At 62.2% G+C, this 54,988-nt stretch carries 62 protein-coding genes (1 of these 62 cut by a window edge); 50 read left to right on the forward strand and 12 right to left on the reverse strand.

The window, feature by feature from the left end:
• The 4 genes from PCO31010_RS26630 to PCO31010_RS12800 form a co-directional block, all read right to left on the reverse strand.
• Positions 1-521: hypothetical protein (locus tag PCO31010_RS26630; protein WP_174984681.1), on the reverse strand; the 521-nt coding region annotated here is incomplete at its 3' end.
• A gap of 117 nt (positions 522-638) precedes the next feature.
• A complete protein-coding gene (locus PCO31010_RS27200; RefSeq protein ID WP_425495018.1) occupies positions 639-1,022 on the reverse strand; it encodes a Rap1a/Tai family immunity protein in 384 nt (127 codons plus the stop codon).
• The gene (locus tag PCO31010_RS12795) at positions 1,007-1,327 is read right to left on the reverse strand and encodes a DUF4156 domain-containing protein (protein ID WP_150664619.1); all 321 of its coding nucleotides are present in this window, start codon (positions 1,325-1,327) and stop codon (positions 1,007-1,009) included. The genes PCO31010_RS27200 and PCO31010_RS12795 overlap by 16 nt, the downstream gene beginning before the upstream one ends.
• Positions 1,328-1,421: 94 nt before the next feature.
• Entirely contained in the window at positions 1,422-1,802 is a 381-nt protein-coding gene (locus tag PCO31010_RS12800; protein WP_150664620.1) for a hypothetical protein, read from the reverse strand.
• Positions 1,803-1,923: 121 nt separating this feature from the next.
• Between PCO31010_RS12800 and PCO31010_RS12805 the strand changes: the two genes are divergently transcribed.
• The 34 genes from PCO31010_RS12805 (at position 1,924) to PCO31010_RS12965 (ending at position 26,799) form a co-directional block, all read left to right on the forward strand.
• Positions 1,924-2,160, forward strand: coding sequence for a hypothetical protein (locus tag PCO31010_RS12805; protein ID WP_150664621.1), 237 nt, complete (start codon positions 1,924-1,926; stop codon positions 2,158-2,160).
• 63 nt (positions 2,161-2,223) lie between these two features.
• On the forward strand, positions 2,224-2,730 hold the full coding sequence (locus PCO31010_RS12810) for a YmfL family putative regulatory protein (RefSeq protein ID WP_150664622.1): 507 nt from the start codon (positions 2,224-2,226) through the stop codon (positions 2,728-2,730).
• A gap of 233 nt (positions 2,731-2,963) precedes the next feature.
• Positions 2,964-3,188, forward strand: a complete 225-nt coding sequence (locus PCO31010_RS12815) for a hypothetical protein (protein ID WP_150664623.1) — start codon at positions 2,964-2,966, stop codon at positions 3,186-3,188.
• Positions 3,189-3,241: 53 nt separating this feature from the next.
• The gene (locus PCO31010_RS12820; protein ID WP_150664624.1) at positions 3,242-4,189 is read left to right on the forward strand and encodes a hypothetical protein; all 948 of its coding nucleotides are present in this window, start codon (positions 3,242-3,244) and stop codon (positions 4,187-4,189) included.
• Positions 4,186-4,713, forward strand: coding sequence for a hypothetical protein (locus tag PCO31010_RS12825; protein WP_150664625.1), 528 nt, complete (start codon positions 4,186-4,188; stop codon positions 4,711-4,713). Before PCO31010_RS12820 ends, PCO31010_RS12825 begins: the two co-directional genes overlap by 4 nt.
• Positions 4,710-5,282, forward strand: coding sequence for a RusA family crossover junction endodeoxyribonuclease (locus PCO31010_RS12830; RefSeq protein ID WP_246184595.1), 573 nt, complete (start codon positions 4,710-4,712; stop codon positions 5,280-5,282). The genes PCO31010_RS12825 and PCO31010_RS12830 overlap by 4 nt, the downstream gene beginning before the upstream one ends.
• On the forward strand, positions 5,279-5,839 hold the full coding sequence (locus PCO31010_RS12835) for a hypothetical protein (protein WP_150664626.1): 561 nt from the start codon (positions 5,279-5,281) through the stop codon (positions 5,837-5,839). Before PCO31010_RS12830 ends, PCO31010_RS12835 begins: the two co-directional genes overlap by 4 nt.
• Before the next feature lie 446 nt (positions 5,840-6,285).
• Entirely contained in the window at positions 6,286-6,537 is a 252-nt protein-coding gene (locus PCO31010_RS12840; RefSeq protein ID WP_150664627.1) for a hypothetical protein, read from the forward strand.
• Between the two features lie 2 nt (positions 6,538-6,539).
• On the forward strand, positions 6,540-6,917 hold the full coding sequence (locus PCO31010_RS12845) for a Gp49 family protein (RefSeq protein ID WP_174984685.1): 378 nt from the start codon (positions 6,540-6,542) through the stop codon (positions 6,915-6,917).
• Positions 6,918-6,975: 58 nt separating this feature from the next.
• Complete coding sequence (locus PCO31010_RS12850) at positions 6,976-7,320, forward strand: hypothetical protein (protein ID WP_150664629.1); 345 nt, start codon at positions 6,976-6,978, stop codon at positions 7,318-7,320.
• On the forward strand, positions 7,310-7,483 hold the full coding sequence (locus PCO31010_RS26635) for a hypothetical protein (RefSeq protein ID WP_174984688.1): 174 nt from the start codon (positions 7,310-7,312) through the stop codon (positions 7,481-7,483). The genes PCO31010_RS12850 and PCO31010_RS26635 overlap by 11 nt, the downstream gene beginning before the upstream one ends.
• 4 nt (positions 7,484-7,487) lie before the next feature.
• Positions 7,488-7,745, forward strand: coding sequence for a hypothetical protein (locus tag PCO31010_RS12855; protein WP_150664630.1), 258 nt, complete (start codon positions 7,488-7,490; stop codon positions 7,743-7,745).
• 10 nt (positions 7,746-7,755) lie between these two features.
• Positions 7,756-8,010, forward strand: a complete 255-nt coding sequence (locus PCO31010_RS12860; RefSeq protein ID WP_150664631.1) for a hypothetical protein — start codon at positions 7,756-7,758, stop codon at positions 8,008-8,010.
• Positions 8,011-8,164: 154 nt separating this feature from the next.
• A complete protein-coding gene (locus PCO31010_RS12865) occupies positions 8,165-8,542 on the forward strand; it encodes a hypothetical protein (RefSeq protein WP_174984691.1) in 378 nt (125 codons plus the stop codon).
• A gap of 29 nt (positions 8,543-8,571) precedes the next feature.
• Entirely contained in the window at positions 8,572-10,134 is a 1,563-nt protein-coding gene (locus tag PCO31010_RS12870; protein ID WP_174984695.1) for a terminase large subunit domain-containing protein, read from the forward strand.
• Positions 10,134-12,125: a portal protein gene (locus tag PCO31010_RS12875; RefSeq protein WP_150664633.1), complete on the forward strand. Its 1,992-nt coding sequence runs from the start codon at positions 10,134-10,136 to the stop codon at positions 12,123-12,125. The genes PCO31010_RS12870 and PCO31010_RS12875 overlap by 1 nt, the downstream gene beginning before the upstream one ends.
• 64 nt (positions 12,126-12,189) lie before the next feature.
• Positions 12,190-12,999: a hypothetical protein gene (locus PCO31010_RS12880; protein ID WP_150664634.1), complete on the forward strand. Its 810-nt coding sequence runs from the start codon at positions 12,190-12,192 to the stop codon at positions 12,997-12,999.
• Positions 13,000-13,005: 6 nt separating this feature from the next.
• Positions 13,006-14,100, forward strand: coding sequence for a phage capsid family protein (locus PCO31010_RS12885; RefSeq protein WP_150664635.1), 1,095 nt, complete (start codon positions 13,006-13,008; stop codon positions 14,098-14,100).
• Positions 14,101-14,162: 62 nt separating this feature from the next.
• The gene (locus PCO31010_RS12890) at positions 14,163-14,597 is read left to right on the forward strand and encodes a hypothetical protein (protein WP_150664636.1); all 435 of its coding nucleotides are present in this window, start codon (positions 14,163-14,165) and stop codon (positions 14,595-14,597) included.
• A 56-nt stretch (positions 14,598-14,653) separates the two neighbouring features.
• On the forward strand, positions 14,654-14,938 hold the full coding sequence (locus tag PCO31010_RS12895; protein WP_150664637.1) for a hypothetical protein: 285 nt from the start codon (positions 14,654-14,656) through the stop codon (positions 14,936-14,938).
• A gap of 12 nt (positions 14,939-14,950) precedes the next feature.
• Positions 14,951-15,286 carry a hypothetical protein gene (locus PCO31010_RS12900; RefSeq protein ID WP_150664638.1) on the forward strand — a complete coding sequence of 112 codons (336 nt, stop codon included), beginning with the start codon at positions 14,951-14,953 and terminating at the stop codon, positions 15,284-15,286.
• Positions 15,287-15,697 (forward strand): hypothetical protein, encoded by a 411-nt coding sequence (locus PCO31010_RS12905; RefSeq protein WP_150664639.1) that lies wholly within the window; start codon positions 15,287-15,289, stop codon positions 15,695-15,697.
• Positions 15,694-17,112: a hypothetical protein gene (locus PCO31010_RS12910; protein WP_150664640.1), complete on the forward strand. Its 1,419-nt coding sequence runs from the start codon at positions 15,694-15,696 to the stop codon at positions 17,110-17,112. The genes PCO31010_RS12905 and PCO31010_RS12910 overlap by 4 nt, the downstream gene beginning before the upstream one ends.
• Positions 17,112-17,486 carry a hypothetical protein gene (locus PCO31010_RS12915; RefSeq protein ID WP_150664641.1) on the forward strand — a complete coding sequence of 125 codons (375 nt, stop codon included), beginning with the start codon at positions 17,112-17,114 and terminating at the stop codon, positions 17,484-17,486. The genes PCO31010_RS12910 and PCO31010_RS12915 overlap by 1 nt, the downstream gene beginning before the upstream one ends.
• 1 nt (position 17,487) lies before the next feature.
• Positions 17,488-17,811: a hypothetical protein gene (locus PCO31010_RS12920; protein WP_150664642.1), complete on the forward strand. Its 324-nt coding sequence runs from the start codon at positions 17,488-17,490 to the stop codon at positions 17,809-17,811.
• Entirely contained in the window at positions 17,808-18,311 is a 504-nt protein-coding gene (locus PCO31010_RS12925; RefSeq protein ID WP_150664643.1) for a hypothetical protein, read from the forward strand. The genes PCO31010_RS12920 and PCO31010_RS12925 overlap by 4 nt, the downstream gene beginning before the upstream one ends.
• Entirely contained in the window at positions 18,302-19,048 is a 747-nt protein-coding gene (locus tag PCO31010_RS12930; protein ID WP_150664644.1) for a DNA transfer protein p32, read from the forward strand. The genes PCO31010_RS12925 and PCO31010_RS12930 overlap by 10 nt, the downstream gene beginning before the upstream one ends.
• A 5-nt stretch (positions 19,049-19,053) precedes the next feature.
• Complete coding sequence (locus PCO31010_RS12935; RefSeq protein WP_150664645.1) at positions 19,054-20,361, forward strand: hypothetical protein; 1,308 nt, start codon at positions 19,054-19,056, stop codon at positions 20,359-20,361.
• A 1-nt stretch (position 20,362) separates the two neighbouring features.
• Positions 20,363-22,984 (forward strand): glycoside hydrolase family 73 protein, encoded by a 2,622-nt coding sequence (locus tag PCO31010_RS12940; protein WP_150664646.1) that lies wholly within the window; start codon positions 20,363-20,365, stop codon positions 22,982-22,984.
• A gap of 94 nt (positions 22,985-23,078) precedes the next feature.
• Positions 23,079-25,421, forward strand: coding sequence for an SGNH/GDSL hydrolase family protein (locus PCO31010_RS12945; RefSeq protein WP_150664647.1), 2,343 nt, complete (start codon positions 23,079-23,081; stop codon positions 25,419-25,421).
• A gap of 11 nt (positions 25,422-25,432) precedes the next feature.
• On the forward strand, positions 25,433-25,771 hold the full coding sequence (locus PCO31010_RS12950; RefSeq protein ID WP_150664648.1) for a hypothetical protein: 339 nt from the start codon (positions 25,433-25,435) through the stop codon (positions 25,769-25,771).
• A 2-nt stretch (positions 25,772-25,773) separates the two neighbouring features.
• Complete coding sequence (locus tag PCO31010_RS12955) at positions 25,774-26,061, forward strand: hypothetical protein (protein ID WP_150664649.1); 288 nt, start codon at positions 25,774-25,776, stop codon at positions 26,059-26,061.
• Positions 26,048-26,503, forward strand: coding sequence for a D-Ala-D-Ala carboxypeptidase family metallohydrolase (locus tag PCO31010_RS12960; RefSeq protein ID WP_150664650.1), 456 nt, complete (start codon positions 26,048-26,050; stop codon positions 26,501-26,503). Before PCO31010_RS12955 ends, PCO31010_RS12960 begins: the two co-directional genes overlap by 14 nt.
• Positions 26,500-26,799 (forward strand): hypothetical protein, encoded by a 300-nt coding sequence (locus PCO31010_RS12965; RefSeq protein ID WP_150664651.1) that lies wholly within the window; start codon positions 26,500-26,502, stop codon positions 26,797-26,799. Before PCO31010_RS12960 ends, PCO31010_RS12965 begins: the two co-directional genes overlap by 4 nt.
• Positions 26,800-26,967: 168 nt before the next feature.
• On the opposite strand, the gene PCO31010_RS12970 is transcribed toward PCO31010_RS12965, so the two are convergent.
• Positions 26,968-27,189 (reverse strand): hypothetical protein, encoded by a 222-nt coding sequence (locus tag PCO31010_RS12970; RefSeq protein WP_150664652.1) that lies wholly within the window; start codon positions 27,187-27,189, stop codon positions 26,968-26,970.
• 274 nt (positions 27,190-27,463) lie between these two features.
• Between PCO31010_RS12970 and PCO31010_RS12975 the strand changes: the two genes are divergently transcribed.
• The 5 genes from PCO31010_RS12975 to PCO31010_RS12995 all read left to right on the forward strand — a co-directional run bounded on the left by PCO31010_RS12975 (position 27,464) and on the right by PCO31010_RS12995 (position 32,654).
• The gene (locus PCO31010_RS12975) at positions 27,464-28,618 is read left to right on the forward strand and encodes an acyltransferase family protein (protein ID WP_174984699.1); all 1,155 of its coding nucleotides are present in this window, start codon (positions 27,464-27,466) and stop codon (positions 28,616-28,618) included.
• Positions 28,619-28,704: 86 nt separating this feature from the next.
• A complete protein-coding gene (locus PCO31010_RS12980; RefSeq protein WP_150664654.1) occupies positions 28,705-29,625 on the forward strand; it encodes a LysR family transcriptional regulator in 921 nt (306 codons plus the stop codon).
• 130 nt (positions 29,626-29,755) lie between these two features.
• A complete protein-coding gene (locus tag PCO31010_RS12985; RefSeq protein ID WP_150664655.1) occupies positions 29,756-30,529 on the forward strand; it encodes a class II aldolase/adducin family protein in 774 nt (257 codons plus the stop codon).
• 290 nt (positions 30,530-30,819) lie between these two features.
• Entirely contained in the window at positions 30,820-31,638 is an 819-nt protein-coding gene (locus PCO31010_RS12990; protein ID WP_150664656.1) for a chitosanase, read from the forward strand.
• Between the two features lie 143 nt (positions 31,639-31,781).
• The gene (locus tag PCO31010_RS12995; protein WP_150664657.1) at positions 31,782-32,654 is read left to right on the forward strand and encodes a MurR/RpiR family transcriptional regulator; all 873 of its coding nucleotides are present in this window, start codon (positions 31,782-31,784) and stop codon (positions 32,652-32,654) included.
• Here the strand turns inward: PCO31010_RS12995 and PCO31010_RS13000 are convergent.
• From PCO31010_RS13000 to PCO31010_RS13010, 3 genes are all read right to left on the reverse strand, one after another.
• Positions 32,636-34,039, reverse strand: coding sequence for an amino acid permease (locus PCO31010_RS13000; protein WP_150664658.1), 1,404 nt, complete (start codon positions 34,037-34,039; stop codon positions 32,636-32,638). The genes PCO31010_RS12995 and PCO31010_RS13000 overlap by 19 nt on opposite strands.
• A 120-nt stretch (positions 34,040-34,159) precedes the next feature.
• Positions 34,160-35,515: an aspartate aminotransferase family protein gene (locus PCO31010_RS13005; protein WP_150664659.1), complete on the reverse strand. Its 1,356-nt coding sequence runs from the start codon at positions 35,513-35,515 to the stop codon at positions 34,160-34,162.
• 242 nt (positions 35,516-35,757) lie between these two features.
• Positions 35,758-36,405, reverse strand: a complete 648-nt coding sequence (locus tag PCO31010_RS13010; protein WP_174984702.1) for a LysE family translocator — start codon at positions 36,403-36,405, stop codon at positions 35,758-35,760.
• A 212-nt stretch (positions 36,406-36,617) separates the two neighbouring features.
• On the opposite strand from PCO31010_RS13010, the gene PCO31010_RS13015 reads away from it, so the two are divergent.
• The 4 genes from PCO31010_RS13015 to PCO31010_RS13030 all read left to right on the forward strand — a co-directional run bounded on the left by PCO31010_RS13015 (position 36,618) and on the right by PCO31010_RS13030 (position 40,821).
• On the forward strand, positions 36,618-37,490 hold the full coding sequence (locus PCO31010_RS13015; RefSeq protein WP_217426161.1) for an alpha/beta fold hydrolase: 873 nt from the start codon (positions 36,618-36,620) through the stop codon (positions 37,488-37,490).
• 118 nt (positions 37,491-37,608) lie between these two features.
• Complete coding sequence (locus PCO31010_RS13020; protein WP_150664661.1) at positions 37,609-38,355, forward strand: GntR family transcriptional regulator; 747 nt, start codon at positions 37,609-37,611, stop codon at positions 38,353-38,355.
• A gap of 73 nt (positions 38,356-38,428) precedes the next feature.
• Entirely contained in the window at positions 38,429-39,733 is a 1,305-nt protein-coding gene (locus tag PCO31010_RS13025) for a dicarboxylate/amino acid:cation symporter (RefSeq protein ID WP_217426162.1), read from the forward strand.
• Entirely contained in the window at positions 39,730-40,821 is a 1,092-nt protein-coding gene (locus PCO31010_RS13030) for a threonine aldolase family protein (RefSeq protein WP_150664662.1), read from the forward strand. The genes PCO31010_RS13025 and PCO31010_RS13030 overlap by 4 nt, the downstream gene beginning before the upstream one ends.
• A 17-nt stretch (positions 40,822-40,838) precedes the next feature.
• Here the strand turns inward: PCO31010_RS13030 and PCO31010_RS13035 are convergent, their stop codons facing one another.
• Positions 40,839-41,630 carry an AraC family transcriptional regulator gene (locus tag PCO31010_RS13035; protein WP_150664663.1) on the reverse strand — a complete coding sequence of 264 codons (792 nt, stop codon included), beginning with the start codon at positions 41,628-41,630 and terminating at the stop codon, positions 40,839-40,841.
• 334 nt (positions 41,631-41,964) lie between these two features.
• On the opposite strand from PCO31010_RS13035, the gene PCO31010_RS13040 reads away from it, so the two are divergent.
• The 5 genes from PCO31010_RS13040 to PCO31010_RS13060 are packed head-to-tail and all read left to right on the forward strand — an operon-like array spanning position 41,965 to position 49,642.
• Positions 41,965-44,133 carry a TonB-dependent siderophore receptor gene (locus PCO31010_RS13040; protein WP_150664664.1) on the forward strand — a complete coding sequence of 723 codons (2,169 nt, stop codon included), beginning with the start codon at positions 41,965-41,967 and terminating at the stop codon, positions 44,131-44,133.
• Positions 44,133-45,074, forward strand: a complete 942-nt coding sequence (locus PCO31010_RS13045; protein ID WP_174984704.1) for an ABC transporter substrate-binding protein — start codon at positions 44,133-44,135, stop codon at positions 45,072-45,074. Before PCO31010_RS13040 ends, PCO31010_RS13045 begins: the two co-directional genes overlap by 1 nt.
• Positions 45,071-47,155 (forward strand): Fe(3+)-hydroxamate ABC transporter permease FhuB, encoded by a 2,085-nt coding sequence (gene fhuB / locus PCO31010_RS13050; protein ID WP_150664666.1) that lies wholly within the window; start codon positions 45,071-45,073, stop codon positions 47,153-47,155. The genes PCO31010_RS13045 and fhuB overlap by 4 nt, the downstream gene beginning before the upstream one ends.
• A 35-nt stretch (positions 47,156-47,190) precedes the next feature.
• Positions 47,191-48,867 carry a cyclic peptide export ABC transporter gene (locus PCO31010_RS13055; RefSeq protein ID WP_150664667.1) on the forward strand — a complete coding sequence of 559 codons (1,677 nt, stop codon included), beginning with the start codon at positions 47,191-47,193 and terminating at the stop codon, positions 48,865-48,867.
• Positions 48,860-49,642 carry an ATP-binding cassette domain-containing protein gene (locus PCO31010_RS13060; protein ID WP_217426163.1) on the forward strand — a complete coding sequence of 261 codons (783 nt, stop codon included), beginning with the start codon at positions 48,860-48,862 and terminating at the stop codon, positions 49,640-49,642. The genes PCO31010_RS13055 and PCO31010_RS13060 overlap by 8 nt, the downstream gene beginning before the upstream one ends.
• Before the next feature lie 43 nt (positions 49,643-49,685).
• On the opposite strand, the gene PCO31010_RS13065 is transcribed toward PCO31010_RS13060, so the two are convergent.
• Positions 49,686-50,471, reverse strand: coding sequence for an AraC family transcriptional regulator (locus tag PCO31010_RS13065; protein ID WP_039399585.1), 786 nt, complete (start codon positions 50,469-50,471; stop codon positions 49,686-49,688).
• Positions 50,472-50,789: 318 nt separating this feature from the next.
• Here PCO31010_RS13065 and PCO31010_RS13070 point away from each other — a divergent pair, with 318 nt between their 5' ends.
• Positions 50,790-52,964 (forward strand): TonB-dependent siderophore receptor, encoded by a 2,175-nt coding sequence (locus tag PCO31010_RS13070; RefSeq protein WP_150664668.1) that lies wholly within the window; start codon positions 50,790-50,792, stop codon positions 52,962-52,964.
• A 225-nt stretch (positions 52,965-53,189) separates the two neighbouring features.
• Complete coding sequence (gene ribA / locus PCO31010_RS13075) at positions 53,190-53,846, forward strand: GTP cyclohydrolase II (RefSeq protein WP_150664669.1); 657 nt, start codon at positions 53,190-53,192, stop codon at positions 53,844-53,846.
• 15 nt (positions 53,847-53,861) lie between these two features.
• Here ribA and PCO31010_RS13080 read toward each other — a convergent pair whose 3' ends face one another.
• On the reverse strand, positions 53,862-54,143 hold the full coding sequence (locus PCO31010_RS13080) for a DUF3325 domain-containing protein (protein WP_150664670.1): 282 nt from the start codon (positions 54,141-54,143) through the stop codon (positions 53,862-53,864).
• Positions 54,140-54,988, reverse strand: partial view of a PepSY-associated TM helix domain-containing protein gene (locus tag PCO31010_RS13085; RefSeq protein WP_150664671.1) — the 3' portion only. Its footprint extends 828 nt past the window's final position; 849 of the gene's 1,677 nt are visible here — the last part of the coding sequence; the start codon falls outside the window, past its right edge; the stop codon is at positions 54,140-54,142. The genes PCO31010_RS13080 and PCO31010_RS13085 overlap by 4 nt, the downstream gene beginning before the upstream one ends.

Consider the following 54,988-nt stretch of genomic DNA (forward strand, 5'->3'; position numbering starts at 1 on the left):
CACGCAGCGGCCCCCGCAGCGGCCCCCGCAGCGGCCCCCGCAGCGTCCCACGCAGCGGCCCCCGCAGCGTCCCACGCAGCGGCCCTCGCCTCATTGATCTTCGGCAACGCGATATCGAGTTCAGCGTGGCACGTGATTGCGGGAAGCGAGACGAGAATGTCGGCGTGAACCTTCAGTGCCGGAGTGAGAGCGAGCCACGCGGCGCAGTGCACGCGCACCAGCCAGTCGAAGGCCATCCACGAGCGCTTCTCGGAGAGTTCTTTCGAACCGGCGGTGCCGACGAGCAGCGGAATGTACTGCTTGAGTTGGGCGCGTTCTTCATCGGTGCGCATGCCGTCGTTCCAAGCTCGGCCGAACGCGGCCAGAACCGGATCGACGCATGCCGGAGAGTCACCGAAGGACTCGCCAGCGAACATGCTCACGACTTCGAGCAGGCAGTGTTGGCCGCTATCGGCAGAGTGACCGCCAGCGCTCAGGACGACGCTGTCGAGATCAAGGGTGCTGCTGGTGGGATGGTTCATCTGTGCCTCGCATTCCGTGTGGATGTGAGGCAAATATACCCATCAGGTATTTATGTGTCAATACCCATTGGGTATATTTTCTGGGCAAAAAAATACCCCGAATCATCGGGGCAGTTTTCATTTTCCCTTAGGGGTGTCGCATGGAAACGTCGTGGCAACGCCTACAAGAGTTAGAAAGCCCGCATCCATATGCCGCGACTCAGGATGCGTTCGCAGTGCGCGCACAACGATATCTGTTAATTGTCCCACTGTCACTCCACTGGGGACGCAGATCACTCGCTGCTCGCGAGTCTGCATTACGTTTGCCCCATTCACGACGCCGCTTATGAATCCGAGACAAAAGGAGCGATTCACACCTTGGTCGTCGCAATTCGACATGAGGTCATTGCCGGAATATGCCACAGACGAAGTGGCCGCAATTGTTGGGGCAGCGGCGATTACTCCCCATCCAAAGAGAACTCCCAACAGCAGACGTTTTGCCGAGTTTACATATGGGCGCATCGCAATGCCTCTCCCGTGACCGACGATCCTTCTGCCCAGTCCGTCGACGTGCTTATGACATAAAGCGAGTTGCCACCACGCGCAGCAGTTAGATTGAGAGCTGCATTCATTGCGCTCGCGGTCTTATCAAACCCAGTTTTCTGCGTGCCGACCACAATCCCCAAACTCTGGCATTTTTCCTTCTGTGCGGCGGTAGCGATTGCGATCTTGGTGCCTGCCGGTGTGAGTGTCGTCGTGCATCCCGCAATGCTGGCGACCATCATCCCGGCAGCGAAAAAGTGAATAAATCCCTTACCCCGTGTCATGTGCCTTCCTTTTGATCTTCTGAGTCCGAGCGGCCCCGACTTCGTTTTCCGCCCGCTGGGAATTGGTAAATGATGGCCGTCCTAAGCGGTCGGGCTAACTCGCCTCGCGTGTTTCCGGCGCATGCTCCTGCTCCCATGCTTCAACTGTGTCTCGCACGAATCGTGCGACTCGCGCTTTCTCGGAGTCAGGAAGTCTATCAAACCTCGCACGCTCAATCGTGAACGGCCAATTCACCCCCTTAGCGCTTACGATTTTTGCCTCATCGTGCCGCATGTCCATCCAGCCATGAGGTAGCCCAAAAACATCCTCAGCGCGCCTAGCCGTCTTGTCACCGATTCGCTTTATGGGCGTCTTGCCGATGTAGTTCTGGAGCAATTGATAGCTCATCTCCATCCGCGCGGCAAGGGCTGGACGTCCCCCCGCGCGGTCGGCAAGGCCGCGCAGATTGGTGAGTCTGATTTCGTTGATATCCATCCCGGCATTACAGCAATTCATACCCAACGGGTAAATCACCCCGACGGGTATATTCTCTCTTGCTGAAATATACCTAGTGGGTATATTATTCATTCGAACGTAAACCTCTCGGGTGATCTGAATGGATTTCAAAACCTATTACCAGGGTCTTTCGCAGGACGAACGAAAGAAGTTCGCGACGCACGCGAACACCTCGACCGCATACATCGAGGTCCATCTGTTGCCCCGCCGGAAGATTCCGAAGCCTCCCTTGCTCGACGGTCTCGCTTCGGCCTGCTTGGCTATGGGGGCGGACATCACGAAGGGCGATCTGCTCGCGTTTTTCTACCGCACCGAAGCACCTTCCGTCGTGGCGTGAGCGCCGCGTTGACTGAATTCTCAGCGGTCGCGCTGCGCCGCACAACATTCGCGAGAACGATCCGTGAACACATCCGACGCCGCATATCACCTCGTCCATGACTACAAGGGCGGTTCTGAATCGCTCGCGCCCCGCATGGGTATTTCCGCTGCGCTGCTGCGCAACAAGGTCAACCGCAATCGCACGCCTGAGAACCGCAACGTTCTCTCGCTGGCTGAGGCGGTGAACATGACCGACCTTACTGGCGATGAACGAATCCTTCACGCGTGGGCATCCGAGCGTAATAGTGTCTTGGTGCATCTGCCCGAGCCGACTGAACAGCCGGACAACGATGAACTACTCGGCCTCTTCATGCGACTCACGACTGAGTTCGGCGCGCTCGCACAACGCCATCAGGAAGCTACCGAAGACGGAGAGGTCGACGAGCAGGAGAAGGCCGACCTGAAGCGCCTGGGTAACCAGATTCACCAGACGGTGCAGCAGATCCAGACCCTCACTGAGGCGATCTACTGCCGACCGCCCGAGAGCGGCGCCACGCCGCAGCGCGCCACGAGCGTGCGGGCGGTCTGACATGGCCGACATCATTGCCGCCGTGCCCATCGTTTGCCTGATCGGCGTGACGTGGTTCGCGCTGCGCCGGAGGGGGTGAGGGATGCAACACCAGATCGAATTTCCCGTTCGCACACACGCGATGCCATATCATGCTCATTCAGTCCGGGCGGCCGGTGGCCACCGGTGTGCGTCGAATGCCTGCCACGTCGCATATGCCCGGGCCCCTTTCTTGGCAGGAGAGGCGATTTGGCATGGAAGAGAACAAGAACGTAGACCCACCGCTCGAACTGTTGATCGAGGCACGCCCGGAAGTGCTGGTGGGGCTCAATCGGCATGGAACCGTCGATATCATCGTCAACTCCATCGGGGAATCCGGCGAATCTGTAGAGCGCGGGGCCGTCTGCTTTCCTGTGGAATGCTGCGAGGATATCGGCAATGCGCTGATTGCTATCGCGAGCAAGCACCAGCACGGATAACGCTGCACAGCCGCACGTTTGCTGCGGCTATCTCAATTCGGATGGGGGTCTAAATGGCCCGCATCCGCTCTACCAAGCCCGAATTCTGGACCTCTGAGCAGGTCATGGAGCTGTCGCGCGATGCGCGGCTCTTGTTCATCGGTATGTGGAATTTCTGCGATGACGCAGGCATCCACCCAGCCAGCCCGAAGCGCCTCAAAGCCGAAGTCTTCCCCGCTGACGATTTGACCTCGTTGGACATTCGCCGACTGGTCGACGAATTGGTGTCGATCGGTCTCGTCGAAGAGTACGAAGTCGACGGCGAGGCGTTTTGGATTGTCACCGGCTGGCATCACCAGAAGATCGAAAAGCCGACCTTCACTCATCCTCGTCCCGACGGCACGCTCCCTGCAAACGCGCCTGCACGCCGCAAAACCCGCATCTCATCGTCAAATTCGACGAGTAGTCGCGGAGGTGTCGACGACCAATCGTCGAATGATCGTCGACCGTTCGACGACAACTCGCCGACGGAGTCGAGTCGAGTCGAGTCGAGTCGAAAGGACTTAGGTTCTAACAACGGCGTAGGTACACCTCCCGCGAACGATGAAAAATCGATCCTCGCCGCCGTTGGCGTGTCATCGAATCTGATCGCTTGGGAGCGAGAGCGCGGCAAATTCCCGAAGGGATTGAACGCCTCGGCGCAGCAGGTCATCGATCTGGCTGGCCTGAATGTCACGACTGTCGAGCTTCGAGCAGCCTACGACGACGCCGTCACCGAGCGCGACAAGGCGAGCGACCCGGGGCCGATCAATGCCGGATTCGTGCGTTCGTTCGTCGAGAAGGCACGCCGCCCAGCCCCGAAGCCCAAAGCACCGCCCCTGCACACCCTCAACGATGCCCAACTCACGCTGGCCGGTCGCGAATGCGGTGCTGGCGAGGCGCGCGTCGGTGAGTCCCGCGAGTCGTACATCGATCGCATCAAGCGCAAGCAGGCCGAAACCTCACGAGGAGCCGCAGCATGACCGATCTCGTCACCAACGCACAGGACGATGGCCCGAAGTGGGGCTGCGCCGCACACGGCTGCATGCTGGCCGGGACAACGAAGACTGGGGCCGACTGGCTGTGCGGCTGCCACGCGCACGTGCTGCCGATGCACTGGCAGGAAGTCACGGCCCGAATGCACGCCCGCTCGGCATTCGTGCGCGCCTACCTGAACGCCGCGACGATCCATCCCTACGAGTGGGGCAGCGGTCGACATCGTGCGGCGTCTGAGGCAATGGCCCGCATGGGACGGCCAGACCTTGCCCCAGCGAATCAGGTTCGCTCCGTGAAGGTGTTCGACCGCAAAGAGCATGCCTTCGTCGACCACACGCGCACCATCAACGAACAGCAATCGATAAAGCACTGGACCGAACGCCTCTACCTCACGCTCATCGCGGAATGCACCGCCGATCTCGAGAAGGCCAAGGTCCGCACCATGCCTACGGCAGAACTGCCGTTCACCCCGCCAGCCGTTCAATCCCTCATCCCGGAGATGAGCCAATGACCATCCTCTTCGACGAAATGCCCCGAGTTTGCGCACAAACGCAAAGTGGCGATGCACCCGACGAATTCCCGGACCTCGCGCGCGCGCGCACGTTTGACGGCGGCGTGATTCGCTTCACGATCCTCGGGGAGCCTGCGAGCAAGGCCAACAGCCGCAAGGTGGCGAAATTCGGCGACCGTCCGGCCATGCTCATCAAGTCCGACAAGGCCCGCGACTACGAACGCGACGCACTCGCGCAGATCCCGCCGCGTTTCCGCGTGCAACTCACGGGACCGGTGCGCGCGACGCTGCACATTTTCTATGCCAGCGAGCGCCCCGACCTCGACGAATCCATCGTGCTTGACGTGATGCAGGACCGCTACAAGCCCGAGAAGCTGACGAAGGATCAGAAGGCAGCGGGCGTGAAAGCGAAGCGCGTGCTGGTGCAGAAGGGGGTCTATGTGAACGACCGCCAGGTGCGCGAGAAGCACGTGTTCCACGGCATCGATCGGAAGAACCCGCGCACGGAAGTCGTCATCGAGCCATTGCAAGCGCAGCAGCAGGGGCTGTTCAGCGGAGGCCAGCAATGAAGCGCGCCTATCACCTTTGGACGTCCGCCGAAGACAAGATCCTGCGCGCGATTTTCGCGTCTCACGAGACGGTCGCAGACCAGCTTCACCTGCTGCCCGGGCACAACGTGCAATCGCTCAAGAATCGTGCGCGTAGCCTCGGGCTGAAGAAGGCCGTGCGCGTCTACGAAACGTCGAAGCCCACCATCGTCGCCGCAATGGCGTACTACGGCGTGCGCAGTGCGCCTGACATCGCGAAGCTGTCCAAGATCCACCTCGTCACGGTGCGCAAGATCATCAACGACATGGTGAAGGCCGGAGAGGCGCACATCGACGGCTACGCCCCCGCGACGCTCAACGGCATGCCGACGCGCTTGTTCAAGCTCGGCCCCGGTCGCAACGCGCCCCAGCCGCGCACGAAGACGCCGAGCGAGCGCGTCAAGGCGTGGGAGAAGCGCCAAGACCCCGAAGAACTGAAGGTGCGCCGCTCGCGCTATGCCACGCGTCGAAAGATCAAGCTGGGCAAGCTCATCCCTGCGCGCGACCCGCTCACTGCCGCACTGTTCGGGAGCACCTGATGCGCGACCCCATCGGCGCAATCCTCGTCTTCGTCGGCGTGGCCTGCATCCTCATCGCCGCCTGCTCTGCCGCCGGATTCTTTATCACTTTCCGCCCCTAAACGGGCAATTTCAGGAGAAATCAGCATGCTCCCTATCAGCCCCTCAAGCCTCCTTGGTGCGTGTGCCAATGCAAGCGCAGGCACGAAAGAAATCATCCCCATCAAACGCATCCCCGATCAGATCGCATCTGCGCATGAAGCGTTGACGGCGCTCTTCGAAGCGCTTCAGCGCGTCTCGATGCGTGTCTCGTCCATCGCGGACTGCGCTCCTCCCGAAACTGTGGGGGAAGTATCAGCAGCGAGTGCAGATCCCGAATGTGTCATCGCACTCGATTCCTTGATCGAGCGCATCCAACTCGCAACGGCGCGCGCCCACAGCATTTCCGACCGCGTGCGACTCTGACCATGACCAGCCTCGTGCGCCTCGCAGGCATCCTCCCGCGCCAGCCCGAGTTTCGCGCGTGGCTGGCCGAAGCCGCCCATCAGCCGATTACCGCAGACGACGCCGCCGAGTTCATCCGCATCGCCTGCGGCGTCGACAGCCGCCGCGAGCTCGACACGAACGGTCGAGCCGCCGACGCCTTTCACACCATGGTGCGCCGCCCATACCTGGCATGGCGTGATCAGCAGCACCAACCCAAAGGAGCTGGAGCATGAACATGTGCGTGAACACGCCGCCCACCGGCGACGACCAGAGCATCGAGCAGGAAATCCAAGCCAAGGGCAAGACGGCACCGCGCGTCACGCCGCAAGACATCGAGGCGAATATCGCCAGCGAACATTATTTCCGTGGATCGGACGGCGTGTACGCGGCGGAAGGGGTGCTCTTCAATTTCGGCCATCCGATTCCGCTGCTGACCTTCTGTGTGCTGGTGCTGCGCAACGGCTTCACCGTCACCGGCGAGTCGGCCTGCGCCAGCCCGGAGAACTTCGACGCCGAGATCGGCCGCAAGATCGCGCGCCAGAACGCCGTCGCCAAGATTTGGCCGCTCATGGGCTACGAGTTGAAATCCCGCCTTACCACACAAACCGCCTGAAGTTTAGGAACCCAAGCTGCACATTTCTGCAATTTGGGTTCCACAACCGGAGATCAGCATGGAAGAACTGAACCAGCAACAGCCCGGCGCCGAGGTGGCGCAGCCGGGGGAGCCTGTCGGTGCGACGGAACGGGCGTCGTCCGAGACGACCGCCACGGCATCGAGCGGTGCGGATGCGCAGCCGGACGCCGATGGGCAAGCGCCTGCATCGAACGCCTCCAGCGACGAATCGCCGACGGACAGCGGCGGGGACTCCAAGCCTGACGCCCTGGCAGTAGCGCGCGGCACCGTATCCGTTGGCGACATCTTCTCTGTCGTGGTGCGCGAAAGCCATGTGACGGTCATCGGCCGCGATGCCTACGTGATCATCAAGGACAACGAGACCATCCCCAATGTCTCCTGAAATCTACTTCGACCCAGCCCTAAACCTGATCACGGCCGACCCGAAGCCGGGCAGCAACGCGCGCGTGATCACGAAGGCAGAGGTGCCGGACCTCGTGCGTGCCGGAGCGGAGGTCGACAAGTCTGCCCGCGACGTCAGCAAACGCCTGCCGTCGGGGAAGTGAACGCATGCCCAACGCCATCCCGCTCGATGTCCGCGTCGACTGGTTCCGTGTGCTCACGGACCTCTGCCGGGATGGCGGCTCGCTTTACCAGTTGGCGCGCGATACGTCGATACCGCGTTCGTCGCTCCAATCGTACAAGGCAGGCAGCGAGCCGACGCATGCGGTGGGGATGTGCCTGCTCGCGCACTGGTCGGCGAAGGTCGGACGGCCGGGCGCTGATGCGCCGCTCGTCACGCGGTATCAACCCATCAACGTTAGATAGGAGAAGTTCCGTGGAAAGCGATTGGCAGGAAGGAAAGCCGCCTTTTATGCTGGAATGCGAAGTGTGGGCGCGCAGCAATGTGCGGCGTGGCGTACTAGAAGGGCCATATTTCAGATTGTTAGATTGCACGCATCCCCTGCAAAACTCGGTGCTTGATTCCGATCTGATCGAGCAATGGCGGTTCCGCGAGAAACCATATATCAATCCGCCGATCCATATCGATCATGTCTACGAAATACGATTTCAGTTCATCTTCCCGTTCTAACCCGCCTCGGCGGGTTTTTTGTTGCCCGCAATTTCCCCTCACCCAGTGATTTAGACGAAATCTCGTCTGGCTGTCCGCCAAATAATCACCGCAGGTTATAAACAGCGGGGCGGAAATGCCGAGAGGTGCGAAGTCAACATATCGACCGGAGTACGTGGAGCAAGCGCGCAAGCTGTGCCTGCTCGGCGCTACCGACGATGTGATCGCGCGATTCTTCGACGTGACCGACCGCACGCTGCGCAACTGGAAGCAGAGACAGCCCGAGTTCGCCGAAGCCCTGAAGCTCGGCAAGCTATCGGCCGACACGGAGGTCGTCAGCGCGCTCTACGAAAAGGCCAAGGGCGGCGACGTGACGGCCTGCATCTACTGGCTCAAGAACCGCCAGCCTGAGCAATGGCGCGACCGCGTGGCGCATGAGGTGACGGGCGCGGCCGGTGGCCCGATCAAACACGAGACCACTCTCGACGTCACGAAGCTCACTGATGACCAGCTCCGCGCGCTGGCGTCCATCGCTGTGAAGGGCGGTGAATGATGGGCGCGCGCGAATTCTCAATCCAAGACGTGCTGAACGCTCGCGCAGAACTCGCGCACCGCAGCCTGCCCGACTTCGCATGCATGGTCGACATCCCGACTGTGCCGCTTACCGATTCCGACGACGAAGACCAGTTCACGATGATGCGCCTCGGCAAGTTGGCCGCGCATCACGAACTCGTTTGCCGCGCGCTTCAGGACGTCGAAGCCGGGATCATCCCCAACTTGATGGTGCTGATGCCGCCGGGCAGCGCAAAGAGCACGTATGTCGATGTCGTGTTCGTGCCGTGGTTCATGGCCCGCGCGCCGCGTCGCAACGTCATCCTCGCGAGCTACGCCAGCGACATCGCGGCCAAGCAGGGGCGCCGTGCGCGCCAGCTCATCAAATCCCCGTCGTTCGGCCGTCTTACGCGCGGCATTGGCCTGTCGGCCGAGAGCCAAGCCGCCGACCAGTGGGCGCTGACGAACGGTAGCGAGTACATGGCCGGTGGGCTTCTGTCAGGCCTCACGGGCAACCGCGCACACCTCGGCATCATCGACGATCCGATCAAGGGCCGCGAGCAGGCCGAGTCAGAGACGATCCGCAAAAAGACATGGGACGCATATATCGATGACTTCTGCTCGCGTCTGATCCCGGGCGCGCCGCAGATCATGATGCTCACGCGCTGGCATCGCGACGACCCGGCGGGCCGTATCCTGCCCGAAGACTGGGACGGCGAGTCTGGCGTCTTCGAGGGCCGCGACGGCCGTACGTGGCACGTCATCTGTCTACCTGCCATCGCTGATCGCACCGATGACCCGCTCGGACGCGCGCTCGGCGAGACGCTGTGGCCCGAATGGTTCAGCCTCGACCACTGGAAGCCTTTCCAGAAGAACCGCCGCACCTGGTACAGCCTGTATCAGCAGAAGCCGTCGCCCGACGAGGGCACCTATTTTCAGCGCGTCTGGTTCCGCCGGTATCGCCCGGGCAGCGAGCCGTCGCACCTCAACAAGTACATGACCAGCGACCACGCGCCAGCCGGTGGCGATGGCAATGACTACGCATGCGTGCGCGTCTGGGGTGTGGCCGCAAACAACGACGTCTACCTGCTCGACGGCTTTCGTGAACATCTGACGATGGACAAGCTCGCCGAGCGCGTAGTCGGGAAGCGCGAGCGGGGTCTGGTGGGCTTGATTGCCAAACACCGCCCGCTCGCGTGGTTCCCTGAAGACGACAACAACTGGAAGGCGTCTGCCGGGTTCATCACGCAGCAGATGCGCGCCGAGCGCCAGTTCGTGCGCGTCGAGCCGATCACCCCTCACGGCAGCAACAAGCAGGTCAAGGCACAGGCGTTTCAGGGCATGGCCTCGTCGGGCTGCGTCTGGATCCCCGAAGGGCCGGAGGGCGACGAAATCATCGAGCAGTACGTCCAGTTCCCGACCGGCAAGCACGACGACGAGGTCGACGCGGGAAGCCTTATGGGGCGCGCTCTCGCCGAGGCGCACCCGGCAGTCGTGCCGGTCAAGGAGCAGCGCCCAATCGAAAAAGATCGCTGGGAACGTGCATTCAGCCGGAATGAAGGCGACGGGGAGGAATCGTGGAAAGTGGCGTGATGCAGGGCCAACCCGTGGCGGTAGTGCAGGTCGACGTGATCGAGCCGCCATCGCTATCGACGCTGTGCCGCTGGTTCGAGGATTCGGAACAGGCCACAGATACCGCTCGTCGTCTCGCCGAGCGCGACCGCGATTACTACGACGCGAAGCAGTGGACGAAGTCAGAACTCGACATCCTTGCCAAGCGTGGTCAGCCTGCGCTCACGATCAACTATATCAAACGCAAGGTCGAGTACTACCGTGGCTTCGAGCGCCGTCTGCGCAGCGATCCGAAGGCATTCCCGCGCACGCCGCATGAAGAGCAGATGGCGGAAGCCGCCACTGATTCGCTTCGCTATGTCGCCGACCGAAACAAATTCGATGTGACGCGCTCCGACGTCTTCGAAGACATGATGATCGAGGGTACCGGTGGTGTTGACGTGATCGTCAAGCCGAATCGTGACGGCTATGACGTCGATATTACGCGCGTGCCGTGGGATCGTATTTTCTACGATCCATATAGCCGCAATAAGGATTTCAGCGACGCGCGCTATAAGGGCATCGTCATCTGGGAAGACCGCGAGGCTGCGCTCGAAGCATATCCGGATCGAGCTGACGCCATCGAGAACACGTTTAGCAGCGTGTCGATGACGGACACCTACGACGACCGCCCGAAGTTCAATGTGTGGTCCGACAACCGCAGAACGCGCGTTCGCATTGTGCAGATGCATTGGTTGCAGGAAGGCATCTGGATGATGGCGACCTTCACTAAGGGCGGTTTCCTCGACGATCCGATGCCGTCGCCGTACATCGACCGTGACGGTAATCCCGCTTCATCGCTCATCCTGCGGTCTGCCTACGTCGATCGTGACAACAATCGATACGGCCATGTGCGCGATCAGATCTCCTTACAAGACGAGATCAACAAGCGTCGCAGCAAGGCGTTGCACCTGATCAGCATGCGCCAGACGTACGGAAATCGTCAGGCCATCGTCGATCAGGACAAGGCGAAGCGCGAACTGGCAAAGCCTGACGGTCACCTCGTGGTGGAGGCGGGCGGCAAGTTTGGTGAGGACTTCGGCATTTTGCCCACTGGCGATATGGCGCAGTCGCAAATGGAATTGCTCCACCACGCGACCAGCGAAATGCAGGCGAGCGGCCCGAATGCTGCTATGGCCGGGAAGGATCCGCGTATCCAGTCGGGCCGGGCCATCCAGGCACAGCAGGCAGGCGGCGCGATCGAGGTTGAACCACTGATCGACGACCTGCGCCAGTGGACCCAGCAGGTTATGGAGGCGTGCTGGCTGCGCGTGCGCCAGTTCTGGACTGGCCCAATGTGGGTACGCGTCACGGACGACGAGCGCAACCTGAAGTGGGTCGGCCTGAATCAGCCCGTGACGCTCGCCGACGAACTCTCGGCCATGCCTCCGGAGCAGGCACAGCAGATCGCGCAGCAATACCAGTTGCAGCCCGGCGATCCGCGTCTCGATCAGGTCGTGCGCCGCGACAACGAAATCTCCGGTCTCGACGTCGACATCATCATCGAGGAAGGCCCTGACGTCGCGAACATCCAGGCGGAGCAATTCCAGATCCTTGCACAAATCGCCCCGGCGCTCGCCCAAACCGGCGACCCGATCCCGACCGATGTCCTCATTCGTGCATCGAGCCTACGCAACAAGGACGCGTTGCTCGACCAGATGGGCAAGGCTCGCGAGCAGCGCGCGCAAGCCCAGCAGGGCGCACAGCAGATCGGACAGGCCAAGGCCGAGGCCGACATTAACAAGACGAATTCCGACGCCCTGAAGTCGCGTGCGCAGGCCGCCGAAGCAATGTCGAACGCACAGCGCGGGCCGGATGCTCCGCAGGCCCCGCAGCAACCGTCGACTCTCGACGAAATGAAAAAAGCCGCAGAGATCCGACGGATTGATGCGCAGACCGCAAATCTTCAGGTCGATTCGATCAAGAACATCGCCGAGGCACAGCGTCCGGCGCAGGTAACCGATTTTGCATAACCCGCCGCCGGGGAGTCGGGCGTAGGGCTGCCGCCGGGCCAATTCGGGCGCGTTGGAGAGAGCAATGACGACATCACTGGACGACGTTTTGAGTGGAGCAGCACCGCAGGAAGCGAATGACGCCGCGCAGCAGCAGCAAGGCGACACCGCGATGGCGGCGACTGAGCAATCCGCTACGGGCGACACGGCCACGCAAACGGAAGCGCAAGCGGCAGCAGCAACGCCGGGCGCGGACGAGAACGCGGACGCGAGTACGACGCCGGTACAACAAACGGGTTCGATGGTGCCGCTGAAAGCTCTTGAGGAAGAACGCAAGGGACGACAGGACTGGAAGGAGAAGGCGATTCGGGCAGAGGCTGCCCTTGAGGCTTTGCGCACGCAGCAGCCGCAAACGCAAGCCGCACAGGCACAGCCGCAGACTGTTGATATGGATCTCGGCACCACGCTCTTTAATGAGCGCCTGAACGTTTCGGAGATGTTGTTGCGCAGCAAGCACGACGACGTCGACGACATGGTCGAGGTGTTCAAAGGTGCGGTGGCAAAGAATCCCGCTCTCGGTGCCGAACTCACCCGGCAGGCCAACCCGTACGGCTGGATGTACGAGCAGGCCAAGCGCATCAAGGCGATGGAAGAGATCGGAAGCGACCCGGAGGCATACCGCCAAAAGGTGCGTGACGAACTCATGGCCCAGATGCAAGCCGACCAGCAGGCGCAAGCGGCGAGCACCACGGCTGCAGCCGCGCCCGCAACGCCCGTCACTCCGCCGCCCGTCATCCCGAAAACTCTCGCGACCGCTCGATCCGCTGCGCCGCGCACCGCGCCCGCATGGACTGGCCCGACGTCGCTGTCCGACATTCTCAATTCGAAGAGGTAACGGAAAATGGCTGAAACTACCGCCCGCGCGGGTTTGACCCCGCAACAATGGGACGATCAGTTCTTCATGGAGTACGTGCGCGATAACCGCTTCAAGCGGTACATGGGCACGGATGAGAACTCGATCATCCAGCTCAAAGACGACCTGACCCGCAAGCCTGGCGACCGCGTCACCTTCGCCAATGTCCGCAAGCTCAAGGGGCAAGGCGTCACCGGCAACCAAGTTCTGGAAGGCAACGAAGAAGAGCTGGATTCTCGCTCGATGGCCGTGACGGTCAACCCGCTTCGTAATGCCGTGATCGTCACCGATTGGGACGAACAGAAGTCTGCGATCGACCTGCGCAACGCCGGAAAGATGGCGTTGAAGCTTTGGGCCATGGAGAAGCTGCGCGACGCCACCATCGCCGCGCTGTATTCGATCAACGGCGTTCCCTATGGCTTGGCCTCCGAAGCGCAGAAAGATGCATGGCTGGCCGATAACGCTGATCGCGTGCTGTTTGGCTCGTCGGTGTCGAACAACACGGGCAACGACCATTCGGCGTCGCTCGCGAACATCGACAACACGGCCGACAAGCTCAGCACCGCCATGATCAGCCTCGCGAAGCGACGCGCTCAGCTTGCCTCCCCGGCGATCAAGCCGATTCGCTTGAACGAGGACGAGGAATGGTTCGTGTTTTTCGCCAACTCGCTCGCGTTCCGCGACCTGGGCCAAGACCCAGCAATGGTTCAGGCGAACCGTGATGCGCGTGCTCGCGAAGGCAACTCGATGAACAGCAATCCGCTGTTCACCGGCGGCTCGCTCGTTTGGGACGGCGTGATCATCCGAGAAATTCCGGAGATCGGTTATCTGCCGGGCGTGGGTGCTGGCGGCATTCAGGTCGGCGCCAACTTCCTCGTTGGTGCTCAGGCTGTCGGCGTGGCATGGGCTCAGCGCACGAAGTCGACGACCGATGTGCGCGATTACGGCTACCGCACTGGCGTCGGCGTTCAGGAGATTCGCGGCGTCGAGAAACTGTTGTTCGGCAAGGGCGCCGACGACACGGCAAACCTCGTGCAGCACGGCGTGCATACGGTGTACGCGGCCGCCGTGGCCGACGCGTAATCACCTGGGATGGCGGGCCTCGCGGCTCGCCTCCTGCATCCCATACCTGAGAGGAACCTGAAATGACGACTTTCACCGCAACCAACACCGGCACGGCAAACGCAGTGCCCGGCGTCGGCGACGGCCACGGCCTGAAGGCTGTAGTCGGCGTCTTCACGCTGGCCGCTGCACTGGCGCTCAATGACGTGATTCAAAGTCCGCTGGTGCCGAAGGGCGCCACGATTCTCGACGTCATCGTCGCTGTGACGGATCTCGACACCGGCGGTTCGCCAGCCATCACGCTCGACGTGGGGTATGGAGACGACCCGGACTACTTCGTCCAAGCATCGACTGTCGGTCAGGCCGGTGGCGTAGCACGCGCCTCGGCTCCCACCGCGAAGCCGCTCACGCTGGCGCAGAACGACACCGTCGATGTCACGGTGAAGGCTGCTCCGGCGACCGGCGCCACGTCGGGCACCGTGTCGATCGTGGTGCTGTTCCTGCCGCCGAACGCGTAAGCCGTAGACGACGAAACATGGGCGGCGCGGTCTGGCCGCCCACATAGGAGAAGAACATGGCAAAGGTCAAATATCTGGGCGATCCGAGCGGTGAAGAGCATCGCCATTCGATCGAGCATGCGGGCGTGACTCTGGCGCGAGGTGAATGGTCGGAAGTGCCCGACCACGCTGCCAAGAAACTCGCGAGCAATCCGCACTTTGAGGTCAAGGGCATCGCAGTGCCGAAGGACGACAAGCAATCTGACCGCGACGCTGTTTATCTCGCCGAGTTGGAAGCGACGGTCACCGCGTTGCAGACGCCGCCCGCTGACGAGGCGCCCGTGAAGGCGTCGAAGAAGTAAGCGAGGCAGAACATGGCAGCGACGATCAACGATCTGGCGACCCGAGTGCTTCAAAAGCTTCGCGTCCTGAGCGTGGGGCAGACGGCGTATCCGGAGGACATGGAAATCGCGAAACAGAAGATCCGCGCGGCGCATGCGTCGTTCCGCAAGGATGAGCGCGTGCGCTGGACGATTTCGTCGCTGCCTGAAGCCGCCGAGGAACCTTATGTGCTTCTTGCGGCGTATTTCTGCGCGCCTGAGTTTCGCAAGCAGGCCGACCCGTCGTGGGTCACGTTCGCCGAGCGCGAAATCAACGCGATCATCCAGACGCCGATGTCGGGCGCGCCCGTGTACACGGAGTATTTCTGAATGGACATCTCTTTCTCGGTCGCTATGGATCAGCCCGCAGAGCGGCGCGATTTCGAAGTCGCGGCCGGGGATGACTTCCGCGTGCTGCTCAGCGTCTACGCGCAAGACGTCGACGACGGATCGCTACCGGTTGACCTGACTGGCAAGACGCTGACACTCAAGGTCGCCGAGTGCGCCTATCCGCCGCTGACTGTCTCTGCCGCCGGTGCGGCTCAGACGTCGTTTGTCTTCGTGCCCGGCAACACGAAGGACGCATGCGGCCGTCTGCCGTACACCATCAAGATGACCGACAACGTGAACGGCAAGGTTACGACGCTCGCGTTCGGTGCGATGGTCGTGCGCAACCCCGACGCTCGCGGCTGCCCGTCTGGCAGCGATTACGGGTGGCGCGGCTATGGGAGGCTCGTATGATCGCGCTCCCGCTCGCTGGCGGCTCGTCGAAGGCGCGCAGTTACATCGCATCGAACGTCCGATGCCTCAATCTCTACGGGGAAAAGAACCCGCAGGGAAGTGAATTCCCGGAGACGTTCTACCCGACGCCCGGGCTGCGCAAGCTCGCGACGGCGCCCGAGGCAGGCTATTACGGTCTCTACGTGAGTTCGGCTGATGAATTGTTCGCGGCGATCGGCAAATCGATCTATCAGATCGGGACGGATTTCTCGTTCACCAAAATCGGCGAAATCGGCGTGCCTGCCGGGCCGGTGTCGATGCAGGACAACACGCTTCAAATCGTGATCGTCGATGGCTCGCCGAATGGCTGGACCGTCGAGATGAACACGAAGGTGCTCAACAAGATCACCGATCCCGCGTTCTACGGCTCCCCGCGAGCGTCCGTCGTGGACGACTTCTTCATCTTCAATCAGCCCGACACGCGCCAGTTCTACGTCTCCCCGGCGCTCTCGATGGACCTTGATCCGCTCGACATCGCGGCGAAGAATGGCGCGCCCGACAAACTGGTCGTCGCCGTGGTGGCGAATCGGTTGATCTGGTTGCTGGGCGAGCGAAGCACTGAAATCTGGAACAACACCGGTGCCGGTGACTTCACATTCTCGCGATATCCCGGCGTATTCATTCAGCATGGGTGCGCGGCGGCTGCGTCTCCCGCTGTCGCAGACAGTGCGATCTTCTGGCTCGGCCAAGACGAGCAGGGCGGTGGACTGGTATTCCGTGGCAGCCAGTTGAGCGCACAGCTGATCTCGACCCCGGCGCTCACCGAGGAATTGCGATCGTATCCGCGCCTCGATGACGCCATAGGGTATATCCACCAGGTCGACTCGCATCTCTTCTACGTGCTGACCTTCCCGACGGCTGACCGCACTTGGACCTATGACGTTCTGTCCAGCGAGTGGCACGAGCGCAGCTGGATGAGCGACGACGGCGTGCAGCACCGTCACCGGGGTTCCTGTTTCGCCAACTGGCGCGGCAAACAGATCGTCGGCGACTGGGAGACAGGCGACCTCTACGAACTCACGCCGGACGCATATGACGATGCGGGCGAGGAAGTATTGCGCCTGCGCTCGTGGGCGATTGCTGGTGGAACCGGCGAGCCAATGAGCTACGACAAGTTCCGCGCAGTCATGGAGGTGGGCGAGGCCGCTTCCTATGCGGACGATCCGAAAGCGCGCCTTCGTTGGTCTGATACGCGCGGCCGGACGTGGTCGAATCCGATTTCGATGAGCGTCGGGCATCGAGGACAGTTCACGCGGAACGTCGAGCGTCACCGCCTGGGCACCGACTTGGGTAATGGCCGTGTGTTTGAACTCGCATGGTCCGCCAACTGCAAGACGGCGCTCGCCGGTGCTTACGTCGACGTGGGGACTGACTGATGGCAGAACAGAAAACAATCCCGTTCCCGCCGCGCGAGGTGCCATTTCTCCTTCAGGACGGCTCTGGCCGCGTCAATGAAATCTGGCTCGAATTCATCATCGGCTTCTTCGGACGCACCGGTGGTGAAGGCGGAAGCGATCCGGGCAGCATCCCGGTCGACGTCACCGCGCTCCAATTGGACGCCGAGAGCATGCGCGCCGCATCGCTGGTCATTGCAGCTCTGGCCCGACTGGCAGAGATTGAAACGATGCTCGCGGCATTCGCGCCGCAGCCGCCGACGATGGTCGGCATTTCAGATATGGCCGTGATGGCCTCGGACGTCGTTCCCCAGCGGTCTCAGAACGACGATCTACGAATTCTCATGGGGGTCTGACATGGCCGTGAATTGGTACGTTTTTACTCAGTCGGTCATCGCAGCAGGTGCAGCGGTGGCGAAGTACTCGCCCACGGCCAAGCGTCAGGGCGTGATCCATTCCGCGCACGCTTTCAATCCGACTGCGGCGGCTATCACGCTGAACTTTTACCTCGGCGCATCGGCGGTCGCCGGGACGCAAATCTGGCAGGTGTCGGTTCCCGCCGGAAAGACGATCTCGATTCCCGAGCTCGTGAATCTGAAGATTCCGAATCCGAACATGCTTTTCGTGGATGGCGCGGGCGTCACGTTGACCATTACCGGCGCGGAGGCCGACGTCGCATGAAGATCGCCATCGAGACTTTCACGCGCGAACTTGCCGACGAGATTACGCCACTCGGGCAGCAAAGCTGGGACGAGTGCTCGGACGTCAAGAAGGACACTTGCGCCTATCACGGTCAGCGTGGCCTTCAGATCGACCCCGACATCGATCAGTACCTCTTTCTCGCGCAGCACCAGTCATTGATCGCAATGACGCTGCGCGATGACGACGAGGTTCTGCGAGGGTATGCGCTGGTGATCCTATACAAAAGCCTTCACCTCAAGACGGAGTTGTGCGCGAACGTCGATACGTTCTACGTGCAGCACGATTACCGGCTTTCGATGCCTCGCCTCATGTCTCACATCGAGAAGGTGACCGGCGAGCGCGGCGTAAGCATCATCGGATGGCCTGTGACGAGAACCGGGAATCTTTACAAGATCCTCAAGAGTCGCGGTTATATCGCTGATGACGTGGTGATGGAATTCAAGCTGAAAGACCTTCCGGGAGGTGAATCATGTGCGTAGCAGCAGCAATTGCCGGAGGGGCAGTAGCGAGCGCAGGTATTGGCGCAATGGCATCGAGCAGCGCGGCAGATACACAGGCTGATGCCGCAAATCGTGCTGCTGATGTATCCGCAGCGCAATACCAGCAGACCCGCGAGGACCTGGCACCGTACCGTGATTTCGGCGCGAAGGCGATCGCCGGTCTGGACACTGCGCTTGCAAATCCGCTGTTGTCCGCGTCCTTTACCGCCCCGACCGCTGCCGAAGCCGCCGCGACCCCGGGCTATCAGTTCACCCTCGATCAAGGTCTGAAGGCTGCGCAGAACAGCGCCTCGGCCCGTGGGCTGGGTGCTTCTGGCGCAGCGATTAAAGGCGCAGAGGCATACGCAACGGGCCTCGCCGACAGCACCTATAACGATACGTTTAACCGGAATCTCGCAGCATTCAAGACGAACTACAGTTCAGCCTCTGACAGCGTAAATCGCTTGCTGGCGTCTGCGGGTCTCGGGCAAAACGCGGCGGCGCAGACCGGCAATGCAGGTGCGCAGGCGGCGAACTCGGTCGCGAACTCAATCACCGGCGCAGGCAACGCGTCTGCCGCTGGCACGGTTGGGGTGGGCAACGCGATCAGTGGGGGTATCAGCAGCGCGACGAACGGCATCCTGCTGAACAACTTGCTCTCCAATAACAACACGAGCATGTACGGCTCGCGCGGTGCGTTCAACACGTCAGATTTCTCCAACCCGGCAGGATGGTGAGCGACATGGCAATCGATCCGAGCATCCCCCTTCAGGCCAACACTCAATCGTTCAATCCGTTGACCGCATACGTGCAGGCCGCACAGATCAATGACGCACGCCAACGCAATGCGCTGACCGGTCTCGCCATTCAGGACAAGCAGCGCGAGATGGCACAAGCACAGGGCGTGAGCGACGCCTATCGCGCGAACACGAACCCTGACGGTACCGTGAACCGTACAGGGCTGATCGGCGCGCTCGCGTCTGGCGGCCAAGGGGCAGTTATCCCCGGTATTCAAAAGCAACTACTCGATGCTGACACAGCCCAGCTAAACCAGCAGAAAGCGCAGATCGAGGTGGGACTTCAACGGTTTGGTGCGCTCGCTCAGGTACTCAGCGGCGTGAACGACCAGAATTCGTACACCGCTGCGATTCAGCATGCGGCGCAGACGTTCGGCCCTCAAGCTGTAGCGAACCTACCGGCGCAATACGACCCGGCGTTCGTGAAGGGAAAACTGAATGAAGCGCTGACGATCAAGGATCAGCTCGATCAGAAGAACAAGCAGCTCGACTACGACCTCCGCGTGCGCACCGCCGACGAAACGCAACGTCACAACGCGGCGACGGAGGGGCAGGCGCAATTACACTACGACGCGACGAATGGCGTGATCGTGAACACGCAGACCGGACAAGCGCGTCCTGCGACCGGCCCCGACGGTCAGCCGATCCAGCAGCCAGGGGGGAAGCTCAACGAGTCGCAGGCCAATGCGACCGCGTTCGGTGCGCGCGCTCTGGACGCTCAAAACACGCTCCGCCAACTTGAAGGCGCCGGTGTCACAAATGGCGGCCGTATCAAGCAAACGGCAGAAAGCGTCCCGGTCATTGGTGGCGCACTCGGCAACATCGTGAATAGCGTTCCGGAATGGGCCGGAGCACCGAGCGATCAGCAGCAATCGTATGAGCAAGCGCAGCGCAATTTCATTTCGGCGGTGCTCCGTAAGGAATCAGGAGCTGCTATCGCCGAGAGCGAGTATGCCAACGAGGCGAAGAAATACTTCCCGCAGCCTGGCGACAGTGCCGCGACCATTGCGCAAAAGGCGCGCGCACGCGATCTCGCTGTCGAGGCTTTGAAGACACAGGCCGGTCCCGGCGCAGGTCTCATCCCCGGGATCATCAGCAACACGAACAAAGATGCCGCCGGGGCGCCACAGAAGCAGTCTGCACCTCAGGCCCAGCAACCGGCCATAGGGCAGGATGCCGCACTTTCCGAGTTGCGCCGACGCGCAGCCGGGAATCCTGCACTCGCGGAACGCCTGAAGGCAATGGGGTACTGATATGGCTGACATCAGCTCTCTGAGCGACGATCAACTGCTATCGAGCCTCGCCCCGTCGCGGGCCTCGCAAGCATCCTTCACGCCCGCATCGTTCGCACAGCAATACGGATCTGTCGCGCAAGCTGCTGGACAGAAGCTCGGCGTCGATCCGTCGCTTCTGCTCGGCCAGTGGGGTCTAGAGACAGGGTGGGGTAAGTCGGTCATCCCGGGCACGAACAATCTCGGGAACATCAAGGATATGACCGGGGCAGGCGTAGCAGCGCGCGATAACATGACCGGATCGAACGATCGATACCGGACCTACGCCACGCCGCAGGCATTTGCTGATGACTATGCCGATCTCATCTCGCGCAAATATCCGGGCGTCGTCGGCAGTGGCAGCGATTCGGCCAGGTTCGCGACTGCACTCAAGGCCGGGGGCTACGCGGAAGACCCCAATTATGTCGCCAAACTTCAGCAGGTGATCTCGACCGCCCAGCGCGCGCAGCCGTCTACGCTCGCTCGCGTCGGTAACGCGGTAGCCAGTGCGGTATCTGGCACCGCCAACGCGGCCACGCCACAGGAATTGTCGGGTATCAGCGACGCTGATCTGCTGGCCGCATTGGCGTCGCGGGGCGTGCAAACGCCGAAACCTCAGCCTCAGCGAAGCACCATAGACGAGCTGGGCCGTCAGGCCGGTCTCACGGTGCGCGCCGCCGGACACGGCATTGCTGACGCGCTCGGCCTCGTTGCGAACCCGGTCAACGCACTAATCAACACGGTGACGGGATCGAAGCTTCAGGACGTGGATACGCTGATTCGGCGCGGCGTTGACGCGATCACGCCGACGCCCGCCAATACGACGGAGCGAGTTGTTGGTGATATCGCGGGCGCAGTGGCGAACCCTGTCAACCTCGTTGGCGGACAACTGGCGTCCGGCGCGACGTCGACGCTCGGCGCAATTGGCCGGGGTGCCGTGGCCGGTGCCGCCACGGCAGGTATGCAGCCTCTACACGCTGACGACACGCTCGGCGATTACGGCAAGCGCATCGGCGCAGGCGCAGTCGGCGGCGCGGCAGGTGCCGCAGCCGGACAGGCGATCGGTGCTGTTGCCGACAAGGTTGCGACAGGCATCGATCGCGTGATGTCGGCGGTTCGCGCGCGCATCCCTTCGAATCAGCTCGCGGCACAGGTCAGCGCCGACGACCTTCTCGCCGCTGCCGCGCGCGATCAGAACATTGATCTGCGAGCGCTCTCAGAAAATGTGCGCAACGGGCTGCGAAATCAGGCCGCAGAGGCGCTCGCGAGCAATCGGACCATCGACGCGCCGTCGTTGCTTCGCCAAGCCGAAGGAAACGCGATTCTCGGCCCGGGCAATGGTCTGACGCTCGGCCAAGCGACGCGCGATCCCATGCAATTCGCCACCGAGCGCAACATGCGCGGAATCGTGGGGGCTGGCGAGCCACTGGCGGAGCGCTTCGCCGGGCAGAATCGCGCGCTCATCGATTCGCTGAATCAGCGCGGCGCGGCCAACGCTCAGGGCGAGTTCGCGACCGGTCAGCGCTTGATGGGCGCACTCGGCGCCGTCGATGACGCCGCCAATACGCGGGTCGGGCAACTCTATGACACGGCGCGCGGGCTGAACGGTGGTGATATTCCGCTCAATGGACAAGCGTTCGCGCAGCAAGCAAACGACGTTCTGGACCGAAATCTCGCTCAGGCGCATTTGCCCGAATGGGCGCGCAAGACGATGAACCAGATTTCAAGCGGCGAGATCCCGCTAACCGTGGGCGTCGGCGAGCAGTTCAAGACGCAGCTCGCAACTGCTATCCGCAGCGCCAAGGACGGCAACGAACGATATGCCCTCGGTGCAGTGCGCAATGCGCTTGAGTCCGCATCGCCTCTCGACGGCGCTATCCCGGCGGTGGGCAGCAATCAGCTCGTGACAGCGGAGCAGGCCGCGTTACGCGCGTCTCCCGGGGACCAAGCGCTGTCGGCTTTCAACGCCGCGCGTGACGCAGCTCGGGCACGATTCGGCACCATCGAAAGCAATCCGGGTCTGCGCGCCGTGGTGAATGGGGATGCTGTCCCTGACAACTTCTTCAAGCGCTACGTGCTGAACGGGAACGTTCGGGATGTCAATTCGCTGATGGGGATTGTGCCGGATCAGGGGGCATCGCTGCGCAACCAGATTGTCGACTACCTGAAGCAGAAGGCGCTCAACGGAGCATCGGATGAAGTGGGGGTCTTCAGCCAGTCGGCCTACAACAAGGCGCTGAACTCGTTGGGGGATGCGAAGCTGAATGCTCTGTTCCCGCCTGAGCAGGTGGCGCAGCTTAAGCAGATCGGGCGTGTCGCCAGCTACATCCAAGCGCAACCGGCAGGCTCTGCGGTGAACAACTCGAATACGGCGTCGGCCGGGGCGAATCTCGCGCTCGGTGCGCTCGATCGTTTAGGGAAGGTGCCAGGGCTGAACATTGCCCGTAATTCGATCAACCAATTTCTCAACGAACGTGCGACGGGCCAAGCGCTTGCCAGCCAGATTGATAGCGTGGCGCGCCCCGTTTCGGCTGACACGGTCAATCAGCTTCTGCCTTTCCTTCCCGGGGTCGCGGGGGCTGCGAGCGTACCAGACCGCCGCTAGGCGGATGAATGCGGTGAAAAGCATCGACGCTGTGAACGAAATTAACCACTTTTCCATGATTGGCCTTATGGCTTGTACCTTCGGAGTGTAGACCATGTCTTCGATTCTGCCCAACGGCAAGACCCAGTTTCTCGATATCAATGGTCGCCCGCTTGTGAATGGGAAGGTCTTCTATTACGAGCCGAATACCGAAACGCCGAAGACGACCTATGCGGATATGGCGTCTACGACCCCGAACACGAACCCGGTGGTGCTCGACGCGCGCGGCGAAGCCGTCATCTGGGGCAGCGGCAAGTATCGGCAGGTCGTTCAGGACAGCGAGGGCCAGCAGATTTACGATGTCGTCACGCGCGAACTGAGCGCGGACATCGACGCGGCTGCCGGAGGTGTACTGCAAATCAAGACGGACCTTGCAAATACGGATGACGCAGCCAAGGGCGACGCTTTGATCGGGGTCAAGCAGACCGCCACCGGGGGCGTCGCGCGCACTCAGCACGACCGAAATCAGGAAGACATCCACCTGCCCGACTTCGGTGCCAACGATACGGCTTTCTCTGCCGTCGAAGCATTGCCAGCGGCAGATGCGTCTATCTTCCTGCCGCCGGGCGACTACACGCGGGCGCGTGACCTGACTAAGACGTACGTTGGCCCGGGCAACGTCATCAACCCCGATGGCAGCACCAACAACATGAACGCGTGGCGGTCGAGCAAGATCATCGCGCACGACATTGCGGGCCGCGTCGGGGACATCACTCAACTGCAAAAGGCGATCTCAGACGGAAACGTCAAAGTCGCGATCTGGGGGCATTCGATTGCTGAGGGCACTAACGATATCGCTTATGGCGACTCGTGGGCGGGCCTGTTCGAGCAGTATTGCCGCGACGCTTTCCCGGGTGTCACGTGGACCTTTGTCAACTATTCCATCGCTGGCAAGGATGTCGGGGAGGCCAACAGCGACACCTTCGTCGGCGTCGCACCGCCGGAAACCCCGACCGTGAACTTCTACCGGGATCGGGGATGGCAACGCGACGTACCGAACTACACGCTGTGGCCCAGCGGTTCGACCATCGGAAAGACCTGGTACAACCACATCCGCGATGATGCTCCTGACCTCGTTATTCTCGACTTCGGCATGAACGCCACTTCGGGGGACACGAACGCCTGGGCGGCGACGATGAAGAACATCATCATCAACCGCATTCGTACGTGGACCAAAGTGCCAAGCGTCGCGATCATGACTGACATGTTGCCGACGCGCAAAGCAGCGCCGTTCGCGGCGTGGAATCCGATTCTCCAAGCTGTTGCCGATGCCGCGCGCGGCGTAGCTATCGAGTTGAACACGACGCTGCTCGACGCGAACCGGCTCTGCCGCGCGTATCGTGAAGGCGTCGATATCGCGGCGACGCGTACGCGATTCACCATCGGTGCGGCCGATTTCGCTTCGTGGCTGGTCGAGTCGGGCACGAAACCTTCCTTCTCTGGCGATACTTTCACATGGGCTGCGAACGGTGGAACGGTACGCCCAGCGTCGGAAAGCAACTTTATCGGATCTGCTACGTTCATCTTCAATAACTCGGCGACGGTCTTCGGGATGAGCTGGCGTGCCGATCCCACTAATCTGACGAAAGCCTATCGTCTGCATATTCAGCCAAGTGTCCCGCAGGTGGTGTTGTACTGGAACGGAGTTTCCGTCGCGTCCGGCGCTATCGATCCGCTGACGGTCGGAGCCGGTGTTGTGGTCAAGGTCGAATCGCTCGGGCCGCACCACAAGGTCTACATCAACTCTAAGAAGGTAATCGATGTCTTTGACTACCAAGGTATCGTTTCCGGGTATTACGGCGTCTTCATGACGGGTGCAGGCACGGCGACGAAGTTCCGAGCGCAAGCCGGTTACGCACGCTGCATTGGGTACAACGAAATTCCCGATGAAATTATGTGCGGCACGGGCGATGAACTGACGAACCCGAACTCTCTCGGCGGCGCCGGAAACCACCCGAGCATCATCGGGCATTACACCGTCTACTTCGGTGCGACGCGCCCACTGATTCAGGCGATTCAGCGGGAGGTGTCGCGTTGGCTGAATCCGGTGGTGTCGTCTTCCAACGTTGGAACAGCGCTAGCGGCCGTAGGTGGTGATTACATCGAAGCTGTGATCGATGGTACCCCCGGCGGTGCGTGTTATGTCTCTGGAAACGGTGCGACGACTTCGGCGCTTTATACGGGCGCAGCGTTCAATGCCAAGTCGGTCGTTGCCACCAGCGGGCAAATCATCAATGTCGCGCTGCGCGTGAACGGCACTACCGGCTTGGCGGCGACGACATTGACCATTCCAACTGCTGGGCGATGGCTCATTGAGGCGTGGGGGGCCGCAAGCTGCAATGGCACAGCGACGGTGCGAAATAGTCTGCTCGCGAAAGCGACGCGGGTCGGCGGCTGACGGGGGCAATCATGGACGACCAGACGATTCAGGCCAAGACGCCGGGGAAGGCGCGTCGGCTACTCGACATGACGATCAATGTGCAGTCGTTGGTCATGGCGCTGATTGGCGGCATTCTTTCTGTCGCCGTCGCGTATGCGGGCGTTGTCTCTCGCGTCGATCGGCTCGAAGCTCGAGAGCAAGGGCAGGACGACCGCATGACGCGAATGGAGAAATCTGCGGATCAGGTGCGCGCAGACACGAAAGAGCAGTTGAACATGATCGGCGGCGACGTGAAGGAGATCCGCAACTATCTCCTGAGCAACGCGGCTGGCCAGCGCCCTGACATTGCACGATGGAGCCGGAGATGAGCATGCGCAAATTTCTCGTGGATGACATCGCCACGCTAAAGCGGCGCTGGTCAACATGGACAGCAGCAATTGCGACGGTCGCGCTCGTGGCCATCCCAGAGGCTGCTGACCGATGGAAAGACGACCTTTCCCCCGTCGTTCTCCAGTTCCTACCTCAGTCGTGGGGACAGAACGCTGTGGCCATCGCCGGTTTCCTGTTGGTGATCGCCGCGCAATGCATCCGGCAGAAGGCAGTATTCGATGCGCTCCGGCGCTTGTTTCGCAAGGGGGACGACGATGGCACCCAATGAACTCACTGCACACTTCACGCTCGACGAACTCACGCACAGCCAGACGGCGGACCGCCGGGGAATCGACAATACCGCGCCGGACGATATCGTCGCCAACCTGACGCGCGTCGCCCAAACATTGGAGCGCGTACGCGTTCTGCTCGGCAGTCGGCCTGTGACCATCTCGTCCGGGTATCGGTCGGCAGACCTGAATCGCGCTGTCGGTGGCGCACGGAACAGCGCTCACCTCTACGGCCTCGCGGCAGACTTCATCTGCCCTGGCTACGGCACGCCGCTGCAAATCTGCAAAGCAATCGCCGCGTCGAACATCGAGTTCGATCAACTGATTCAAGAGGGTAAATGGGTGCATCTCGGCTTGGCGAAGGCTGGGGAGAAGGCTCGTCGGCAGGTGCTGACGGCCAACTTCTCCGGCGGCTCGGCCACTTATCGGGAGGGGCTATGACTATTGCCGCGTTGTTGCTCAAGTTCGGGCCGTGGGTTCTCGGTCTGTTGGGCGTCCTGTTCGGTGCGTTTCGGCACCAGCAGGCGAAGACTGCGACGGCAGAGGCAGGGCAGAAGGTGGCCGAGGCAGAACAGGCCAATGCACGGAACGACGCCGCGCTCGCAGCGGCGAATCAGCAGGGCGCGCAGGCTGGTGCCCACAACGCGGAGGTTCGACGAGATGAAGACGCTACTGCTGGCAATCTTCCTGCTGGTGACGCTGACCGGGTGCTGCACGAGGAGTGGGGGCGAGACTGAGCCGCGAGTCGAATACAAGACGAAAGTGATCGACACCGCGTGCGACTGGACGAAACCGATCTACGTGTCGAAGGCTGACGTCCTGAGTGACCAGACGGCGGCGGACATCCTCGCGCACAATCGTGCCGGGGCAAAGGTCTGTGGGTGGAAGCCGAAGGGGAAGTAATCTCAGTGCTTTGATGTTCCCGGGCCACCGTGATTATTCGGCCCATTCCAGCCCAGATAGGGCTTTCCGATTTCCATAGCGCCGTGCTCGACCGGCTTGTATGTCGCGGTGGGGTGGAACTGCGCGAACCACTTCCGGGCTGACTCGGCATCCATGCGGTGCCGCGTCTGCTTCCAGCGCTTCGATCCGGGCAGTTGGTAGCGGTAGAAGTGGATGGTCTTCATGGTGCAAAATCCCATTGGGGGTAGGATTTGGGGTAGGGGTTCTGTCACCTTAGCAGAATCCTTACCTAGCAAGCCTTTCCGGCCGGTAGTTGTAGTCGGCTGCTTTCCGCCACAAAATACTCTGAAGAGTTCTCCCTGACTCCCACTACCTTAGCGCACCCTGAGCGCGCAGGCGCTCTGGTCGGGGATGCACAAATTCATTTGGTTTGCAATCCTATGTAATGATCGGGAAGCGTGTGTTAAAGTCCGGCGTTTGCTTGGTGATATAAAGACAATGCAACACACGTCGGGGACTGAGATTCCTCAAAAAGACAGAATTGCGCCGCTAACATCGTTACGTTTCTTTGCTGCATTTTTCGTGGTTTTGTACCACTTGCAAGGAAGTGTTATCCCAATGGCATCCTACAATCAGCTTGCTTTGGGAGTGTCGTTCTTCTTCGTTCTCTCGGGCTTCATTTTGTCTGCGGTCTATCCAGACGCGTCCAAAATGTCGCTCCCAAAATTCTATGTAAGTCGATTGGCACGTTTGTGGCCTGTCCACGCTCTTTGCTTCTTCGTCGTCGTCTTTCTGTATGACCCGGGGATGTTCACGAACGAGTTTTGGCAGCCGAAGTTGTTGGCTAATCAGCTCATGCTGCATGCATGGATTCCGCAGGCCGGGTATGTCTTCTCGTTGAACTCCGTTTCGTGGAGCATTTCGGCAGAGTTGGGCTTTTACTTGATATTCCCGGTGCTCGCTTCTTCTCGACAGCTGGGAAAGGTTGTCATTTTGATCGGTATATTGCTTGCAATAGCAATATTCCTGCTCGAATTCAACGACGCAACCGTTTGGTCGGATGACCCGTGGAAATTCTCTGCTGTTCTTCTGGTGGCGCAGAGTCCGTTTGCCCGGGTGTTTGAGTTTGCGGTGGGTGTGTGGGCAGCGCGTATCTACCGGAAGAACCGGTTTTCTCGCATCATTTCTGCCAATGCAAACACTTGGGAAATCTCGGCTATCCTTTTGCTGATTGGCTTCGCCGTATCTTCGCGCCACATCGTGGCATGGATTCTTGCTAACGGGTTCGATATCGTCGCGAGTTGGTTCGATGTGTCAGGAGGCGTCTTTGTGTTTGCCTTCCTGATATTCGTCTTCGCTCATTCGGCAGGCTACCTGAGTCGGCTGCTCTCAAACCGGATTCTGGTTTTCTTGGGGGAGGCTAGCTTCGCGCTGTACATGGTCCACCAGATCATCATCAAATATGCTCAGAGCAAAGGGTGGACGACGCTCTTGCCCTGGCCGCAGACGCTACTGGTCTTTTGCGTGGTGATCGGGGCGGCGACAGTCGCTATCTATGTCCTTTGGGAACGTCCGATGCGATGGCTAATCGTTAACGGATATTCGGCACTCGCGAAACGGATGAGCATGATCAAACGCCAATTCGCATCGTAGGGACGGGCCCTCGCGCGTGCTGCCGGTCCGAATCGAATGTATGGACGTGTATGGGTTTGAAAAATCTGACGGCAGCTCCAAATCCAATGCCACTTAGCCGCTTAAACGCGCGTCAACTGGAAACGTTTCTCGCGATTGTGGATTGCGGGAGCATCGCGCGCGCAGCGGATCGGGTGTGTCTGACGCCGTCTGCGGTGAGTCAGTTGCTCGGTGAGCTGGAGCGCGAAGTCGGATTTCGACTCTTCGACCGGACGACGCGACGCGTCACGCTGACCGTCGCGGGCGCCGACTTTCTACCGGCCGCCACCGCCGCCATGACGCAGCTTCACGCGGCAGAGCGGTCGGCGAAAAACATCCGGGACCGCGCGTCCGGTGTCATCCGCGTTGGTGCGCCACTGGTGCTTTGCGCGGCCGTGTTGCCCGATGCCATCGCGGCGTATCGCGAACTTCATCCGAAGGTGACGATTCGACCGACGGACGTCGAAGTCGAAAACCTCGTGTCTTCGGTGGCCGACGGGGAAATCGATATCGCGCTTGGTCCGAATCAGCCACTGGGCGATCGGGTGAGTGCGACGCTGTTGTTCGATAGTCCGTGGGTCGTCTGGTGTTCCCCCCGACACGCGCTCGCGCGGTACGACGTCGTACCGTGGGAGGTGTTGCGCGAAACGGCCATCGTCGCCACCGGACGCGATCACGAGTACAGCGTCACGCGCATGCTCAGCGATCAGCCTGAGGGCAACCGCGTATTCCCCGTCGAGATCGTCGAGAACGTCACCACGGCATTCGGCATGGCGCGTGCCGGACTGTCGGTGACGCTCGCGCCGGACTACGTGCAGGGCTTTGCCCGCAGTCAGGAACTGGTCATGCGGCGCACCGGCAAACCGGAAACGATCCGGCAGATCTGCCTCTATCACGCCAAAGAGCGCGAGCTGTCGCCAGCGGCAGCAGGTTTCCACACGTTCCTCATTCGCTGGGTCGACGACTGGTATCGAGCGCTGACACGGTAATGCAAGGTGTGCGGCGACGCGCCCGATTTGCGCATTCGTAAGCGCCCTTAACGAATCCCTAAGTAGAAATCGCGAAGCGGGCAGTGGGGGCGCGTAGACTCCTCCGGGTGATCAGGAGACACGCAGAACCATGAAAAACGAACATTCCCCACATTCCGCTTTTGCATCGCTGACGCAACCGAAGGGCATGAGCGACGCCGAATGGGCGGCGCGATGCGAACTGGCCGCCTGCTACCGCGTTTTCGACTATCTCGGCTGGACCGAGCTGATCTACAACCACATCACGCTTCGTGTAACGGACGCCAGTCCGCCCGCGTTTCTGATCAACCCGTTCGGTCTGCATTACTCGGAAGTGACGCCGCGCAATCTCGTCAAAGTGGACGGGCAGGGCAATATTCTCGGCGGCAGCGACTACCCGATCAATCCGGCCGGATTCACCGTGCACGCGGCGCTGCACCAGGGGTTGCCGGGGGCGCATTGCGTGATGCACACGCACACCACCGCAGGGGTTGCCGTCGCATGTTCCGCTGCGGGTCTGCGCAGCGACAATTTCTACAGCGCGCAATTGCAGGAACGCGTGGCGTATCACGATTTCGAAGGCGTGACGGTGCATGCCGACGAAGGGCCGCGCTTGCTTAGCAGCATCGGTGACAGGAGAGCGGTGATCCTGAGAAACCACGGTCTGCTCTCGTGGGGCGGCAGCATTCCGGAAGCATTCACCTACCTCTGGACGCTGAACCGCGCCTGCGAGATTCAACTGGCGACGAGCATGATGGGACCGTCGCTGGCCATCGCGCCCGAGATCACAGCGAAATGCGCGCGCGATGCGCTGCAATTCGACCCGGCCTACGGTGCCGGACGAGACGTCTTCGAGGCACTGGCGCGCATCGCACTCAAAGCGTAGCCCCTGCCTTCAACGATCCGATGATTTCGATTGCTGAAACGCGAATGCGCCCACATCGCTGCGCGCCTTCCCTGGTGCGGCGTCCACCGATAGGTAAGACGTTCGGGACACGATAAGTTTCACGCAGGATCCTCAACTTACTCAACTCGCGCGATTGCGCGAATCAATGCGGTTCGATCCGAATTTTTTTTTGCCGGGTATTTGATGGGCATTTGATAAGGAATGCTTATCAATACTTTCTAAGTGAATTTCGGCACCCCCATTCGAATCGCTCGTAAGGAAGGACCCTGATGAAAAAGCTAACGATGTCGTGCCTCATTGCCGCCGCACTGACTAGTGGATTTGCCGCTGCGGATGTGGTGCAGGCTGCCAGCACGGTAGAAAACGCCACTGCGGTCGCTGCGGACCGCCAGACACAGGTCGAAGACGCGTTGGTCAGCATCTTCGAGAATCTCACGCTGCGAATCCGTTACGACTACATCGAGAATCTGAAAGATGGCAGGGGATTCACGGCGGGACGCGCGGGCTTCACGTCCGGCACGGACGATCTGCTGCAGGTGGTACAGGAATACACGGTACGCAAGCCGGATAATGCACTGGCGCCGTACCTGAGTGCACTTCGCGCAGTGAACGGCAGCGACTCGACGGCCGGACTCGGTGGCTTTCCCGAAGCGTGGCGCGCCAGTGCCACCGATCCGCAGATGATCGCCGCGCAGGACGCCGTCAACGATCAGCTCTATCGCGTGCCCGCACACAAACTCGCAAACAAGTTGGGTCTCGTGCTGCCGCTCTCGCGCGCAGCCTTCTACGAAGCTGGCATCCAGCACGGCTACGGCAGCGACCCGGACTCGGTGAAGAAGATTGCCGAGCGTGCGTCGGCGCAGGCAGGGGGCGCGCCGTCCGCTGGCGTGGACGAGCCGACATGGTTGCTCACCTTCCTGCAAATGCGTCGCGCCGATCTGCTCAATCCCGCCAATACCGCTTCGGCCGCCGAATGGCAGAAATCGGTCGGCCGAGCTGACGCCATGATCACGCTGTACCACTCCGGCAACTTCGATCTGACGCAGCCGATCACGATTTCGGTGTTCGGAAAGACGTTTCAGTTCTGAAGGTAGGAAAGAGTACGCAGGAATGCCGCAGATAGCGATAAAATCGGAAATTCCTTCTGCGCTGCGGCCAGATGGCAGCGCGCCGTGGTGAAGCACGGCGTTCCTTGCGTCCTCTCTATTGTTTCCCACGCCGAGTCACAACGATGACCAAAGACGAACTGGAAAAGGCCATCTCGATGCGTTTCCAGGAGATGCCGCCGAAGCTTCGTCAGGCGGCCCGGTATGTGCTCGATTCCCCGAAGGAAGTCGCGCTGCAGTCCATGCGTACCGTCGCTGCGCGCGCGCAACTGCAACCGGCGTCGATGCTGCGTCTCGCGCGGGAGTTGGGGTTTTCGAGTTACGAGGATTTCCGTTGCGTCTATATCGACTGGCTCTCGGCCGGGCCGTCGGGGCTGCTGGAGCGTGCGGAACAGTTGCGCGAGCATTCGCGTGCGTCGGGCGACGACCGGATGCTTGCCGATTCGCTGGCCAATGAATACGGGAATCTCGAAGCCACGCTGTCAAAGCGCAATGAGAAGGGCTTTCACGATGCCGTCAATCTGCTGCGTAGCGCCAGCCGCATTTACGTGCTGGGTCTGCGCAGCCTGTACCCACCGGCGTTTTACCTGCACTACGTGCTGTCGACCTTTCAGGACAACGTCACGCTGATCTCAGGCGAGGGCGGGGCGCTGATCGACGACATGCGACGTATCGGCAAGACCGATGTCCTGCTGTGCTTCACGGCGCACCCCTACACCGTGGCGAGCGTGGAGACGACCCGGTTCGCACGCCAACGCGGGGCGACCGTGATCGCAGTAAGCGACAGCGCGCTGTCTCCCGTCGCGACGCAGGCGCACACGTGTATCGTGGCACCGAATACGAGCCTGTCGCTGTTCCCGTCGATTCTGCCTGCGCTCGCCGTGGCGCAGACCCTCGCGCAGTTGCTCATCGCCCACGGCGGCGAAGAGACGCTGGCCGAAGTGGCGAACAGCGCCGCGCAACTGCACGAGTTCAACATCTACACGGCCGACGACTGAGCGCTCTGCGTGTTCTTGATGAGCCCGAAGTTCGGGCGTCGGCGCAGCGCGAAGTACAGCCCCACGATCATCAGCGCCGTCCCAACCATAAACCAGAACTGGAAGCGCGAATCCGGATTGAACGCCTGCGAGAGCAGCACAGCTACCAGCGTGAGGAAAGCAATCGCGTTCGAGTACGGGTAGAACCATGCCTTGAAGCTCGACGCTTCCTGATGCTGCACCGGTTGACGCGCCATTTTGCGACGCATGACGAAGTGGGCCACGATGATGAAGATCCACACGGTCATGACGAACGCGCCGCTGCTCTTTGCGAGCATGAGGAACAGGTCGCCGCCGCTCACGAAGTGCACCGCCAGAATACCCAGACAGATCGCGAAGCTGAAGGCCAGCGCGTTGATCGGCACACCACGCGCGTTTGTGCGGGCGAACATCGGCGGGGCATAACCGCGCTGGCTCAGCGAGTACAGCATGCGCGAGTTGGAGAACAGGAACGAGTTCATCACCGACATGAAGGACACGAACAGCACCGCCTTCATCGCCAGCGCAGCATTCGGGAAGCCAGCCATGCTGAAGAGCGAGACGTAAGGCGAAGCCAGGTTGGCCTTGTCCGTCCACGGCAGGCAAAGAATGATGATCGACACCGAGCCGATATAAAACACCAGCACGCGGAAGATCACGCTGCGAATCGCACGCACCACGTTCTGGCGCGGATTCTCCGACTCCCCGGCAGCGACGGCGGCGATCTCGCTGCCACCCAGCGAGAAGATCACGACCATGATGCCTGCGATGACCGGCGAGATGCCGTTCGGCATGAAGCCGCCGTTGCCCGTGAGGTTGATGAAGCCGGGCGCGGGAATCTTCGCTTGGAAGCCGAACAGGATCGACAGGCCGAACAGCATGAAGATCACGATGGTCGCGACTTTGGCGAACGAGAGCCAGTACTCCGCTTCACCGAACGAGCGCACCGAGTAGGCGTTGCTCACGATCAGCGTCATGAGCATGACGACCGCGCCGCCCCAGACCGGTAGCCAAGGCAGAAACTCGTTGAGAATCGCGCCGAGCAGGATCGCCTCGATGGTGATCGTCATGAGCGACTTGAACCAGTACAGCCAGCCCACGGCGAAACCCGCCCACTCGCCGAGATAGGTGCTGGCATAGGTGGAGAACGAGCCTGCGTCGGGGTTGCGCGAGGCCATCTCGCCGAGCATGAACATCACGAACGTGACGATCAGGCCGCCGACAAGATACGAGAGGATGGCCGCCGGACCGGCGGTCGCAATGATGGCGCCCGAGCCGACGAACAGGCCGGCGCCGATCACACCACCCAAGGCAATCATGGTGATGTGTCGCTGTTTGAGGCTTTGACTCAGCGAGTTCTGCTGCATGGTCGAATTCCCTGTTGTGTAAGGTTTATGGGACGACAGTGCGACGTCGATGAAAGCGACGCGACCGGAGCACCGATGTCTCCGTCGGTGCCTCGTGTCGGTTAAGTCGCGCGGGGGATGTCAGCGCAGCGCGGGGGCGATGGCCGCCTGAATGGCGCCGTCGAGTCGCTCGACGACCTGATCGATTTCCGCCTCGCTGATGACGAACGGCGGCGCGAGCATGATGTGATCGCCTTGCTTGCCGTCGATGGTGCCGCCCGCCGGATAGCAGGCAAGACCACGCGCCATCGCTTCACGCTTCACCGCCGTGTGGACGGAGAAGCGCGGGTCGAATGGGGCTTTCGACGCGCGATCCGCCACCAGCTCGATACCGGCGAACAGGCCACGGCCACGCACGTCGCCGATATACGGGTTCTGTGCAGACCGATCGTTCAGTTGGTCCATGAGGTACTGACCGCGCGCACGAACTTGTGCGAGCAGACCGTCACGCTCGATGACCTCTTGCACGGCCAGCGCGGCGGCACAGGCGGTCGGGTGTGCGAGGTAGGTGTGGCCGTGATGGAAAAAACCGCTGCCAGCGCTCATCGTCTCGACGATGCGCTTGCTCGCGAGCACGGCACCGATCGGCTGATAGCCGCCACCAAGACCCTTCGCGATGGTCTGGATGTCCGGCGCGACACCTTCCTGCTCCCAGGCATGCAGCGTGCCGGTGCGACCCATGCCGCACATCACCTCGTCGAGAATCAGCAAGATGCCGTAGCGGTCGCACACTTCTCGCACCGCCTTGAAGTACCCGGCCACGGGTGTGATCACCCCGGCTGTGGCCCCACCAATCGTCTCGGCGACGAAGGCGATGATCGAATCGGCACCCTGTTCGAGAATCGTGGCTTCCAGTTCGCTGGCCAGACGTTGCCCGTATTCCACCTCGGTTTCCTGATCGCGCTGATCGCGGTAGGCGTAGCAGGGCGAGACGTGCGTGACGTCGATCAGTAGCGGCTCGAACTGCGCGCGTCGCCAGCGGTTGCCGCCGATGGCCAATGCGCCGAGCGTGTTGCCGTGATAGCTCTGACGGCGCGCAATGAAGCGGCGGCGCTGCGGCTGACCGATCTCGACGAAGTACTGGCGCGCCATCTTGAGCGCGGCTTCGACGGCCTCCGAGCCACCGCTCACGTAATACACGTGGCTCAGGCCCGAGTCGGCGGGTGTATTGCGAATCAGGTTGTCGGCCAGCGCTTCCGCGACTTCAGAACTGAAGAAGCCGGTGTGCGCGTACGCCAGCTTGTCGATCTGCGCGTGCATGGCGGCGATGACGTCGGGATGGCCATGGCCGAGGCACGAGACGGCGGCACCACCGGAGGCGTCGATGTACTCGCGACCTTCGGCGTCCTTGAGATAGACACCCTGGCCGCCGACCGCGATGGGCGGCTGGTGACGCAGATGACGATGAAAGACGTGACTGGAAGAAGCTTGACTCATGATGTCAGGGGGCTCGGGGGTGGTAAGACGGTAGGGCGGAAAGACGACTGAACGGAAAGCCGAACATAAAATTAAACAAATGTTCAATTTTCGAAATCGTATAGCACATGTGTTCATTTTTTGATGAGTAAAAACCCTGAGGCTTGAAATGTGCCGTCTCGTCGGATGAAGACATGGGGCAAGCGACGAATAAGAAAAAACCCGCCGAAGCGGGTTTTAGGGGGAACGAGCGAGGAGGGCGGTTACTTCGACGTGCCGTTCGATGTTGCCAGCGCTGCGATGCCCAGCCCCATGTACAGCAGGCCCGCGATGTACTTGCCGATCCCGGGCTTCTTGCTGCGGTTGGCGAGTGCGCGGCCGATGGTGCGGGCGAGGGCAGCGTAGGTCGTGTCGCTCACGCCTCCCACGAGGACCAGCAACAGGCCCAGCGTGACGATCTGCAGTGGCACATGACCGAGCGATGGCGTGACGAATTGCGGCAGAAACGCCGCGATGAAGAGACCCGTCTTCGGATTGAGCAGATTGACGAGGAAGCCTTTGCGGATCGTCTCGCCGAGCGCACGGGATTGGGATTGCGGTGCGGCTGCGGTCCTTACCGCCGACGGCTTGCTGCGAATGACCTTGATACCCAGATACACGAGGTAGCCAGCGCCCAGCAACTTGATGGCATTGAACAACCACGGCGACGCCAGCAGCAGCGCCGTGAGACCGGCTGCGGCGAAGCTCACGTGCACGAGCGTGGCGAGCATCACGCCGAAGCAGGACGCAAGGCCGAAGCGAAAGCCCTGACTGGCACTCGTCGTCGAAATGTAGATGGTCGTGGGACCGGGAATCGCCACCATGATAAGCACGGTGGCGAGAAAGAAGGGCAGTACGTGGAGGTCGATCATGCCGGAATACACAAGACGGATAGAGGGGCATCGTAACACCGGGCAAGTCGCCGGTTTAGACATGCGTGAGCGTTTTCGGACGAATGCTCAACTCTCAAGTGCCATCGCAACGCAGCGTTGAATGTCAGGCGTCCGTCTAAGCCCTTTCCTCGCGTCTTTGCAAGCAGGAATCGGGATACAGTGGCCGGGCATCTCACCCCCCATTCATCATCATGAAAATCATCAAGTCGTCGTTCAAACCGTTACTGGCCATGCTGGGCGTAGTTGCCGCAGCGGCCGCGCTGCAAGCCGCACCATCCGCAGCCGCCGAGCTATGGCAGACGTTGCCGCCGACCCCGGCCCCGGCCAAATTCGACCGCACCGGCTTCGCCAATGTGAATGGCATTCGTCTGTACAACGCCGAGGTGGGCAAGGGCAGCCCGGTGTTGCTGCTGCACGGCGGTCTGGCGAACTCGGACTATCTCGCCAAACAGGTCGATGCGCTCAAGGCGCACCACCTCGTAATCGCCGTAGACACGCGCGGGCACGGGCGCAGCACGCGTGACGACCGTCCCTACGGTTATGACCTGATGGCCGACGACGTCATCGCGTTACTCGATCAATTGCACATCAAGAAGGCCGACGTCGTGGGTTGGAGCGATGGCGCAATTCAGGGTATCGACCTGGCGATCCGCTATCCGGACCGTGTGGGGAAGATCGTGGCGTTCGGCGTGAACACCAACACGGACGGCCTGAAGCCGGACTTCGACAAGAACCCGGTGTTCGCCGAGTTCATCAAGCGTGCGGCCAACGACTACGCGAAGCTCTCGTCTACACCGAAGGAGTACGAGGCCTTCCTGAACCAGATCGGCAAGATGTGGGAAGGACAGCCGAACTGGACCGACGCCCAACTGAAGACGATCAAATCGAAGGTGCTGATCCTCGACGGCGAGCACGACGAAGGCATCAAGCTCGAGCACAACATCTACATGGCGCACACGATCCCTGGCGCACAGTTGATGATCCTGCCGGGCGTCAGCCACTTCGCGTTCATTCAGGACCCGAAGATGTTCAACTTCGCGATCACGCATTTCCTCGATAACTGAGGCAACGGTTTAGCCGGAGGCGGAGCGCCCAGCTTCGCCTCATCGTTTACCCGCAAACTTCCCCGTCCTGCAGCTTTTGTCATTGACCGGCAAATTGTTTTTTGCTGGTATACCAGTTATGAACCAGACCCAACGCACCCCGGCCCTGAGCGAATCGGCTTACAGCGCCATTCGCAACCTGATCGTTTCCGGCGAAATCCGCGCGGGCGAGGCGCTGTCCGAGCGCGCGCTCTCAGAGCGTTTCGGCATCAGCCGCACGCCCGTGCGCGAAGCGATTCGCGCGCTCGCCAACGACGGTCTGCTGGAGATCGTGCCCATGCGCGGCACCTTCGTGCGTCAGTTGTCGGTGCGGGATCTGAGCGAAATTCACGAAGTGCGCCTCGCCCTCGAAGGCATGGCGGCGTGGCTGGCGGCGCAAAAGGGCGTGACGCCCGCGCTGGAAGAAGTCGCCGTGCGCCTGCGTGCGCTCGACGCACAGGGGATCGAAGGCATCGAACTCGACGTCGACATCACCCAGCGTGTGGGCTGGCAGTTCCACGAAGCGATGTTCGCTGCGGCCGACAACGTCCGGCTCACCGAGACCTATCACGCGTTGCGCACCCAGAACGGTCTGGCGCTGCAACGCATTCCGCATTACGACGCCGAGCGCACCCGCACCGCCGTTCGCGAACACCTCGCGATCTTCGATGCCATCGCCGCCGGGCGTCCCGAGGAGGCTCAGCGTCATGTCTGGGACCACCTCACGCACGCCATGCAGGCTCGCTTGCAGGCGCTCGTTCCACCTGCGGCGCCGTCTGTGGTGCCTGCCGCGCTGTTGGCGCAGGCAACCACTGCGACACCCGCAGGCAAAAGCCGCAAGCGCTGAACGTCTCGCGGCGTGTGATGCCGTGCCAGTCCAGATGCGCCGCAACGCCACGTAATTTCCGGAGATAGTCGTCATGTCGTCAAGCACTGCCAGCAAGAAGAAGCGCCTCCTTCCGTTACCCATTCAGATGCTGATCGGTCTGGCACTGGGCATCGGTTGCGGCATGGTCGCCCCGGCGCTCGCCACGAAGCTCATGCCTGTGGGCACCGCTTTCGTGCAAGCCGTGAAGATGATCGTCGTGCCCCTCGTCTTCACGGCGATTACGCTCGGCATCTATCAGATGGGTCACAACGCACGCGCCCTCGGCCGTGTCTCCGCCATCAGCCTGATCTACTTCTTTATCGCGACGCTCGTCTCGATCGTGATCGGACTCGGCCTGAACGCGATCTTCCACCCCGGGCTCGGCGCGAATCTCGCGGCGGCGCACGCGTCGGCGAAGCCGATTGCCGCCTCGGTGGACTGGACCAAATTCTTCCTGGAGATGATTCCGTCGAATATCTTCGCAGCGATGAGCGGCAGCAATCTGCTGCCGGTGCTGGTCTTTGCCGTGCTGCTCGGACTGGCGCTGTCGTCCATCGGCGAGCGTGCGAAGCCGCTCGTCGGCGTGCTCGACGCGCTCATGGGCGCAGTGTTCAAGCTCACCGACTGGATCATCTCGCTCTCGCCACTGGCGATCTTCGCGATCATCTCGTGGCTGTTCGCCACACAGGGCATCGGCACGATTCTCGCGCTCGTGAAGCTCGTCGGCACGATGTACCTCGGCCTCGGCGTGCTGCTGGTACTGTTCTGGATTCTGCTCAAGGCAATCGGCGAAAAGCCGTGGGCGACGACGCGCGCCATCGGTGAGCCGGTGATTCTCGCGTTCGCCACGCGCTCGTCCGAAGCCACACTGCCGTTGCACATGGAAAAGCTCATCGCGATGGGTGTGCCGAAGGCCATCGCATCGGTCGTGCTGCCGCTGGGCTACGCGTTCAATCGCGACGGCTCGATCATGTACTTCGCGCTGGCCGTCGGCTTCCTTGCCGATGCCTACCACGTGCCGCTCGACATGCCGACGTTGCTCTCCATCGTGCTCGTCACCACGCTCGCCAGCAAGGGCAGCGCGAACGTGCCTTCGGGCGGTCTCGTGGCGATTGCGATGGTGCTCACGACCATCGGCGTGCCCATCGAAGCGCTCGCCATCATTGCCGGTGTCGATGCCTTCCTCGACATGGGCCGTACTGCCATCAACGTTTTCAGCAACACCGTGGCCATCAAGCTCGTCATGAAGCTCGCCGGTATTCCGTACGAATCGCCTGAGGCCGTGCAAGCGGCGCTCGCCGCCGAGTCGGAAACCACGCGCGTCGGCAGCCATGCCCACGGTCAGGAGTTCGCATGACCTCAGGCAATACCGAACGCTCCGTCGATCTGCGAAGCGATACCGTCACCCGGCCCACCGCACTGATGTGGGAGGCGATGCAAACCGCGTCGCTGGGTGACGACACGCTCGAAGGCGATCCGACCGTGCGCGCGCTGGAACATCTCGCGGCGGTCGTCACCGGGAAAGAGGAGGCGATGTTCGTCGTCTCCGGCACGATGGGCAATCTGATCGCTTCGCTGTGCCACGCCACGCGTGGCGGCGAAGCGGTGCTCGACGCGCAGGCCCACATGGCGAAGTCGGAGGCGGGCGGCATGTCTCGCCTCGCGCATCTGTACCCGGTGCTCATTCCATCGGTGCGCGGCGAGATGAATCTCGATCAGCTGGCCGGGGCGTTGCGTCCTGGCTTTTCGCGTTATGGACAGCCGACGGCGATGGTTGCGGTCGAGTCCACGCACAACCACTCCGGCGGCTACGTGCCGTCATTGTCGTATCTGGCCGATGTTCACGCGCTCGCGTCGCGTGCGGGCGTGCCGGTCCATATGGACGGTGCGCGCGTGTTCAATGCGGCGGCGGCGCTGGGTGTCGACGTCGGTCAGATCGCCGCGCATTGCGAGAGCCTGACGTTCTGCCTCTCGAAAGGGCTGTCCGCACCGATGGGCGCGATGCTCGTCGGCTCGCACGCAATGATCGAACAGGCGCGCACGTTCCGTCGCATGACAGGCGGCGGGCTGCGTCAGGCGGGCATCATGGCGGCAGCGGGGAAGGTAGCGATGGAGACGATGGTTGCGCGACTGGCCGACGACAACGCGCGTGCGCAACGTCTGTGGGACGGGCTCGCGCAGATCGATCCGCAACTGGTCGATTCGGTGCCGTCCACGAGCAACATTGTGCGCTTGCGTGTCGGCGAGCAACGCGAGGCGAACCCGCGTGCGTGGGAGGCTGCGCTCGCGGAGTACGGCATTCTGGCGCGCGCGAGCGGCACGTCGATGCTGCGGCTCGTGACGCATCGCCATATCGGTGACGAGGATATCGACGAAACCATCGCCGCCATCGCGTCGATTCGCGATACGTTTGCCTCGCGCGCCACGCCGTTGGGTGTTTCCTGATCCGGCGTTGACTTTCCTTAGCGTTCGGCCACCGCCAGATACTGTTGCGGTGCGCGGCCGAACAGTCGCTTGAACATCACGATGAAAGCGCTCGGGCTTTGATAGCCGAGCGCGAGCGCCACGTCGCCGACCGACGCCCCGAGCGCCAGCCGCGTGATCGCCTCGGACGCCCGCATATGCTGGCACCAGCGCCCGAAGGTCATCCCCGTCTCGTCCTTGAAGCGGCGCGCGAGCGTCTTGCCGCTCGCCCCCAGTTCTTCTCCCCAGCGCTCCAGCGAGTAATCGGTCGCGGGGGCCATCATCATGTGCTCGCAAATCGCCAGCAGCTTCGCGGAACTGGGCAGCGGCAGGCCGTGCTCGCCGGGCGCAGCCGCCTCGCGAAGCAAACGCAGGAGCAAAGGGATGGAGAGGGCGGTGCGACTGTCGGGTGCGTAGTGGAAACCATCGGACAACATGTCCACGGCCAGTTCGCGCAGGAGCGGGCCGACGGTCAGCACGAGCGCGTTCGGCCACAGCCACGACACCGTGCCCGGCTCGACGCTGATCGTGCAGAACTGCATGCGTCCGACGGCGTGCAGTTCGTGCGGCGTGTTCGGCGGCAGCCAGAGCGCACGCGACGCGGGCAGTGTCCACGTGTGCGCAGGCGTGAGCACGCGCACCACACCGCGCAGCGCCATCACTACGTGACCGTGTTGATGCTGATGCCACGGCTGACGCTCACCATCCTCACATTCCATACCGCTAAGCGTGACGTCGCGCGGCAAATGACGGCGCGTTTCCGGATAGCGGCGCAGCAGCAATTCCTTCATGACGACTTCCCAACCGGACCGATTGACTCGGTCAGATGACGTGCCGCTTGTCCCGCAATCCGTTGTGAGGTGGACCCGACACGCCAAAGCATAGAGAAAAGGACAGAAATTGTCCTTTTCTCAACATTTTTTGTGATTCACAGCAAAAGCATCCCCGGTATTCTACCAACTGCCATCGGGGTTCAGGTGGCAGATACAAGTGATAATAGTAATGCGTCTCATTTATTTTAATTCATTCCATTGGGATGGCTTTGACGCGGGAAGCGGACGTAAAGTGAAACGAAATCACACGGGGAAGGCGACCCATTCGAACGGCGGGCGACGAATGACGGTCATGGCGGCAATGCTCGCCGCAGCGGTATTCGGACCACACGCCGCGATGGCGGCGGACGCCAGCGAGACGTCGTCGGTCGGTGCAGTGAGTGCAGCGGGTGCAGTGGGTGCAGTGGGTGGAGCAGGTGCAGCGAATGCGACGGGCGCGGTCACGCTGCCTGCAACGCAAGTGCGCGACAGTGCGCTTGCCGAGAACCCGAACGGGCCGGGTCGGGGTTACGTAGCAAAACGCATGACAACCGTCACCAAGACTGACGCCTCGACACTGACCGCGCCGCAAGCGACCTCGACGGTCACGCGCGCACAAATGGACGATCAGGGCGCGATCACGATCGATCAGGCATTGCGCTACACGACCGGCGTCAATACGCAGGACGGCACCGACGTGCGTTTCGACCAGCTTCGCGCCCGTGGCTTCGATATCGATGCTTATCTCGACGGCCTCGGCATCTTTGCGTCGCCGCGTTTCGCGACCGCCCGCGTCGACCCGTATCTGCTGGAGCGCATCGACGTGATGTTTGGCCCGTCCTCCGTGCTGTACGGGCAGGGCAACCCCGGTGGCATCGTCAACTACAGCAGCAAGTTGCCGACGGACCAGCCTGTGCGCGAAGTGATGCTCCAGATCGGCAATCACGACACTTATCAGACCGGTTTCGATCTCGGTGGATCGCTGACACCCGACGGCACGATCCTCTATCGCGTCGTGGGGCTGGCGCGGGACGCCAAGACGCAGGTCAGCGCCATCAAGGATCAGCGACTGGCGATTGCGCCGTCGATCACGTTCAAGCCGGATCGTGACACGTCGCTGACCTTGCTCGCGGGATATCAACGCGACCCGGCGGGTGGGATGTTCAATCCGGTGCCCGCCAGCGGCACGCTGTTTGTCAATCCGAACGGCCGTCTCGGCCCGGACCAATACTTCGGCGACCCGAATCGCGACGGCATGCAGCGCACGCAATACTGGTTCGGCTATCAGTTCGCGAAGCAACTGAACGACACGTGGCGCATTTCGCAGAACGCGCGCTATCTGCACATCGACCAGAACTACTACCAGACGTCGGTCACCAGCCCGTTTGCGGCCGACCAGCGCACGGTGGCGATGTGGGGCAACACCGACTTCGAGCACGTGAGCCAGTGGCAGATCGATACGAACGCGCAGGCGAAGTTCGCGACGGGTCCGGTCGAACACACAATGCTCTTCGGCTTCGACTATCGCCGCGTACTCGAAGGCGATAACTATGGCGGGGCGGTCGTCGGTCAACTGGATCTGTTCAACCCGAACTACGGCGCGCTGGCGGGCGTGAGCCCGAATACGCGGCTGGACTACTCGCTGAGTCAGGCCGGGCTGTACGCACAGGACGAACTGCGCTACCACCGCTGGGTACTCACGCTCGGCGTGCGCGAAGACTGGGCGACGACGCGCTCGACCACGAACGGCGTGCAGCGTTCGGCAGATAACAGTGCGTTCACCTGGCGTACGGGGCTGTCGTATGTCTTCGATAACGGCGTCGCGCCTTACGTGAGCTATGCGAAGTCGTTCGCGCCGGTGCTGGGGGCGAACTTCGCAGGCGATGCGCTTTCGCCGACCCAAGGCAAGCAGTACGAAGTCGGTGTGCGCTATCAGCCGAAAAACTACGACGCGTCGCTGCGCCTCTCGGCCTTCGATCTGCGTCAGGAAAACGTGAGTGTGGTCGATCCGGCGCACCCGACCTTCCCGACGCAGACGGGCGAAATCCGTTCGCGTGGGTTCGAAGCCGAAGCGCGCGCCAACGTCACCCGCGATCTGAAGGTGATCGCGTCGTACACGTACATCAATCAGGTCAATCTGCAAAGCACGACGGCGCAGGACAAGCGTCCGCAGATTACGCCGCGTAACAGCGTCGCGCTCTGGGCCGATTACACGCTTCACGAAGGGGCGTTGCGCAATCTCGGGTTCGGCGCGGGCGTGCGATACATGAGTTCGTCGGCGGGCGACGCTGCCAACACGTTCGAAGTGCCGAGCCGCACGCTGGTCGACGCCGCCGTGCACTACGACTGGCAGCAATGGCGCTTCGCCGTGAACGTCAGCAACCTCTTCAACCGCGAATACCTCTCGTACTGCACGTCGTCATCGGTGTGCTACTGGGGCGCGACGCGAACCGTTCTGGGGACAGCCCGATATCAATGGTGATGCAACGACAATCGTTTGCCGCACGACGCCGCCTTCTGGCGGCGTTTGGCGTTGGTGCGCTGGCACCGTTCATGGGGGCGGGGGGCGTACTTGCGTCGCCTGTTGTGGCTCCATCCGTGGGTGCTTGCGCGCCTTCGGGCCGCATGCCGCGCGTTGTGGTGCTCGACTGGGGACTCGCTGCGCAGGTGCTGGCGCTGGGCGTGACGCCCGTGGGCGCGGCGCGTCCGTTCTGGTATCGACTCCTCTCGGGCACGCCCGCTATGCCCGACGACGTCGTCGACGTCGGTCTCCTCTTTCAACCGAATTTCGAAGTGGTGCAGGCGTTGCACCCCGATCTGATCGTCATCACGCCAGCACACGCTGCGCTCGCCGATTCGCTTGCGCGCATTGGGCCGCTGTTCGTCGCGCCGCCGCCCCATCCGCATGAAGACGGCTATCGACTTGCGTTGCGTCGTGCGCGGGCACTGGGCGATGCGCTGGGGCGTCCGACGCAAACGTCACAGTTGCTGGAGGCGACGGACGCGCATCTGAGTGAGGTTCGCGACCGCCTGACGAAGCGCGGCGTCACACAACGGCCGGTGTATCTGATGAGCCCCATCGACACGCGTCTGACGAACGTCTTCGGCCGTGAGAGTGTGTTCGGCGGGACGCTGGCCGCTGTGGGGCTGACCAACGCGTGGCGACGTCCGAGCGATACGGAGGGCATGGCACAGATCGATTACACGCAGCTCGGGGCAGATGCCTCGGCGCGCGCGATGTTGATCGGTGCACGCCCCGGATTGCTGGGCATGCTCGGGCAGAGTCCGCTGTGGCAGGCGCTGCCGTTCGTGCGCGGGGCGCGCGTCGGTCAGTTGCCGGTCATGTTGCCGACGGGCGGCACACCCACGGCGGTGAAGCTGGCCGACGCGTTGAGCGTCGCCCTGACAGGAGCGGCGGCATGAGCACGGGAAATCCGCTTCAACCGATGACGGCCGACAAGCCGCTTGGGGCCGCGACGTCTACTGAGGTGCGTCATCTCTGGCGTCTCGCAACGATGGTCGGCGTGCCCGCACTGGTGCTGACCGTCGTCACGTTGCTGTCGCTGCGCCCGGTGGGCGTCGACAGCGGCACGTTCCTCGCTGCCGTCTGGCACGCCGTCACACATCCGACGCTGGACCCGAATGCATCGGCTTCGGCCGCCGCGATGTCGGGCCTGCTCGTGAACTACGCGTGGTTGCCGCGACTGGCGATGTCGGTGCTGGCCGGTGCCGGGCTTGCGCTCGCGGGCGTGATGTTCCAGCAAGTGCTGCGCAATCCGCTCGCCGAGCCGCTGACGCTCGGCGTGGCGTCGGGGGCGTCGCTCGCGCTGTCGGCGGCCACGATCTGGCTGCCTGCGGTGGCCTTCGCGTGGCGCTCAGGCGTCGCGTTGTTCGGCTCGGCCACGGCCATCGCCGTGGTGATGGCACTGACGTGGCGCAGTCGCTTCGCCCCCATCCCCGTGATTCTCGCGGGCATGATCGTCAACCTGTATTGCAGCGGCCTGTCGATCATGGTGTCGATGACGCACGAACGCGCGCTTGTCGGTGTGTTCGCATGGGGCGTCGGGTCGCTCGTGCAAAACGGCTGGCACGACTTCGGATGGCTGTTGCCCCGCGTGATTGTGGCCGTCGTTGCAGCGGCGCTGCTGCTCAGACCGTTGACGCTGTTCACGCTCGACGACCGCAGCATGACCCAGCTCGGCGCGCGTGTTGCGTGGATTCGTACCGCCGGACTGGTAGTGGCCGTGGCGCTCTCGGCGTGCATCATCAGCGTCGTCGGCATCATCGGTTTCGTCGGTCTGGCCGGACCGCAGCTGGTGCGGCTTGCCGGTGCGCGACGTCTGCGCGATCAATTGATCTGGGCGCCGTTTATCGGTGCCCTCATGCTGATGCTGACCGACCAGCTTGTGCAGTGGCTGCCGCTGTTCGACGGTGCGTCGTTGCCGACGGGCGCCGCCGCAGCGCTGTTTGGCGGACCGCTGCTGCTGTGGCTCCTGCGCCGCACGCGGGCCGGTGAAGTGGCGAGCGCCGATGCCGCGCCGCCTGCGCGCGCGCGGCATCCGTTCCGATGGCTCGCGTTGGCGCTCGTGCTCGGGGCCGCGCTCGTCTGGGCGACGCAGCATCTCGGGCGTTCGTTCGATGGCTGGGCGTGGGCGACGGACGCGTCATGGGTATCGCTTGCGCAATGGCGGCTGCCGCGCATGCTCGCGTCGGCAGCGGCGGGTGTCGCGCTGGCGCTGGCGGGCACGCTGCTGCAACGGATCAGCGGCAACCCGATGGCCAGCCCCGAACTGCTGGGTGTGAGCGGCGGCGCAATGCTGGGCGTGCTGATCGTGACGTTCGCGATGGTGGGCCCGTCGGCGTCGGCACTGTTCATTGCAGCCTTCGCAGGCGCTGCGCTCAGTCTCGCGGTCATGCTCACGCTCTCGCGCAAAGGCGGCTTCTCGCCCACGCGGATGCTGCTCGCGGGGGTGGCGATCTCCGGCATGGCGCAATCGCTGGTGGCAATCGGGAGCGCGAGCGGCACGGCCAATGCCTTCCTGCTGCGCTCGCTGATGCTTGGCCTCACGTACATCGTCGGTCCCGGTATTGCCTTGGGCGCTGTCGTCGCCTCGTTGGTGGGGCTGCTGCTGACGTGCCTGGCATCGCGCTGGCTCGATCTGCTGCCGATGGGCGACGCAACGGCGACCGCCGTCGGCGTGAACGTGCGGCGTGCGCGCCTCTGGATGTGGTGCCTGGCCGCGACGCTCAGCGCCGTGGCGACGCTTGTCGTCGGTCCGCTGTCGTTCGTCGGTCTGCTCGCACCGCATCTCGCGCGCATGGCCGGGTTCGGTAAAGGACGCTCGCAGGCCGTCGCATCGTCCGTGTCCGGTGCGTTGCTGATGATCGCCGCCGACTGGCTCGGACGCAATCTGCTCTTCCCGCAACAACTCCCGGCGGGCGTACTCGCGATGCTGATCGCCGCGCCGTATCTGCTGTGGCACCTGCGTCGGCAGGTGGCGTGACATTCCCGACATCCCCATAAAAACAGAGATCTCATATGTCCTTGTTCTGGCACTTGGTACGTGCGTCTCGATGGCCGTTGGCCATTGCGTTCGCCGGTAGTCTGATCAGCGGTTTCGGCAACGCGGGTCTCGTCGCGCTGATCAATCGCGCGCTCACGGCCCCGCGCGAGCATCTGGGCGTGCTCGGCATGCAATTTCTCGGCCTTGGCGTGATCGTGCTGGTCACGCGCGCGCTGTCGCAAACGCTCTTCATGTCGCTCGGTCAGCGCGCGAAGGCGACGTTGCGCATGCAGGTCGTGCGTCGCATCGGTGCCGCCCCTTACGCGAGTCTCGAGAAGCACGGCATTGCCCGTGCGATTGCCGTCCTCACGCAGGATCTCGATACCATCGTCGTCCTGTTCGTGAACCTGCCGGTCCTGGCGATGCAGGGCGCGGTGATCGCAGGATGTCTCGTGTATCTCGGCTACCTGTCCTGGCAGATTCTGCTGTTCGCAGTGGTGACGATCCTCATCGGCGCGGCGGGATTCCGTTTTGCCAATCAGCGCGCGCTGCTGCATCTGCGCAGCTCGCGCAAGCGTGAGGAATCGCTGGTGAAGGACTTCCGCGCGTTGTTCGATGGTGCGAAGGAGCTCAAGCTGCACCGTGCCCGTCGCGACGCCTTCATCGAAGACCGTCTCGCAAGCAACGTCGAGGCGGTGCGTGTGCAGCGCACGCGCGGTTACGTGCTGTATGCGGCGGCGGCCAGTTGGGGCAGCTTCATTCTGTTCGCCTTTATCGGCCTCACGCTGTTCGTGGTGCTGCGTCACGTCGACCTGCCACCGCAGGTGGTGTCCGGCTACGCGCTCGTGTTCCTGTACATGATCATGCCGATCGAAGGCGTGCTCTCGGCGATGCCGTCGCTGGGCAGTGCACGCGTCGCGCTAGAGCGCATCGCGCAGGTCGAGAACGAACTGCCGCGCGAACTGCTACCGGCACCGGGCAGGCGCGAAGCACCGGCGTTCCAGGAAATCGTGCTTGAAGGCGTCACGCATCGCTACTTCCGCGAGCAGGAAAACGAAGTGTTCACGCTGGGGCCGGTGACGCTCACGTTCCGTCCGGGCGAACTCGTCTATCTGGTCGGCGGCAACGGGAGCGGTAAGACCACGCTGGCCAAGCTGATCGTGGGCCTGTATGCACCGGAGCAGGGCCGGATTGTGGTCGACGGTGTGCCTGTCGGCGACGCGGAGCGTGACCACTACCGTCAATTGTTCTCCGTGGTGTTCAGCGACTTTTTCCTCTTCGAACATCTGCTCGGCTTGCCGCCGGAAGGACTCGACGCGCAGGCCCAAACGCTGCTCAAGTCGCTGCAACTCGATCACAAGGTGACGATCTCGGACGGACGCTTCTCCACGCTCGATCTGTCGCAGGGACAGCGCAAGCGTCTCGCGTTGCTGGTGGCGTATCTGGAAGACCGGCCGTTCTATGTCTTCGACGAATGGGCGGCGGATCAGGACCCGCTGTTCAAGGACGTTTTCTACCGCCAGATGCTGCCCGCACTCAAGGCGCGCGGCAAGAGCGTGCTGGTCATTACCCACGACGACCGCTACTTCGATCTGGCGGACCGTCTGATTCGTCTCGACTACGGTCAACTGCTTCAATCACGCGAGCCGCAAGCCGACGTCGAGGCCCCCAACGAACCTGCCGAACCAGATTCATCGAATGCTCATGACTGATATCCCGATGTTCGCTTTGCAAGACGTTTCGTTCTCGGTAGAAGGGCGCACGCTACTCGCGCCACTGACGCTGGAACTCGCGGCCGGACAGGTGCACGGACTGATCGGCCACAACGGCTCGGGCAAGTCGAGCCTGATCAAGTTGCTCGCGCGCCAGCTCCAGCCGGTGAGCGGCAACATTGCGTTCGAGGGACGGGCGCTGGCGTCGTGGGGCGCACGCGAGTTTGCGCGGCGTGTGGCGTATCTGCCGCAGCAGCCGCCTGCCGCTGCCGGGATGACAGTGTCTGAACTGGTCGCGCTCGGTCGTTACCCGTGGCACGGTGCGCTCGGACGCTTCGACGCCCATGACCACCAGGCCGTGCAAAACGCGATGACACAGACCGACGTGCTCGGCTTTGCCGACCGTCTCGTGGAGTCGCTCTCGGGCGGGGAGCGTCAGCGTGTGTGGCTGGCCATGCTCGTTGCGCAGAAGGCGCGGTGTCTATTGCTGGACGAACCGACCTCGGCGCTCGATGTGGCGCATCAGCTGGATGTCCTCAAACTCGTGCGCGAACTGGCCGACGCGCATGGCCTTGGCGTGGTGATCGTGCTCCACGACGTCAACATGGCCGCGCGCTTTTGCGACACGTTGCTCGCGCTCAAGCAAGGCAAACCGATTGCGCGTGGCACACCGGCAGAACTGATGTCGCCCGACACGTTGCAGACGATCTACGGTGTGCCGATGGGCGTCTTGCCGAATCCCGATGGCGGGATGCCGGTCAGTTATGCACGCTGACGTCGCGCACTGAGTGCTGTGAAGGCAGACGCCCGAGTCCGGCTCAGGCGTCTGCGAGATAGCGTTGCGGGGAGCGCCCCGTAACCTGTTTGAACATGGCGATGAAGGCACTGGGGCTGGCATAGCCGAAGGCGTCGGCCGTCGCTGCGACCGACGCGCCCTGCGCAAGCGTCGAAATCGCTTCGGACACGCGCAGATGCTGACGCCAGGTCACGAACGTCATGCCCGTCTCCGTCTGAAACTGACGCGCGAGCGTGCGTCCGCTCACACCGAACTGTTCCCCCCAGAAGTCGAGCGTCAGCTTGCTGGCTGGCTCGTTCATCAGGTGCTCGCAGATCGCCTGTAGCCGCTCGTCCCTCGGCACCGGCACGCCCCGTTCGGGCACCGGGGCTGCGTCGTGGAGTACACCCATCAACGGCGGCACCGAGAGCGCTGCACGGCTCGTGGGGCCGTAGGTATCGCCGTCGCGGCTCACGGTCACCGCGAGTTCGCGAATCAGCGGCGTGACGAGGATGACCGTCGGACTGGTCCAGTCCCAAGGGAACGCGCGCGGCTCCATGTAGATGTTACCCATCTGTCCGTCGCCCACGGCATGCAGTTCGTGCTCGATGTCCGACGGCAGCCAGAGTGCGCGCGAAGGCGGCAACGTCCAGATGGCGGACGGCGTGAGCACGCGCACGATACCGCGCACCGGGAACACCAGTTGGCCGTGTCGATGGCGGTGCCAGATCAGCCGTTCGCCATGACGAAAGGGCGTGACCTGAGCAAAGACATCGCGCGGTAAGGGCCGTACGGCATTGGGAAATCGCTTGCGCAGGAAGTCACTCATGGGGGTAATGCGGGTCTCGCGTCAGGATGTCGCCAATCGGATAGCGATTGTCAAAAAATCGACATTTATTGTCGTCCTTACCTTTTTCGAACCCGATATTCTCCATAGCTATCAATGTGTTGTGCCGGACCAAATGCAAATTTAGTAATGAGTCTCATTTGCGATATTTCCGCCAGTGTAGCGGGAATTGGACCGTGGCCGCACAAAGCACACGAACGTTAATTTTGGATCGCCGGTAGAACCCGGCAACAAGGGGAAGTGTTGTCAACGATGCAAACGAATCAGAGTTCTCGCCGGACGCAAGCCGCACGGGGCCGCATGTCCGATGCCATACGCGCAGGGCAGTCGTCGAATTCGCGCTATGCGCTCACGCCTGTCGCCGTCGCCATGGTGATGCTGTGCGCCGCGACGGCGCATGCGCAGACGCCGTCGCCTGCGGCTTCGTCATCGGGCGGCGGTGCCGCGTCTGCCGTACTACCGGCGGCCAACGTGACGGCACAGCGCGACGCGCAAACCGAAGGCTCCACCTCCTACGGCACGCAGACGACGACAATCGGGAAAACGCCGCAGGCGCTAAAGGACATTCCTAACTCGGTATCGGTCGTCACGCGCGCGCGTATGGACGATCAGGCCATGACCTCGGTCGCCGATGCATTGCAGTTCACCACCGGCATCACCGCGGTCAACTATGGCGACGGCACGTACTACTTCAACTCGCGCGGCTACAACGTGGGCGTGGAGTTCGACGGTGTTTCGATCCTGAGCGGTATTCAATACCAGCCGCAGTTCGATCTGTCGATGTACGACCGGGTGGAAGTCTTCCGCGGCCCGGCGGGCCTGCTCGACGGCACCGGCGAGCCGGGAGGCACCGTGAATCTGGTGCGCAAGCGTCCGGGCGACACATTCGCCGTGCGCAGCGAAACGACGATCGGTTCGTGGGCGAACTATCGTCAGATGATCGACGTGACCGGCCCTCTCAATCAGTCGGGCACGATTCGCGGGCGCGCGGTATTGACGGGCGACACCGGCAACAAGTCGATCACGCGTACCAGCGAGAGCAATTTCCTGGCTTACGGCGCGCTCGAATTCGACCTCACGCCGCGCACACTGCTGTCGCTGTCGGGCTCGTATCAGGTCAATCCGCTGCATGGGTTCGACTACGGTCAGTCATTGCTGACCAACCGGTCGTTCCTCGACGCACCGAACAACTCGAACTTCTCGCCGGACTGGAACTACAGCTGGGCGTCGATGCAGGAAGTCAACGGCAAGCTGGAGCATCGCTTCGATAACGACGTCGTGTCGACGACGACCGTCAACTATCGTCATGTGCTTTCCAACAGCAAGTACGCCTATCTCGGCCCGGGGATCAATCCAACGACGCTCACGGCCCGGTATTTCGGCCAGTCGCAGCGCGGCGAGAACAATCTGTTGGGGATCGACTCGCATCTGTCCGGACCGGTGCAGGCGTTTGGCCGCAAGCACGAGTGGCTTGTCGGCATGAACTACCAAATGACGCAGCAGCGCAGCCTGTCCGGTGGTCAGAATCTCGGCACGTTCAGCATCTTCTCGCCGCCGTCGAACGAGCCGACGATTCCGTTCACGTCGGGCAACAACCTGCAAGCGCAGCAATTCGGCGTCTACGGTCAGGCGCGTGTGCGCGTGCTCGATCCGCTGACCGTCGTGTTGGGGGGACGTGAGGCGTGGTTCCAGCAGCAAAGCCAGAGCCTGCTGCCGACTGAGGGTCCGTGGAACACCACGGCGCGGGCAAATCACAAGTTCATTCCGTATGGCGGCGTCGTGCTGGCGCTTACGCCGCAGATCAACGCGTACTTCAACTATTCGAAGATATTCGCGCCGCAGACAGCCACGACGTTCGACGGTCAGGGCTTGCCACCGCGTGAGGGGCAGCAGTACGAATTGGGCGTGAAAGGCGTATTCCTCGACGGTCGCCTGAGCGCGACGGTGGCGGCATTCCGGATGACGGACACCAACCGCGCAGTCGCAGATCCGTTCCACGCGATCGGTTCGGTGGCGGCAGGTTCGGCGCAAAGTCAGGGCTGGGAGGCCGAAGTGACCGGGCAGGTCACGCGCAACTGGAACGTCTATGCCGGTTACACGCTGCTCAACACGCGATACAACAGCGATCCGAGCCAGATCGGTCAGGCGCTCGACGGCGAGGAGCCGCAACATCTGTTCAAGCTGTACACGACCTATCGTTTCTCGGACGGCCCGTTCGGCGGCGTGCTTGATGGTTTGCGGATCGGCGGGGGCGTTCGTATCCAAAGCTCGACGTACCGGACCGTGGGCGCGGCACAAGGGGGGTACGCGGTGTGGGACGCAATGCTCGCGTACCGCGTGAACCGCCATCTGGAAGCCCAGTTGAATGTGAACAACGTGTTCAACCGTGACTATTACGCGCGGGTGCCGTCGACCTTCTATGGCATTTATGGCGAGCGCCGCAATGTGATGCTCACGCTGCGCGCCGACTACTGATCGCGGCAGGGAGCGGAAGGAAGCGGCAGGAAGCGGTCGATCGGGGCTGACCGAGCGGTATCGTCGGCCCCCATCGGCGCGGCGTCCGGCCGATTGGACAGCGTCGTGCAACAGTCTGTTGCATGGCGCTGTCGGCTGAAATTCGGAAATGGCGGTACACTCCGAGCACACGCCATCGTTGTCCGGTGGCACGCAACTCCAATTTCAGCCCGTTCGAACGTCAACATGAAGTCCCCTGGTACTGCCTCTGCCACGCTCAATTGCGACGCTGGCGAATGCGTCGAGCTTGTCGCTACGGCAACGCTGCCCACTCGCTACGGCACGTTCACTTCCCACGCGTTTCGCGTCAAAGACAGCGCCAACGAGCATCTCGCGCTGGTGATGGGCGATGTGTCGGCCGAGGGCGGCACGCTGCCGCCGTTGGTACGTCTGCACTCGGAATGTCTGACGGGAGACGTCTTCGGCTCCTATCGCTGCGATTGCGGCGAGCAGCTGGACGTCGGTATGCGCAAGATCGCCGAAGAAGGGCGCGGTGTGATGCTGTATCTGCGAGGCCATGAGGGGCGCGGCATCGGCCTGAGCAACAAGATTCGTGCGTATCTGCTGCAAGAGCAGGGGCGCGACACGGTCGAAGCCAACCTCGATCTCGGCCTGCCCGACGACGCGCGCGAATACGACTCCGCCGCCGCCATCCTGCGCATTCTCGGTGTGGGTTCGGTGCGCCTCATGAGCAACAACCCGAAGAAGTTCGACACGCTTATCAAGCACGGCATCCCCGTGAGCGAGCGTGTGGCGCTCGACATTCCGGTGCGCGAAGAGAACGAACGCTACATCCGCACCAAGCAGGTCAAGTTCGGACACTACTTCGAAGAGAACGAGTGATCGTCGGCCAGTCTCTCAGCGAGACTGTCGGCGGCGCTCCGCCAAGATGAGCGTCAGGTACACCAGACCGGCAGCCATGCTGGTCTGTCCGCTGTAGTTCACCAGACCGAATCCCCATCCCTGATGCATGACCGTTGCGCCGAGCGCCACGGCCAGTGCCGTCCATCCGACGATCCGGCCATTGCGCGTGCGCGCCGGTGAAACGGTCTTGAAGCGCGCTTCCTGCTGACGCTCCGTCGACATCGCCAGCGCCGCAAAGCCTGCGAGGCAGAGCGCGAAAGTGACGAAATGACTCATGCGCGGTCCTCGTTCAACGGGGCATTGATTGCCGGACTGGCCGTCGTGTGCGCCGGTGCAGTGGCGCGCGTGGGCTTCGTCTTCGGCTTGTGACGGGAGGTGCGAACTGCGAGCCACGCATGCAGCGCCGCGAAGGCCCAGAGCATCAGATCCACGCCTGCGTAGACCCAGTCGCCGGTCGTGAGGCTATGCCAGAGTCCGCGCGACGTCGTGACGGCGTTAAGCACCGGTAGCAGCGCGAGCACGGCGGCGCCGAACCACAGCAATTCCACCCACGCACGTTTGGCCGGGCGCACCAGCGCGTACAACAGCGTCGCCGCCCATACCCAATAGAAAACGTCGACTTCGGTAGCACTGCGTCTGAGCGCATCCGCCGGAATCAGGCGGTTGCCCCAGAGGAACGCCGTCATGGCAATCGAGAGCCCCGCAATCGCTGCGATGTTCAGACGCTCGACCACATGAAAGCCGAAATGGGGACGTGCCGGATCGGGCAGCTTGCCGCGACGCTTGACCGTCCACATCACCAACCCTGATCCGACCATCGCCGTGCCGCCGAGACTGACGAGGAAGTACAGCCAGCGCAGATGCAGATCGCTGAAGCGTCCGAGGTGCAGGGCGTACATCACGCCACGCGTTTCAGCCGCCGGGCCGACACCGTCGTGAACGTCGATCAGCTTGCCGGTCGTGCCGTCGAACAGCAGGTACTGCGGGCTCATCGAGACACGCGTGCTTTCGCCGCGTGTGACCGCCACACGAGCAGCGGCATCGCCCGCATGGGTGACGGTCACGCGGCCGACGTCGTTCGCGCCCCAGCGGGCCTGAGCTTCGCGCACCATCGGGGCGAG

The sequence above is a fragment of the Pandoraea commovens genome (genome assembly GCF_902459615.1).
GTDB lineage: Bacteria > Pseudomonadota > Gammaproteobacteria > Burkholderiales > Burkholderiaceae > Pandoraea > Pandoraea commovens.

Excerpts from the sequence above, each read along its gene's own strand:
- PCO31010_RS27200 (WP_425495018.1), bottom strand. The coding sequence starts at position 1,022 with ATGCGCCCATATGTAAACTCGGCAAAACGTCTGCTGTTGGGAGTTCTC.
- PCO31010_RS12795 (WP_150664619.1), bottom strand. The coding sequence starts at position 1,327 with ATGACACGGGGTAAGGGATTTATTCACTTTTTCGCTGCCGGGATGATG.
- PCO31010_RS12800 (WP_150664620.1), bottom strand. The coding sequence starts at position 1,802 with ATGGATATCAACGAAATCAGACTCACCAATCTGCGCGGCCTTGCCGAC.
- PCO31010_RS12805 (WP_150664621.1), top strand. The coding sequence starts at position 1,924 with ATGGATTTCAAAACCTATTACCAGGGTCTTTCGCAGGACGAACGAAAG.
- PCO31010_RS12815 (WP_150664623.1), top strand. The coding sequence starts at position 2,964 with ATGGAAGAGAACAAGAACGTAGACCCACCGCTCGAACTGTTGATCGAG.
- PCO31010_RS12820 (WP_150664624.1), top strand. The coding sequence starts at position 3,242 with ATGGCCCGCATCCGCTCTACCAAGCCCGAATTCTGGACCTCTGAGCAG.
- PCO31010_RS12825 (WP_150664625.1), top strand. The coding sequence starts at position 4,186 with ATGACCGATCTCGTCACCAACGCACAGGACGATGGCCCGAAGTGGGGC.
- PCO31010_RS12830 (WP_246184595.1), top strand. The coding sequence starts at position 4,710 with ATGACCATCCTCTTCGACGAAATGCCCCGAGTTTGCGCACAAACGCAA.
- PCO31010_RS12835 (WP_150664626.1), top strand. The coding sequence starts at position 5,279 with ATGAAGCGCGCCTATCACCTTTGGACGTCCGCCGAAGACAAGATCCTG.
- PCO31010_RS12840 (WP_150664627.1), top strand. The coding sequence starts at position 6,286 with ATGACCAGCCTCGTGCGCCTCGCAGGCATCCTCCCGCGCCAGCCCGAG.
- PCO31010_RS12845 (WP_174984685.1), top strand. The coding sequence starts at position 6,540 with ATGTGCGTGAACACGCCGCCCACCGGCGACGACCAGAGCATCGAGCAG.
- PCO31010_RS12850 (WP_150664629.1), top strand. The coding sequence starts at position 6,976 with ATGGAAGAACTGAACCAGCAACAGCCCGGCGCCGAGGTGGCGCAGCCG.
- PCO31010_RS26635 (WP_174984688.1), top strand. The coding sequence starts at position 7,310 with ATGTCTCCTGAAATCTACTTCGACCCAGCCCTAAACCTGATCACGGCC.
- PCO31010_RS12855 (WP_150664630.1), top strand. The coding sequence starts at position 7,488 with ATGCCCAACGCCATCCCGCTCGATGTCCGCGTCGACTGGTTCCGTGTG.
- PCO31010_RS12875 (WP_150664633.1), top strand. The coding sequence starts at position 10,134 with ATGCAGGGCCAACCCGTGGCGGTAGTGCAGGTCGACGTGATCGAGCCG.
- PCO31010_RS12880 (WP_150664634.1), top strand. The coding sequence starts at position 12,190 with ATGACGACATCACTGGACGACGTTTTGAGTGGAGCAGCACCGCAGGAA.
- PCO31010_RS12885 (WP_150664635.1), top strand. The coding sequence starts at position 13,006 with ATGGCTGAAACTACCGCCCGCGCGGGTTTGACCCCGCAACAATGGGAC.
- PCO31010_RS12890 (WP_150664636.1), top strand. The coding sequence starts at position 14,163 with ATGACGACTTTCACCGCAACCAACACCGGCACGGCAAACGCAGTGCCC.
- PCO31010_RS12895 (WP_150664637.1), top strand. The coding sequence starts at position 14,654 with ATGGCAAAGGTCAAATATCTGGGCGATCCGAGCGGTGAAGAGCATCGC.
- PCO31010_RS12900 (WP_150664638.1), top strand. The coding sequence starts at position 14,951 with ATGGCAGCGACGATCAACGATCTGGCGACCCGAGTGCTTCAAAAGCTT.
- PCO31010_RS12905 (WP_150664639.1), top strand. The coding sequence starts at position 15,287 with ATGGACATCTCTTTCTCGGTCGCTATGGATCAGCCCGCAGAGCGGCGC.
- PCO31010_RS12910 (WP_150664640.1), top strand. The coding sequence starts at position 15,694 with ATGATCGCGCTCCCGCTCGCTGGCGGCTCGTCGAAGGCGCGCAGTTAC.
- PCO31010_RS12915 (WP_150664641.1), top strand. The coding sequence starts at position 17,112 with ATGGCAGAACAGAAAACAATCCCGTTCCCGCCGCGCGAGGTGCCATTT.
- PCO31010_RS12920 (WP_150664642.1), top strand. The coding sequence starts at position 17,488 with ATGGCCGTGAATTGGTACGTTTTTACTCAGTCGGTCATCGCAGCAGGT.
- PCO31010_RS12925 (WP_150664643.1), top strand. The coding sequence starts at position 17,808 with ATGAAGATCGCCATCGAGACTTTCACGCGCGAACTTGCCGACGAGATT.
- PCO31010_RS12930 (WP_150664644.1), top strand. The coding sequence starts at position 18,302 with ATGTGCGTAGCAGCAGCAATTGCCGGAGGGGCAGTAGCGAGCGCAGGT.
- PCO31010_RS12935 (WP_150664645.1), top strand. The coding sequence starts at position 19,054 with ATGGCAATCGATCCGAGCATCCCCCTTCAGGCCAACACTCAATCGTTC.
- PCO31010_RS12940 (WP_150664646.1), top strand. The coding sequence starts at position 20,363 with ATGGCTGACATCAGCTCTCTGAGCGACGATCAACTGCTATCGAGCCTC.
- PCO31010_RS12945 (WP_150664647.1), top strand. The coding sequence starts at position 23,079 with ATGTCTTCGATTCTGCCCAACGGCAAGACCCAGTTTCTCGATATCAAT.
- PCO31010_RS12950 (WP_150664648.1), top strand. The coding sequence starts at position 25,433 with ATGGACGACCAGACGATTCAGGCCAAGACGCCGGGGAAGGCGCGTCGG.
- PCO31010_RS12955 (WP_150664649.1), top strand. The coding sequence starts at position 25,774 with ATGCGCAAATTTCTCGTGGATGACATCGCCACGCTAAAGCGGCGCTGG.
- PCO31010_RS12960 (WP_150664650.1), top strand. The coding sequence starts at position 26,048 with ATGGCACCCAATGAACTCACTGCACACTTCACGCTCGACGAACTCACG.
- PCO31010_RS12965 (WP_150664651.1), top strand. The coding sequence starts at position 26,500 with ATGACTATTGCCGCGTTGTTGCTCAAGTTCGGGCCGTGGGTTCTCGGT.
- PCO31010_RS12970 (WP_150664652.1), bottom strand. The coding sequence starts at position 27,189 with ATGAAGACCATCCACTTCTACCGCTACCAACTGCCCGGATCGAAGCGC.
- PCO31010_RS12975 (WP_174984699.1), top strand. The coding sequence starts at position 27,464 with ATGCAACACACGTCGGGGACTGAGATTCCTCAAAAAGACAGAATTGCG.
- PCO31010_RS12980 (WP_150664654.1), top strand. The coding sequence starts at position 28,705 with ATGCCACTTAGCCGCTTAAACGCGCGTCAACTGGAAACGTTTCTCGCG.
- PCO31010_RS12985 (WP_150664655.1), top strand. The coding sequence starts at position 29,756 with ATGAAAAACGAACATTCCCCACATTCCGCTTTTGCATCGCTGACGCAA.
- PCO31010_RS12990 (WP_150664656.1), top strand. The coding sequence starts at position 30,820 with ATGAAAAAGCTAACGATGTCGTGCCTCATTGCCGCCGCACTGACTAGT.
- PCO31010_RS12995 (WP_150664657.1), top strand. The coding sequence starts at position 31,782 with ATGACCAAAGACGAACTGGAAAAGGCCATCTCGATGCGTTTCCAGGAG.
- PCO31010_RS13000 (WP_150664658.1), bottom strand. The coding sequence starts at position 34,039 with ATGCAGCAGAACTCGCTGAGTCAAAGCCTCAAACAGCGACACATCACC.
- PCO31010_RS13005 (WP_150664659.1), bottom strand. The coding sequence starts at position 35,515 with ATGAGTCAAGCTTCTTCCAGTCACGTCTTTCATCGTCATCTGCGTCAC.
- PCO31010_RS13010 (WP_174984702.1), bottom strand. The coding sequence starts at position 36,405 with ATGATCGACCTCCACGTACTGCCCTTCTTTCTCGCCACCGTGCTTATC.
- PCO31010_RS13015 (WP_217426161.1), top strand. The coding sequence starts at position 36,618 with ATGAAAATCATCAAGTCGTCGTTCAAACCGTTACTGGCCATGCTGGGC.
- PCO31010_RS13020 (WP_150664661.1), top strand. The coding sequence starts at position 37,609 with ATGAACCAGACCCAACGCACCCCGGCCCTGAGCGAATCGGCTTACAGC.
- PCO31010_RS13025 (WP_217426162.1), top strand. The coding sequence starts at position 38,429 with ATGTCGTCAAGCACTGCCAGCAAGAAGAAGCGCCTCCTTCCGTTACCC.
- PCO31010_RS13030 (WP_150664662.1), top strand. The coding sequence starts at position 39,730 with ATGACCTCAGGCAATACCGAACGCTCCGTCGATCTGCGAAGCGATACC.
- PCO31010_RS13035 (WP_150664663.1), bottom strand. The coding sequence starts at position 41,630 with ATGAAGGAATTGCTGCTGCGCCGCTATCCGGAAACGCGCCGTCATTTG.
- PCO31010_RS13040 (WP_150664664.1), top strand. The coding sequence starts at position 41,965 with ATGGCGGCAATGCTCGCCGCAGCGGTATTCGGACCACACGCCGCGATG.
- PCO31010_RS13045 (WP_174984704.1), top strand. The coding sequence starts at position 44,133 with ATGCAACGACAATCGTTTGCCGCACGACGCCGCCTTCTGGCGGCGTTT.
- fhuB (WP_150664666.1), top strand. The coding sequence starts at position 45,071 with ATGAGCACGGGAAATCCGCTTCAACCGATGACGGCCGACAAGCCGCTT.
- PCO31010_RS13055 (WP_150664667.1), top strand. The coding sequence starts at position 47,191 with ATGTCCTTGTTCTGGCACTTGGTACGTGCGTCTCGATGGCCGTTGGCC.
- PCO31010_RS13060 (WP_217426163.1), top strand. The coding sequence starts at position 48,860 with ATGACTGATATCCCGATGTTCGCTTTGCAAGACGTTTCGTTCTCGGTA.
- PCO31010_RS13065 (WP_039399585.1), bottom strand. The coding sequence starts at position 50,471 with ATGAGTGACTTCCTGCGCAAGCGATTTCCCAATGCCGTACGGCCCTTA.
- PCO31010_RS13070 (WP_150664668.1), top strand. The coding sequence starts at position 50,790 with ATGTCCGATGCCATACGCGCAGGGCAGTCGTCGAATTCGCGCTATGCG.
- ribA (WP_150664669.1), top strand. The coding sequence starts at position 53,190 with ATGAAGTCCCCTGGTACTGCCTCTGCCACGCTCAATTGCGACGCTGGC.
- PCO31010_RS13080 (WP_150664670.1), bottom strand. The coding sequence starts at position 54,143 with ATGAGTCATTTCGTCACTTTCGCGCTCTGCCTCGCAGGCTTTGCGGCG.